General features: G+C 55.2%; 38 protein-coding genes and 2 tRNA genes (2 of these 40 cut by a window edge). 14 read left to right on the top strand and 26 right to left on the bottom strand.

Translation table 11 applies throughout. The features are described 5' to 3' along the window. The 3 genes from PGR91_RS11110 to PGR91_RS11100 form a co-directional block, all read left to right on the top strand. A protein-coding gene (locus PGR91_RS11110) for a glutamine synthetase III (protein ID WP_101573303.1) crosses the window boundary here: on the top strand, positions 1-1302 show its 3' portion. It extends 891 nt beyond the left edge of the window; the window shows 1302 of its 2193 coding nt (coding positions 892-2193); its start codon lies beyond the left edge, outside the window; its stop codon occupies positions 1300-1302. Between the two features lie 64 nt (positions 1303-1366). Beyond that, the gene (gene gltB, locus PGR91_RS11105) at positions 1367-5893 is read left to right on the top strand and encodes a glutamate synthase large subunit (RefSeq protein ID WP_118656920.1); all 4527 of its coding nucleotides are present in this window, start codon (positions 1367-1369) and stop codon (positions 5891-5893) included. 21 nt (positions 5894-5914) lie between these two features. Continuing rightward, a complete protein-coding gene (locus PGR91_RS11100) occupies positions 5915-7336 on the top strand; it encodes a glutamate synthase subunit beta (protein WP_055205976.1) in 1422 nt (473 codons plus the stop codon). 117 nt (positions 7337-7453) lie between these two features. Here the strand turns inward: PGR91_RS11100 and PGR91_RS11095 are convergent, their stop codons facing one another. The 11 genes from PGR91_RS11095 to PGR91_RS11045 form a co-directional block, all read right to left on the bottom strand. Further along, positions 7454-9349 (bottom strand): glycoside hydrolase family 127 protein, encoded by a 1896-nt coding sequence (locus PGR91_RS11095; RefSeq protein ID WP_118656918.1) that lies wholly within the window; start codon positions 9347-9349, stop codon positions 7454-7456. Between the two features lie 108 nt (positions 9350-9457). Continuing rightward, on the bottom strand, positions 9458-10459 hold the full coding sequence (locus PGR91_RS11090) for a malate dehydrogenase (protein ID WP_101573298.1): 1002 nt from the start codon (positions 10457-10459) through the stop codon (positions 9458-9460). 209 nt (positions 10460-10668) lie between these two features. Next, positions 10669-11349, bottom strand: coding sequence for an ABC transporter ATP-binding protein (locus PGR91_RS11085; protein WP_101573296.1), 681 nt, complete (start codon positions 11347-11349; stop codon positions 10669-10671). Positions 11350-11398: 49 nt separating this feature from the next. Continuing rightward, positions 11399-13756, bottom strand: coding sequence for an ABC transporter permease (locus PGR91_RS11080; protein WP_118656916.1), 2358 nt, complete (start codon positions 13754-13756; stop codon positions 11399-11401). Positions 13757-13780: 24 nt separating this feature from the next. Further along, positions 13781-16132: an ABC transporter permease gene (locus tag PGR91_RS11075; protein ID WP_118656914.1), complete on the bottom strand. Its 2352-nt coding sequence runs from the start codon at positions 16130-16132 to the stop codon at positions 13781-13783. Between the two features lie 17 nt (positions 16133-16149). Continuing rightward, the gene (locus PGR91_RS11070) at positions 16150-18504 is read right to left on the bottom strand and encodes an ABC transporter permease (RefSeq protein WP_118656912.1); all 2355 of its coding nucleotides are present in this window, start codon (positions 18502-18504) and stop codon (positions 16150-16152) included. A gap of 23 nt (positions 18505-18527) precedes the next feature. After that, the gene (locus PGR91_RS11065) at positions 18528-20852 is read right to left on the bottom strand and encodes an ABC transporter permease (RefSeq protein ID WP_118656910.1); all 2325 of its coding nucleotides are present in this window, start codon (positions 20850-20852) and stop codon (positions 18528-18530) included. Positions 20853-20873: 21 nt separating this feature from the next. Beyond that, positions 20874-23198 carry an ABC transporter permease gene (locus tag PGR91_RS11060; protein ID WP_118656908.1) on the bottom strand — a complete coding sequence of 775 codons (2325 nt, stop codon included), beginning with the start codon at positions 23196-23198 and terminating at the stop codon, positions 20874-20876. A gap of 29 nt (positions 23199-23227) precedes the next feature. Continuing rightward, entirely contained in the window at positions 23228-25555 is a 2328-nt protein-coding gene (locus tag PGR91_RS11055; RefSeq protein WP_118656906.1) for an ABC transporter permease, read from the bottom strand. Between the two features lie 42 nt (positions 25556-25597). Beyond that, complete coding sequence (locus PGR91_RS11050) at positions 25598-26845, bottom strand: efflux RND transporter periplasmic adaptor subunit (protein WP_118656904.1); 1248 nt, start codon at positions 26843-26845, stop codon at positions 25598-25600. A 42-nt stretch (positions 26846-26887) separates the two neighbouring features. After that, on the bottom strand, positions 26888-28213 hold the full coding sequence (locus tag PGR91_RS11045) for a TolC family protein (RefSeq protein ID WP_101573279.1): 1326 nt from the start codon (positions 28211-28213) through the stop codon (positions 26888-26890). Positions 28214-28424: 211 nt separating this feature from the next. Here PGR91_RS11045 and PGR91_RS11040 point away from each other — a divergent pair, with 211 nt between their 5' ends. Then, entirely contained in the window at positions 28425-29780 is a 1356-nt protein-coding gene (locus PGR91_RS11040) for a sigma-54-dependent transcriptional regulator (protein WP_118656902.1), read from the top strand. Positions 29781-29784: 4 nt separating this feature from the next. Further along, positions 29785-31095, top strand: coding sequence for a sensor histidine kinase (locus tag PGR91_RS11035; protein WP_118656900.1), 1311 nt, complete (start codon positions 29785-29787; stop codon positions 31093-31095). A gap of 2 nt (positions 31096-31097) precedes the next feature. Here PGR91_RS11035 and PGR91_RS11030 read toward each other — a convergent pair whose 3' ends face one another. The 3 genes from PGR91_RS11030 to PGR91_RS11020 form a co-directional block, all read right to left on the bottom strand. Then, positions 31098-31613 carry a DUF4251 domain-containing protein gene (locus tag PGR91_RS11030; protein ID WP_101573273.1) on the bottom strand — a complete coding sequence of 172 codons (516 nt, stop codon included), beginning with the start codon at positions 31611-31613 and terminating at the stop codon, positions 31098-31100. A 246-nt stretch (positions 31614-31859) separates the two neighbouring features. Then, the gene (locus tag PGR91_RS11025) at positions 31860-32354 is read right to left on the bottom strand and encodes a DUF4251 domain-containing protein (RefSeq protein ID WP_118656898.1); all 495 of its coding nucleotides are present in this window, start codon (positions 32352-32354) and stop codon (positions 31860-31862) included. Between the two features lie 130 nt (positions 32355-32484). Beyond that, the gene (locus PGR91_RS11020; RefSeq protein WP_118656896.1) at positions 32485-33567 is read right to left on the bottom strand and encodes a Wzz/FepE/Etk N-terminal domain-containing protein; all 1083 of its coding nucleotides are present in this window, start codon (positions 33565-33567) and stop codon (positions 32485-32487) included. A gap of 111 nt (positions 33568-33678) precedes the next feature. Between PGR91_RS11020 and purT the strand changes: the two genes are divergently transcribed. Then, the gene (purT, locus tag PGR91_RS11015; protein WP_101573267.1) at positions 33679-34872 is read left to right on the top strand and encodes a formate-dependent phosphoribosylglycinamide formyltransferase; all 1194 of its coding nucleotides are present in this window, start codon (positions 33679-33681) and stop codon (positions 34870-34872) included. A 69-nt stretch (positions 34873-34941) separates the two neighbouring features. On the opposite strand, the gene purU is transcribed toward purT, so the two are convergent. Next, on the bottom strand, positions 34942-35802 hold the full coding sequence (purU, locus tag PGR91_RS11010) for a formyltetrahydrofolate deformylase (RefSeq protein ID WP_055205943.1): 861 nt from the start codon (positions 35800-35802) through the stop codon (positions 34942-34944). A gap of 174 nt (positions 35803-35976) precedes the next feature. On the opposite strand from purU, the gene PGR91_RS11005 reads away from it, so the two are divergent. The 3 genes from PGR91_RS11005 to PGR91_RS10995 all read left to right on the top strand — a co-directional run bounded on the left by PGR91_RS11005 (position 35977) and on the right by PGR91_RS10995 (position 43747). Continuing rightward, the gene (locus tag PGR91_RS11005; protein ID WP_118656894.1) at positions 35977-40722 is read left to right on the top strand and encodes a translocation/assembly module TamB domain-containing protein; all 4746 of its coding nucleotides are present in this window, start codon (positions 35977-35979) and stop codon (positions 40720-40722) included. Next, the gene (locus PGR91_RS11000; protein WP_101573263.1) at positions 40715-43018 is read left to right on the top strand and encodes a BamA/TamA family outer membrane protein; all 2304 of its coding nucleotides are present in this window, start codon (positions 40715-40717) and stop codon (positions 43016-43018) included. The genes PGR91_RS11005 and PGR91_RS11000 overlap by 8 nt, the downstream gene beginning before the upstream one ends. A 78-nt stretch (positions 43019-43096) precedes the next feature. Then, positions 43097-43747 carry an HAD family hydrolase gene (locus tag PGR91_RS10995; RefSeq protein ID WP_055205939.1) on the top strand — a complete coding sequence of 217 codons (651 nt, stop codon included), beginning with the start codon at positions 43097-43099 and terminating at the stop codon, positions 43745-43747. 182 nt (positions 43748-43929) lie between these two features. Here PGR91_RS10995 and trpA read toward each other — a convergent pair whose 3' ends face one another. Genes trpA through trpB form a run of 7 tightly spaced genes read right to left on the bottom strand, consistent with a single transcriptional unit; the run spans position 43930 to position 50289 of the window. Beyond that, on the bottom strand, positions 43930-44703 hold the full coding sequence (trpA, locus tag PGR91_RS10990; protein ID WP_118656892.1) for a tryptophan synthase subunit alpha: 774 nt from the start codon (positions 44701-44703) through the stop codon (positions 43930-43932). Positions 44704-44709: 6 nt separating this feature from the next. Then, positions 44710-45324 carry a phosphoribosylanthranilate isomerase gene (locus PGR91_RS10985; RefSeq protein ID WP_118656890.1) on the bottom strand — a complete coding sequence of 205 codons (615 nt, stop codon included), beginning with the start codon at positions 45322-45324 and terminating at the stop codon, positions 44710-44712. A gap of 4 nt (positions 45325-45328) precedes the next feature. Next, positions 45329-46114 (bottom strand): indole-3-glycerol phosphate synthase TrpC, encoded by a 786-nt coding sequence (trpC, locus tag PGR91_RS10980; RefSeq protein ID WP_101573259.1) that lies wholly within the window; start codon positions 46112-46114, stop codon positions 45329-45331. Positions 46115-46118: 4 nt separating this feature from the next. Further along, the gene (trpD, locus tag PGR91_RS10975) at positions 46119-47114 is read right to left on the bottom strand and encodes an anthranilate phosphoribosyltransferase (protein WP_055205930.1); all 996 of its coding nucleotides are present in this window, start codon (positions 47112-47114) and stop codon (positions 46119-46121) included. Between the two features lie 17 nt (positions 47115-47131). Further along, entirely contained in the window at positions 47132-47695 is a 564-nt protein-coding gene (locus tag PGR91_RS10970; RefSeq protein ID WP_118656888.1) for an anthranilate synthase component II, read from the bottom strand. A 4-nt stretch (positions 47696-47699) separates the two neighbouring features. Beyond that, a complete protein-coding gene (locus PGR91_RS10965; protein ID WP_101573257.1) occupies positions 47700-49106 on the bottom strand; it encodes an anthranilate synthase component I family protein in 1407 nt (468 codons plus the stop codon). Beyond that, positions 49087-50289: a tryptophan synthase subunit beta gene (gene trpB / locus PGR91_RS10960; protein ID WP_101573255.1), complete on the bottom strand. Its 1203-nt coding sequence runs from the start codon at positions 50287-50289 to the stop codon at positions 49087-49089. The genes PGR91_RS10965 and trpB overlap by 20 nt, the downstream gene beginning before the upstream one ends. 338 nt (positions 50290-50627) lie before the next feature. Between trpB and PGR91_RS10955 the strand changes: the two genes are divergently transcribed. Next, positions 50628-51152 carry an HdeD family acid-resistance protein gene (locus tag PGR91_RS10955; RefSeq protein ID WP_101573253.1) on the top strand — a complete coding sequence of 175 codons (525 nt, stop codon included), beginning with the start codon at positions 50628-50630 and terminating at the stop codon, positions 51150-51152. On the opposite strand, the gene PGR91_RS10950 is transcribed toward PGR91_RS10955, so the two are convergent. From PGR91_RS10950 to PGR91_RS10935, 4 genes are all read right to left on the bottom strand, one after another. After that, on the bottom strand, positions 51153-51812 hold the full coding sequence (locus PGR91_RS10950; protein ID WP_101573251.1) for a DUF3575 domain-containing protein: 660 nt from the start codon (positions 51810-51812) through the stop codon (positions 51153-51155). Between the two features lie 156 nt (positions 51813-51968). Continuing rightward, positions 51969-52505 (bottom strand): D-glycero-alpha-D-manno-heptose-1,7-bisphosphate 7-phosphatase, encoded by a 537-nt coding sequence (locus PGR91_RS10945; RefSeq protein ID WP_118656886.1) that lies wholly within the window; start codon positions 52503-52505, stop codon positions 51969-51971. Continuing rightward, positions 52502-53227, bottom strand: a complete 726-nt coding sequence (locus PGR91_RS10940; protein ID WP_259336736.1) for a nucleotidyltransferase family protein — start codon at positions 53225-53227, stop codon at positions 52502-52504. The genes PGR91_RS10945 and PGR91_RS10940 overlap by 4 nt, the downstream gene beginning before the upstream one ends. Continuing rightward, positions 53215-54234 (bottom strand): dehydrogenase, encoded by a 1020-nt coding sequence (locus PGR91_RS10935; protein ID WP_101573249.1) that lies wholly within the window; start codon positions 54232-54234, stop codon positions 53215-53217. The genes PGR91_RS10940 and PGR91_RS10935 overlap by 13 nt, the downstream gene beginning before the upstream one ends. A 296-nt stretch (positions 54235-54530) precedes the next feature. Here PGR91_RS10935 and PGR91_RS10930 point away from each other — a divergent pair. From PGR91_RS10930 to PGR91_RS10915, 4 genes are all read left to right on the top strand, one after another. Continuing rightward, positions 54531-54613: transfer RNA gene (locus tag PGR91_RS10930), tRNA-Tyr, on the top strand. A 31-nt stretch (positions 54614-54644) separates the two neighbouring features. After that, positions 54645-54717, top strand: a tRNA-Gly gene (locus PGR91_RS10925). Between the two features lie 68 nt (positions 54718-54785). Continuing rightward, complete coding sequence (locus tag PGR91_RS10920) at positions 54786-56486, top strand: DUF4621 domain-containing protein (protein WP_118656882.1); 1701 nt, start codon at positions 54786-54788, stop codon at positions 56484-56486. Between the two features lie 36 nt (positions 56487-56522). Beyond that, on the top strand, positions 56523-57671 hold the 5' portion of the coding sequence (locus tag PGR91_RS10915) for a DUF5723 family protein (RefSeq protein WP_257937104.1). It continues 243 nt past the right edge of the window; 1149 of the gene's 1392 nt are visible here — the first part of the coding sequence; the start codon lies at positions 56523-56525; the stop codon falls past the right edge of the window.

The following is a 57671-nucleotide window of genomic DNA, read 5'->3' as shown; positions in this document are numbered from 1 at the left end:
TTCGAAGAGACCAATCTGGCCAACGACCATAACCTGCTGCTGATGTCGATTATGAAAAAGGTGGCGCGCCGCCACTGTTTCCGGGTGATCCTGCACGAAAAGCCGTTTAAAGGAATCAACGGTTCGGGCAAACACAACAACTGGTCGCTCGGAACCGATACCGGCGTCAACCTGCTCTCCCCGGGCAAAACGCCGCAGGATAACCTGCAGTTCATCACGTTTCTGGTCAATGTGATGATGGCCGTTTACAAGCGGAACGGATTACTGAAGGCCAGTATCGCGAGCGCGACGAATGCCCACCGGCTGGGTGCGAACGAAGCGCCCCCGGCGATCATTTCGGTGTTCCTCGGCCGCCAGATTTCGGCGGTGCTTGACAAACTGGCCTCCAGTTCGTGCGACGATACGATCGAATTCGACGACAAGTGCGGTTTCCGGATGGGGGGAATCGATCATATTCCGGAATTGCTGATCGACAATACCGACCGCAACCGGACGTCTCCGTTCGCCTTTACGGGCAACCGTTTCGAGTTCCGCGCCGTAGGCTCTTCGGATAACTGCGGCGGCGCGATGACCGTATTGAATACCGCCGTAGCCGATCAGTTGGCCGAATTCAAGGAGGCCGTCGACACCCGTGTCGGCAAAGGCGAACCCAAAGAGCAGGCGATTCTGTCCGTGCTGAAGGCTTACGTCAGGGAGTCCGCCGCGGTTCATTTCGACGGCAACGGTTATACCGACGAGTGGAAAGAGGAAGCTCTGAGACGCGGTCTGGACTGCGCGGTTTCCGTTCCGGAGATCATCGACCAGTTCGTTGCGCCGACCCATGCCGAGATGTTCGTTCGGATGGGGGTGCTTTCGTCGAAAGAGTTGCATGCGCGCGCCGAGGTGAAGTGGGAGACCTATACGAAAAAGATCCAGATCGAAGCCCGCGTGTTGGGCGATCTGGTGATGAATCATATTCTGCCGGTCGCTTCGCGCTACCAGGGAATGCTGCTGGACAAGGCTTTTAAAATGAAAGAGTTGTTCGGCGCCGATAAATTCGGAAGCGTGGCCGGCCAGGACATGGCGCTGATCGAGAAGATCTCCGTTCACATGGAGAAGATCCAGACGTTGACCGAAAAGATGATCGAAGCTCGCAAAGTGGCCAACAAAATCGCCAGCGAACGGAAAAAGGCGATTGCCTATCACGATACGGTGGCTGTGGCATTCGATGAGATCCGTTACCACGCCGACAAACTCGAAGAGGTGGTCGACAACGAAATGTGGCCGCTGCCGAAATACAGGGAGTTGCTATTCGTACGCTAGTGGTTTTTAATCCGCGCTGCGGTGGTTGTGAAAAAACGCTGCGGCGCAATTACAGACAAAAGGCATGAAACAGAATCGAAAAATAAACGTTGCGCCCCGCCGACAGGGGTTATACGATCCCGATAACGAACGCGACGCGTGCGGCGTCGGACTGGTTGTCAATATCAAGGGGAATAAGACCCACGACATTGTCGAAAACGGTCTCCAGGTACTCGAACACATGATGCACCGCGGAGCCGAAGGGGCCGATAACAAAACCGGCGACGGAGCCGGCATCCTGGTGCAGATTCCCCATGAATTTATTCTCTTGCAGGGCATTCCGGTTCCCGAAAAGGGGCATTACGGAACCGGACTCGTTTTCTTACCGCGCGACAAAGCCGGTCAGACGGCGGCTCTGGGGATCGTCAAACGAAACGTACAGGCCGAGGGACTTAACCTGATGCACGTGCGCGACGTTCCGGTGAACGACGACGTGCTGGGCCGGGCGGCCCGCGACACGGAACCTGTGATTAAACAGATCTTCGTAACGGGCGATCCGGGCGCGTCGACCCTGGAGCGCAAGCTCTATATCGTCCGCAAAAAGATCGAGAAAGAGTGGCTCGAAAGCGACCTGGAACAGAAGGAGGCGTGCTATGTGGTCAGCCTGTCTACCCGTACGCTGGTCTACAAAGGGATGTTGTCGTCGGTACAGTTACGCTATTATTTCCCCGATCTGGTCAATCCGTATTTTACCAGCGGCCTGGCTTTGGTGCATTCGCGTTTTTCGACCAATACGTTTCCGACCTGGAGTCTCGCGCAGCCGTTTCGCCTGTTGGGGCACAACGGCGAGATCAATACGATCCGCGGTAACCGGAGCTGGATGGAGAGCCGCGAGGGCGTGCTGCATCCCGACCTGCTCTGTCCGCTCGAAGAGCTAGGGCCCGTCGTGCAGCGGGGAATGAGCGACAGCGCTTCGTTGGACAACGTACTGGAATTTTTCGTTCAGAGCGGCATGACGTTACCCCATGCGCTGGCGATGTTGATTCCGGAAAGCTATAACGATAAAAATCCGATATCCGCCGAACTGAAGGCTTTTTACGAATACCACAGTATTTTCATGGAGCCTTGGGACGGCCCGGCGACGTTGCTTTTTTCGGACGGCCGTTATGCCGGCGGTATGCTTGACCGTAACGGCCTGCGCCCGGCCCGTTACTTTATTACCAAGAACGACATGATGGTGGTCGCTTCGGAGACCGGGACGTTTGCCGTCGAAGCTTCGGAGATCCGCGAAAAGGGTCGTTTGCGTCCCGGTAAAATCCTGATGATCGACACCGAGAAGGGCGAAATCCGCTACGATCCGGAAATCAAGGAACAGCTCGCCGCCGAACATCCGTACAAAGAGTGGCTCGGACGGAACCGGGTCGTGCTGAACCAGATTACTTCGGGCCGGCAGGTGAAACATTCGGTCGAACAGTACGACCGGATGCTGCGCGTGTTCGGGTACAACCGGGAGGACGTCGAGAAGCTTATCAAGCCGATGGGCGAAAACGGTTTCGAACCGCTCGGTTCGATGGGCAACGACACGCCGCTGGCCATTCTGTCGGCCAAACCGCAGCGGTTGTTCAACTATTTCCGGCAGCAGTTCGCGCAGGTGACCAATCCGCCGATCGATCCGATCCGCGAAGAACTGGTCATGTCGATCGCCAGTTACATCGGCGCGGTCGGTGGAAATATCTTGCACCCGTCGGCCGAACACTGCAAAGTGGTCAAACTGCCGAGTCCGATCCTGACCAATGCCGAACTGGATATTTTGAATAATCTGCGTTACAAAGGATTTCGGACGCTGACCTTGCCGATGCTGTTCGGCCCGGCAGACGGCGGACAGGGGCTTGCGGACGCGGTTGACCGACTTTGCGGAATGGCGGAAAAAGCGGTCGACGACGGTTACAATTATGTGATTCTGAGCGATCGGGGCGTCGACGTCGAACATGCTCCGATCCCGTCGCTGCTGGCTCTGTCGGCCGTGCACCACTACCTGAACGACCGGCGCAAGCGGGCTCAGATCGCGCTGATCGTCGAAACCGCCGAGGCGCGCGAAGTGATGCATATGGCGTTGCTGATCGGATTCGGGGCCAGCGCCGTCAATCCGTATATGGCTTTCGCCGTGCTCGACCGGCTGGTTGCCCAAGGCGATATTCAGTTGGACTACGAAACGGCCGAAAAACATTACGTCAAAGCGTTAAATAAAGGATTACTGAAAATTATCTCCAAGATGGGGATTTCGACGATCCGCAGTTACCGCGGTGCGGAGATCTTCGAAGCGGTGGGACTGTCGGACGGATTGCTGAAACGGTATTTCCGGGGGATGACTTCGAAGATCGGCGGGGCCGATTTGGAAGACCTCGCCGTCGATACGCTGGCCGCTCATGCGCACGGTTTCGGGGAGCTGTACGACGAGGATGCGCCGCTGGAGAATTTCGGCAATTACGCCTATCGTAAGGACGGCGAGCGGCATGCGTGGAATCCGGAGACGATCTCTACGCTGCAACTGGCCACGCGGCTGGGCAGTTACAAGAAATTCAAGGAGTATACGCGACTTGTCAACGAAAAACCGTCGCCGATGTTTCTGCGCGATTTGATGGAATTGAAACGCAATCCGATCGACCTGTCGCTCGTGGAGCCGGCGACGGAGATCATGAAGCGTTTCGTAACCGGTGCGATGTCGTTCGGTTCGCTCAGCCGCGAGGCGCACGAGGCGATCGCGATCGCGATGAATAAGATCGGAGGCAAAAGCAATACCGGCGAAGGCGGCGAGGACGCGCGGCGTTACCGTCCCAATACGGACGGTACGATCACCCGCAGCGCGATCAAACAGGTGGCTTCGGGACGTTTCGGCGTCCATGCCGAATACCTGGTCAATGCCGACGAGATCCAGATCAAGGTCGCCCAGGGGGCCAAGCCCGGCGAGGGCGGACAACTCCCCGGTTACAAAGTCGACGAGATGATCGCCCGGACGCGGCATTCGATCCCCGGCATTTCGCTGATCTCGCCGCCTCCGCACCACGATATTTATTCGATCGAGGACCTGGCGCAATTGATTTTCGACCTGAAGAATGTCAATCCGCGCGCGCGGATCAGCGTGAAATTGGTTTCCGAAAGCGGAATCGGCACCATTGCGGCCGGAGTCGCTAAAGCGAAAGCCGATATGATCCTGGTCAGCGGCTGCGAAGGCGGTACCGGAGCCAGTCCGGTCAGCTCGGTGAAACATGCTGGCCTGCCGACCGAAATCGGCTTGGCCGACGTACAGCAAACCCTCGTGCTGAACGGTCTGCGCGGTAAAGTCACGCTGCAGACCGACGGCCAGTTGAAAACCGGCCGCGACGTGGTGATCGCCGCGCTGCTCGGGGCCGAGGAGTTCGGATTCGCTACGAGCGCGTTGATCGTACTGGGGTGCGTGATGATGCGCAAGTGCCATATGAACACTTGTCCGGTCGGCGTGGCTACGCAGGACGAACGGCTGCGGGAACATTTCCGCGGGCGTTACGAGTACCTGGTCAATTTCTTTAACTTTCTGGCCGAAGATGTCCGCGAAACGTTGGCCGAACTCGGATACGCGCGGTTGGACGACATTATCGGTCGCACCGACCTGATCGAGCCGAAAAAGTTCGAACCGGGAACCAAAATTTCGAAAGTGGATTTGTCGAGGATCCTGTACCGTCCGGCCGAAGCCGGAACGAACGACGTCCGTCGGACGACCGTGCAGGATCATAAGATCGAAAAGGTCAAGGACCGTTCGATCATCGGGATGGCGTCTCCGGCCATCGATTCGAAAATGCCGGTGCACCTGAGTTTCCCGATTTACAATACGGACCGTTCGGTCGGAGCGATGCTTTCGGGACAGATCACTTCGAAATACGGCAGCGAAGCGTTGCCCGAGAATACGGTCAGCGTGACTTTCCGCGGTTCTGCCGGGCAGAGTTTCGGAGCGTTCCTGTGCCGGGGCGTGACGTTTCGCTTGGAGGGAGATGCCAACGACTACCTTGGCAAAGGGCTTTCCGGCGGAAAAATCGTTTTGGTGCCGCCGAAAAACTCGACCTTCCTGCCCCACGAGAACATCATTGCCGGCAATACGCTGCTCTACGGCGCGACGGCGGGAGAAGTGTATATCAACGGGCAGGTCGGCGAGCGTTTCTGCGTCCGTAACAGCGGCGCGACGGCCGTTGTCGAAGGGGTGGGAGATCACTGTTGCGAATACATGACCGGCGGCCGCGCCGTAGTGCTCGGTACGACCGGACGAAACTTTGCGGCGGGCATGAGCGGCGGAATCGCCTACGTGTGGAACCGTCTCGGCAATTTCGATTTCTTCTGCAACATGGAGATGGTCGAATTGTCGTTGATCGAAGAGACGGCCGACAGCAAGGAGTTGCATGCGCTGATCAGTTCGCACTATTACCATACGGGCAGCCCGCTCGCCAAAACGATGATCGACGACTGGAGCGAATACGTCGGCCAGTTTATCAAGGTGATGCCGATCGAATACAAAAAAGTGCTCCATGCGCAGCGCATGGCCGCGCTCGACCGCAAGATCGCTGAGATGGAAAAAGATTATTAAACCGCTGAAAAACGAACAATCATGGGAAATCCGAAAGCATTTTTGACCATAGGTCGTAAAGAGGCGGGGTACCGCCCGTTGCACGACCGGATATACGATTATGCCGAAGTCGAGCAGACGCTCAATATCGAAGACCGCCGCCTGCAGGCTTCGCGCTGCATGGACTGCGGGGTGCCGTTTTGCCACTGGGCCTGTCCGCTGGGTAACCGCCAGGGCGAATGGCAGGATCTGGCCTGGCGCGGTCGCTGGGAGGAGGCTTACCGTTCGCTGGCCGAGACGGACGACTTCCCTGAGTTTACCGGGCGCGTGTGCCCGGCGTTGTGCGAAAAATCCTGCGTACTGAAACTGCACGACGCACCGGTGACTATCCGGGAAAATGAAGTGTCGATCGTGGAACGTGCTTTTGCCGAAGGGTACGTTACGGCGCGCCCGCCGCGCAGGCGTACCGGAAAGCGGGTGGCGGTCGTCGGATCGGGACCTTCGGGACTGGCTTGCGCGAACAGGCTGAACCGGCGCGGGCACCGTGTAACGGTGTTCGAAAAAAATGAGTTTATCGGCGGACTGTTGCGGTTGGGGATTCCGGACTTCAAACTCGGTAAGAAAATTATCGACCGGAGATTGAAGCTGCTGGCTGAGGAGGGGATCGAGTTTAAACCTTCTGTTTGTGTAGGTAAAGATTTTAAAACTAAAGAATTACTCGAAAAGTTCGATGCCGTTTGCGTGACGATCGGCGCCGGGGTGCCGCGAGATCTTCCGGTGGAGGGGCGCGACCTGAAAGGGGTGTATTTCGCGCTGGAGCTGTTGCAACAGCAAAATCGGGTGAATGCCGGCGCACAGATTCCGCAGAACGAGCGGATTTCCGCACAGGGAAAACGGGTATTGGTGATCGGCGGCGGCGATACCGGATCGGATTGTGTCGGCACGTCCATCCGTCAAGGCGCCGTCGGGGTTACCCAGATCGAGATCATGCCCAAGCCGCCGGTAGGCAGCAATCCGGATACTCCGTGGCCGATGTATCCGCAGGTGTTGAAAACCTCCTCGTCGCATGAGGAAGGCTGCGAACGCCGTTGGAACCTCGCAACGAACCGCTTTATCGGGAAAGACGGCGTGCTGATCGGCGTCGAGACCGAACGCGTCGAATGGGAAAAGGACGATGCGGGAAAGATGACGCTGAAACATACCGGGGAAACGGAGGTCATAGAGGCCGATATCGTATTGCTGGCGATGGGATTCGTTCATCCCGAACTCGACGGGCTGGTCGGCGATCTGGGAGTCGGGCTCGATGCGCGCAAGAACATTGCGGTCGACGATGCGAACAGAACTACGGTCGGAAAAGTTTTTGCCGCCGGGGATGCCTCTATGGGCGCATCGTTGGTTGTCCGCGCGATCGCGTCGGGGCGCAGGGCCGCCGAAAACATCGACCGATTCCTGAAAGGACAGTAATCTTGTGCAGTGTCCGCAATAAAAAACCGGCCGGGATACGGTCGGTTTTTTTATTTTCGGTTGACGGGACTCCGGTCGTAGCGAGGTCTCCTGCGGCCAAAAGCGCGGCTGAAGGGTTTACTGTTGCGGAGCCAGAATGACGTTATACGTTTTTTTCAGCCATACGCGGTAACGAATCCGTCTGTCCCAGGTGTTGCCGGCCGAAGCGAAATCGCAGAACCGGATCTGCCTGGGTTTATAAAAATCGCCTTCCAGGTCGGTACCCAGCACCAGCGGGGCCGTATAGACCATCCACATCTTTTCGGGTTTGTCCGCTTCCGTTACGGGCATCAGTTCCACATAGCCGTCTGCATTGGCTTGGATGACGGAGGCTTCGTCCACGAATCCGTCGTCGAACCGGGAATCCCGCGCCAGAACGATCGGCCCGCGCTCGATAGCCTGGTAACCGTTCAGTTCGACGAGCCGTCCGCGCATATCCAGATTTACGGAAATCTTGTCGCCCGGTTCCCAGCGTCTTCTGACGGTGACGTAGGTTCCGGGCCGGACGTCTCCGATCGATTCGCCGTTCACGGCGACCCGGCTGACCTTGCTCCAGGCGGGAATTCGCACGGCGACTGCGAATTCGAGGTTCCTCGGCGCGTTCACGGCGATTTCGATGTCGCCATCTTCGGGATAGGCGGTCGTCTGTTCCAGCGAGATTTCGTTTTTACCCAACGAAGCTTTGGTGGTCGACGGACCGTACAGGTTGACGAACAGACTGTCGTTGCTGGAAAGGACGGCAGCGGTCGGGATCATCGCGAATGCCCGCGGACCGTTCGAATTGCAGCAGTTCACATGCATGCCGCACTGATGTTCGCCGGCCGAACGCACGCCTTCGAGCGGACTGTATTTGGCGATTTGCCCGGCGTCCTCTTTCAGCGCTGCGAGCAGCGCGTTGTACGTCGTTTTTTCGATTTGGTCGGCATAAAGCGGATTTTTGGTCAAATCGAGCAGGTTTTGGCAGAGCTTCATCCATGTCATCGTAACGCAGGTTTCCATCGTATGGTAAGCCGGGTCGGTCTGCAGCCGTTTCCCGTGATAGAAACATTCGAATGCGCTGCCCGAGCCGGCGATATTGATCTCCTCGTCGATGATGTTCCGCACGGTCGCCTCGACGGCCTTCAGGTAGTCGGGATTTTTCGTGATCTTGTACAGTTCGAGCAGACCGTCGTAACAAGACATCATTTCATAGGCTTTTTGCCCGTTGTCCCACGAACACCAGGTTTCCCAGCCGCTTTTGAACGGGAAGCGCTCCGCCACCGGAACCCCGGCCAGCGCTTTGCCGATCAACTGCGGACCTTTGTCGGTTTCCCAACGGCCGACGATGTATTTGGCGAAGTCGAGGTACTTGCCGTTCCCCGTACGGTTATATAGATAGACGATCGGTTCGAGGATCGAGCTGGGCGGCAGTCCCCGGTAGATGCCGGCCATCTCGATCTCTTTTTTCGCCGGAATCACGGTCATCAGGCGGTCGGCCAGCTTGCAGGCTCCTTCGATCGCTTTTTTGTCTCCGGTCAGGTCGTAATAGGCAAGCAGACCGAGCAACGTGTATTTCTGCCCCCATACGTCCCAGTTGGTCAGTTGCGCTTCCGGCGCGTAATTGCCGATGTATCCGTCCTCGGACTGGGTCGAGAGCAGACCGCTCACGCCGTTGCCGATCTTCTGCAACAACTGCGGGTCGCGGTTGTATCGGTAGGCTCCGATGGCGCCGAGCGTCCATTTGCCCCAGAATTCGGATTGCCAGCGGTTAGTCTCGTTCCGTTGCCGGAACGGGGCGACCAGTAGGTTTTCGTCCTCGCTCATCACGCGGACGCGGATGCAGGCGTCGATGCGTCCGCCGAGGTAGCCGTCGACGTGGGTCTGAACGGTCGGCTCCGGCGCTCTTTTGAAAGTCGCGGAGGGCTTGCGCGCCGCAGCGGTTTCCCCGACGATCAGCAGGGATAATAGCGCGGCGGATATCACTTTACGTTTCATATCGTTAAGTTTTGGGTTTGAATTGATTTGATAAAGGTATGAAAAAAAAACGATACCGGACGGTGCCGGTATCGTTTTCGGGTATATGCGCGGCGTTTCGTACCGGATTTATCGAAGGTGCGGGTTGAGATTTCCCCATTCGGATACCGGCGGCAGAATACCCATGCCGATCACCTCGTCGCGCAGCTTGACCAAGTGCAGATAGCTGGCGTGCAGCGATTCGGTCTCCCCGGCTGTGCCGTGCGGGACTTTATAGCGCACGCCGTCGCGGTCGATCGTGGTCTCCATCGCCATCATGACCGGCCCCTGATCGCCGTCCGGGACGTAGACGCCGGCCGGCCAACGGAACGGAGTTCCGCCCATGGCCGCGCGGATCATTTCGATCGACAGGTAGGCGGGACTTTGGAACGAAGAACGTCCGCGCAGTTCGATGATACGCTTGCCGCCCTGAATCACGTGCTGCCGCAGGGCGGCCCATTGTTCGTCGGTCAGCGCCGCCGTGCCGATCAGTTCGGTCAGCGGTTTGCCGTCCACTTTCGCGGTGGAAGCGAATACGGCCATCTGTTCGCCGTGTCCTCCGTAAGTGCGCGAACCGGTTACCCGGTCTTGCGCGATGCCGAAATGCTGCGCCAGCGCGATTTGCAGCCGCGTGCTGTCCAGTGCGGCCAGCGTGCTGACCTGCGAAGGCTTCAAGCCGGAGTAGAGCAGCGTAATCAGTCCGGTAATGTCGGCCGGATTAAACACCACGACCACATGCTTCACGTCGGGACAATAGTTGCGGAGGTCTTTGCCGAACTGCGCGGCGATCTCGGCGTTGCCTTTCAGCAGGTCTTCGCGCGTCATGCCCGCTTTGCGGGCGGCCCCGCCCGAAGAAACGACGTATCCCGCTCCGTCGAGCGCTTTGCGGATATCGCTGGTATAGGTTAGGTTGACGCCCTCGAATCCGCAGTGGTACATCTCTTCGGCGACTCCTTCCAATGCCGGGGCATAGGGGTCGTAGGCGCAGATGTTCGGGGTCAGTCCCATCATGATCGCGGTTTGCACCATGTTCGAGCCGATCATCCCGGCCGCTCCGACGATGGTCAGTTTTTCGTTTGTCAGAAATTTCATATCGATTCGGTTTTAGAGTTTCATAACATAAAAGTAGTTTTTTCAGCGGATCAATAGTCATGCAAAATTCTTATTTCCGATAACGAATCGGAATGGTTGTTATGTAAGTATCTGCATTCCAAAGCTTTGTATAGCGAAAAAAGTTGCCGAACCATGTCGGCAACTTCGCTTATTATCTAACCGGAACGGTCGTTTTGCCTGCGGAGGGATTACAGGAAGGCTTTCACGTCGGTTACGATCTCGCCGTCGAACAGGTCGATCGTGCGCGATGCGTAGGAGGAGTCGTGCTGCGAGTGGGTTACCATTACGACGGTCGTGCCCTCCTTGTTCAGTTCGGTCAGCAGATCCATGACCTCTTTGCCGTTCTTCGAGTCGAGGTTGCCGGTGGGCTCATCGGCGAGGATCAGCTTCGGGTTCGAAACGACGGCGCGGGCGATGGCGACGCGCTGCTGCTGACCTCCGGAAAGCTGTTGGGGAAAGTGGCGGGCGCGGTGGCTGATATTCATCCGGTCGAGGATCTCGTTGACCATTTTTTTGCGCTGGGCGGCTTTGACGCGCAGGTAGATCAAAGGCAGCTCGACGTTCTCGTAGACGTTCAGTTCGTCGATCAGGTTGAAACTTTGGAAAACGAAACCGATTTTGCCTTTGCGGTACAGCGTGCGGTCTTTTTCCTTCAGGGTTCCGACTTCCTTTCCGAGCAGGTAGTATTTGCCCGAGGTAGGGTTGTCCAGCAGCCCGAGGATGTTCAACAGCGTCGATTTGCCGCAGCCGGACGGCCCCATGACCGCAATGAATTCGCCTTCGGTGACTTCGAACGAAACCTTGTTCAGAGCGATGGTTTCGATCTCTTCCGTACGGAAGCTCTTGCTCAGTTCTTCAACTTTCAACATAGCAGTAATTTTTAAAAAGAATGAATGATTATGAATGTTCGGAAAATAATTAATGTTTTTTCAACGACTGGACGGGATTGTCCGTGGCGGCCCGGTACGTCTGGATCAGTACGGTGGCGACGGTGGTTCCCAGCACGATCGCCAGCGCCGCGAGATAAATCCAGATTTCGACCGGAGCTTTGTAGGCGAAGTTTTCGAGCCACCGGTCGACGATGCAGTAAGCTATCGGTACGGCGACAACGAAACACGCCAGTACGATGCGCACGTAAATTTTGTTGAACATCCGGAAGATCTCGCCGACAGTCGCGCCGTGGATCTTCCGAATCCCGATCTCTTTGCGACGGTACTGGGTTTCGAACAGCACGAGGCCGAATACCCCTACGATCGAGATCAAGATCGACAGCAGGCTGAACAAGGTGAGTAAATTCGACAGTTTTTGTTCTTTGTAGTATTGATTTCCGATCTCTTCGTCCATGAATCTGATGTCGAGCTGGCTGTCCGGAACCAGCTCTTTGACGGATTTCCTGATGAAATCCGCGACGGCGGGAATATCCGTTCCGTTGGTCTTGACGAACAGATAGCGCAGCGGAGTCCACGCGCCCCATTCGGTTGTCCCGAACGTGACGAATGCGAACGGATTGATGCCGTATTGCAGCGGTTGAAAATTGAAATCTCTGGCGATGCCTACGATATTTGTTCCGTCCTCCATCTTTTCGCCGACTGTGATGCTGTCTTTCCGCTGAGACGTTTCGTTGAATATTTGAGATATTTCCGGTTTTAAATCATCGTTTTCGTTGAAATCGCGTCCGTTCGTAATCCGGATTCCCATGAAACGTAAAAAATTCGAAGCTACCGGATAGGCGTCATAAGTAATGCCTTTTCCTTTGTAACTACGTCCCCAGCGCATCCGTCCTTTTGCGACAAACGGTCCGGCGGCGAAAGTCACGTCCGTGATGGCGGGATTGCTCGTCAGCTTGTCGGCCAGGGTTTTTCTTTTGTCGGCTATTTCACGGGGCACCCATGTGGTCAGGATATTTTCACGTTGGAACCCCATATCGGATTTTTGCATGTAACGGTTTTGTCTGTGTATCGACAGTGTGACGATGATCAATGTGATCGATATCGCGTACTGTACCGATATCAGTACCGTGCGCAAACGGCGTCCTTTCGGGGTAAGCCCGAAAACGCCTTTCACTACGAGCGCCGGAGCGAACGAGGTGCTGTAAAAAGCCGGGTATATTCCGGACAGGATTCCGGTCGCGACGGCGATAAGCGCCGTGCCCCACAGAATCGGCATATCGGCTCCGACGTCGCACGGGGCGCTGATGTCGGATGCCAGCGGCGTTCCGGAGAATGCATGAACGATCAGCAGCGCAACGAAAAACGAGACGACCGCGAGTCCCGCCGATTCCGCAATCATGTTCCGTCGGATGGCGGCGTTCGATCCGCCCAGCACTTTCTGGACGTTGATGCTGCGGATACGGGTCGGAATAAGCGAAGTGGAGAAATTGACGAAGTTGATCATAGCGATCAGGATAATCAGAACGCCGATACTCATCAGGGAGTAGACCGTCGCGCGGTTGCCCGTATCCGTCGGACTGTAGCTGACGCTTTGTGTAAAATGGGTTTCGGTGATCGGAGTGAGCCGGAAAAAGTTGTCCGGAACCGAATTTCCCGTACCGACGAACTCCTGATACTTTTTGTTCATGGCCTGCATGACTTGCTCGGCATTTTCCCTTGCGTTCAGCCGGATGTAATAGACGTAATTCCAGTTGTTGCCGTTGCCGGCATTTTCCTGGCCGATAAACCGGACGATGCTGTTGGATCTTATCGTCGCGTTTTGCGGAAAGTTTTTATAAACTCCGACGATCTCTACCGGGTGCTCCGTGTCCTTGTCGAAAATAAGGCTGCGTCCGACCGGGTTTTGGTTGCCGTAAATCGCTGTGGCGACCTGTTCCGAGATCAATACCGTCCCGGATTCCGAAAAACGCTGCGGACTGCCGTGAACGAATTCGAATTCCAATATATCCAGCGCGTCGGGTTCGGCGGTATAAAAGTGGAAAGGGCCCTGACGAGAGTCTTTCCCGAGACTCTGGTCGTAGATGTCGAGCTGTTGATAACTTTGGATCAGTCCCGTTTTTTCGATTTCGGGTTCTGCTGCGAACACCTTTTCCGCCACCAGGCGGGAGGTGTTGGCGCTATACTTTCCGTTTTCGGTCATTGCCTGATTTTCGACCCGGAATATCCGATCCGCATTTTTGTAATGCCGGTCGAACGACAGATCGTATTTTACCTGCGTCATGATAATCATGAACGAGGCGAATGCGATACTCAACCCAATGACGTTGAGCAGCGAAGCGATTTTGTATTTTTTCAGTACGTGGAAGAAATTTTTCAAAGGTGTCATGATTGGCAAGCGTTTGTAGTTTGGTTATTCGGTTTTAATCGATTTTATAGGATTGTCCGTCGCGGTTTTGTAGCAGCGAAGCGTGATGATCGCGACGACGACGCTTAGTACGACGATCAGCGCGGCGAGGAAGATCCAACTATGGATCGGCGTTCGGTAAGCGAAATTTTCGAGCCATCGTTTTACTCCGTAATAAGCGACCGGTGTCGCGACAACGAAGCAGGCCAGTACGATCCGGACATAAGTGCCGTTAAATATTCGGAGGATTTCGCCGACGGTCGCGCCGTGGATTTTCCGGATGCCGATCTCCTTACGCCGGTACTGTGTTTCGAACAGCACGAGACCGAATATGCCGACGACCGAGATCAGCATCGACAGTAGGCTGAACAGCAAAATCAGGGTCGAGAGGTTCCGTTCTTTCTGATACAGTTGTCCGATTGAATCGTCCAGAAATACGAGATTTTCTTCCGCATCCGGATCGAATTCTTGTATGGTTTCCCGGATAAACTTCAAGGTGGCGGAAAGATTCGCCGGGTTGACTTTAACGTACAGGGTGCCTGTCTGCCAGCTCTTCGCAATCGGATGGTCGCCGAATACGGCGAAAGCGATCGGTTCGATACCGTATTGCAGCGGCTTGAAGTTGAAATCCCGGGCGATGCCTGCTATGTCCCACTCTCCGAATCGTTCTCCGACTGTCAGTCCGTACTGGCGTTGGGCCGTTTGGTTGAATATGACGGTAAAGTTGGATTTCCGGTTGTCGTCCGCAATAAAGTCGCGTCCTTCCGTAATTCCGATTCCCATGAACGACAGGAAGTTCGGCGCTACCGGAAAAATATTCGGGGCAATCAGTTCCCCTTTATACGTTTGACCCCAGCGGGATTTGTTGAGATCCACGATTTTTCCGCTGGAGAACGTAACGTCGACGATTGCCGGATTGCTTTTCAGCTTGTCGGCGAACGCATCCTTTTGCGAGGCTATCCTGCTTCCGATCCACTGCTGGATCAAGATGTTGTCGCGCTCGAATCCCATATTGAACCGTTGCATGTAGCGGTTTTGAACGTGGATCGAAATGGAGAAAACAATCAGGACGATCGAAATGACGAATTGGAACGCGATGAGCAGCGTCCGCACGCGCTTCCCTTTCGGCGAAAGAGCAAAAGAGCCTTTGATCGCCAGGATTGGGGGCCGCGAAGTCGCGTAAAATGCAGGATAAATGCCCGACAGCAGACCGGTAACGATGGCGACGACGGCCGTTATCGCCAAGATTTGCAGATCGGATCCGATTTTTGTGCAACTCTCGATGAACGAGGCGTATGCGGAGCCAGCGAAGAGCTTTACGACGATCAGCGACAGAAGCAGCGAAAGGAGGGCGATCCCCATGACTTCCCCGATCAGGTTGCAGCGGATGGCTCCGTTGGTATTGCCAAACACTTTCTGTGTATTGATGCTGCGCAGGCGAACCGGCGTGAGCGCGATGGAAAAATTAACGAAATTGACGATGGCGATCCCGATGATCAGCACGGCGATGGCCAGTAACGACCAGACCGTTGTGCGACTACTTTTAGGAGTAGGATCGAACCGGACGTTTTTCAAATAATGGATTTCGGAGATCGGGCTCAGTCGGAAAACGGTCGAATCTTCTTTAATCTGTTTGAAGATATCGGAATGTTTGTTGACGTTCCACAGTTCCGCTTCGACTTTTCCCCTGTTTTGCGGAGCATTCAGCCGGATATAATAGACGTAGCTTTCGTTGTTGGCGTTAATATCCGCATCCCCGATAAAACGGACGATGCTGCCGGTTTCCACCGATCCGTTTTTCGGGAAATCTTTGTAGACTCCGATGATCTCCTGCGGGGCTTCGGTATCCAGCGCGAGGATCAGACTGCGCCCTACGGGATCTTCCGTTCCGTAGAGGGCGGTGGCGACCGTTTCGGAGATCAATACCGTGTTCGGTTCGCGAAAACGTTGCGCATTTCCCCGGACGTATTCGAATTCCAGTACGTCCAGCGCGCCGGGCTCGGCGGAATAGATGCGGAAAGGACCTTGCTGCGCGTTTTTTCCGGCATTTTTATCATAAACGGCAAGCTCCGGGCCGCCGGTGAACAAGCCTTGTCGTTCCACTTCGGGAATCGAACCCAACGGTTTTGCCATCGGCCGGCTTACCACCGCGTTGTGGGCATTGCCGTCGAAAGAACGGGTTTCGAGCCTGAAAATCCGGTCTTTGTTTTTGTAATGCCGGTCGAACGAAAAGTCGTACTTCACCTGTGTCGTAATGATCGTGAACGAGGCGAAAGCTACCGATAGTCCGATGATGTTGAGTATGGCGGCGACTTTGTACTTTTTAAATGGCAAAATCAGGTTTTTCAGCGTATGCATAGCTTATTCGTTTTTCGTTATTCGGTTCGGATCGATTTTATAGGATTGTCCGTCGCGGTTTTGTAGCAGCGCAGCGTGATGACGGCGACGACGATAATCAGCACGATAGCCGGCGCCATGAGGAAGATCCAACTAGGGATCGGTGTTTTATAGGTGAAGCTTTCGAGCCATCGTTTTACGACGATATAGGCCGCAGGCGCCGCGACCGCAAAGCATATCAATACGATGCGGATGTAGGTTTTGTTAAACATCCGAAGAATTTCGCCGGTTTGGGAACCGTACACTTTACGTAGAGCGATCTCCTTGCGCCGGCTGGAGGTTTCGAAATGGATGACTCCGAAAACCCCGGTGATCGCAAGCGATACCGACACCAGGCTGAACAGGAAAATCATTTCCGAAAGGTTTCGTTCCTTCTGATATAGGTTGCCCAGTTGTTCTTCCATGAATTTTACGTCGGGAACCTGCCTCTGCGGACTGAGTGTCCGGTAGGCTTCCCTGATGAAAGCGATAGCCGGTCCGGGATCGGGATTGTTTATTTTGACGTACATGCAGTACAACGGCGACGAACGATCGTATACGATCAGAGCTATCGGTTCGATGGAGTAATGCAACGGTTTATCGTGGTAATCTTCGACGATGCCGACGATTTCTCCGGAATATTCCAGCCAGTCGGGGACGGTTATGTCATAAAGTTTTTTTGCCGTTCGGTTGAAAATAAGGGCGGGAGCGTCCCTCTGCTGGTCGGTCTCCGTGAAATCCCGTCCTTCGACCAGGTGCATTCCCATGAAAGAACAAAAATTCGGCGCAACCCCCATGAGTCGAAAATCGATTTCATCGTTTTTATAAAGGCGGTTGCAAAACGTTCCGCTTTTGCTGACGATAAAAGTGCGGCTGAGGGTTACGTCGGCGATGTCCGGATTGCTTTTCAGTTTATGGATCAACGGGTCGGCCGATCTGCCCGCTAACGGGCCCAGATCGAACGTTACGATATTTTCGCGCGGCAACCCGATGTCGAATTGTCGAATATAGCGGTTTTGAATATGAACCGCCAGCGCAACGATAATTAGTATCATCGAGATGGAGAACTGAACCGCAATAAGGACGACGCGTAGTTTTTTACCCGGCCGGGAGACGGAGAACGTCCCCTTCAGCGCCAGGGCGGGTTGCAAGGATGTAATGTAAAAAGCGGGATAGATTCCTGCGATAAAACCGGTCAGCAGTGCGATTCCCGCAGAAATCGAGATCAGGCCGGGATAGTCGCCGGGCGAGATTCCTCCGGTAATCAGCGAAGATAGGTTCGTTTCTTCCAGTGCGTGAACGGTGAGTACGGCCAGCAGGAACGAGACTGCCGTCAGGCAGACCGCTTCGGCGATCAGATTGATCCGCAACTGCCGGGAGCGGCATCCGAATACTTTTTGCGTATTGATACTGCGCATGCGCGCCGGAGCCTGTGCGATCGTGAAATTAATGAAGTTGATAACCGCGATCAGCAGGATCAGCAGGGCAACCGTCAGCAGCGAATAGGTGGTGTTGCGGTTTCCCCCTTCCTGGGAGATCGTTTCGTTGAAGAAATAGAGGTCGTTCAATCCGACGAGCCGTAGCCGTTGGCTTCTTGTCGAGTCTTCGTCATACGTTTTCGCATAATTCCATACGAGGGGTAGCAGATCCTGTTCGATTCGGCGGATGTCGGCATTCTGTTTTACCCGGACGAAATAAGGGGTCGAACAGTTGTTGAAATCTTGGAGCAGCCGCTCCTTCAGGTCGGTATAGACATCGTTTTTCAACGAGGCGTTTTTCGGAAAATCACGGTATACGGCGACGATCGTAAATTGGGCGGCCTCCCGGTATCCTTCCGACTTGGCAATGGTTTGCCCGACCGGGTTTTCGCTGCCGAAAAGCTTTACGGCCAGCGAATGGGGAATAATCGCCGCGTTGGGTTCGGAAAAGGCGTTTAGGTCGCCGGAAAGCGTTTCGAATCCGAAGACATCCAACCAGGATCGCGAAACGAGCGAAAAACCGGCGGCGATAGCCGACTCCGGCCCTCGTTCGGGCCGAAAGAACGGAACGTTGGGATCTCCGTGTTGATACGATAGGCATCCGCCCGTTTCGATTCCGGCTGATGACCGGAGCAGTTTTTCGGCCAGCGGCCGGGGCAGCACGGTGCCCAGATCGCCGGATTGCGGTACTTGAAAACAGAGCCCGTATATCCGGTTGGCATTCGGGTAGCATCGGTCGTATCCGAGTTCATACCATACCTGCATCATGATGAGCATGAACGAAGCGAACGCAACGGTAAGTCCGGCTATGTTCAGCAGGGCGGCTGTTTTGTTCCGGGCGAACAGGTTGACTAAATTTCGTAACAAGATTTTCATGACTTTGTATCGTTTTGTGATAATTATTCTTTCCGGATCGAGTCGGCCGGGTTTTCACGGGCGGTACGGTAGCACAATAGCGAAATGGTCGCGACGGTAATCGACAGCACGAGCGATAGGGCCGTGCCGAATATCCACGGATCGATCGGAGTCCGGTAAGCGAACCGTTCCAGCCACTTGTCGCCCGCGTACCACGTTATCGGCGTCGCGACGGCGAAACAGATCAGAATTATCCGTATGTATCCGGCATTGAACATGCGCAGGATTTCTCCTGAGGTGGCGCCGTGTACTTTCCGCAGCCCGATCTCTTTGCGGCGGTACTGCATGTCGAACAGCACGAGGCCGAAGACTCCGACGACCGATATGAGGATCGACAGCAGGCTGAACAGGGCGATCTGTTTCGAAAAAAGGGCTTCTTTCCGATACAGGTTGCCGATCGCTTGATCCATGAAAACGATGTCCTGAGCCCGGTTTCGGATGTCGAATTTCCCGCCCGTTTCCCGGATGTGCCCGATGACGGCCGCCAGATCGCCTCCGTTGACTTTCACGTAAACGACGTTCAGCGGAATGCAGTCATTGATTCCGAACAGGCAAAAGGCGGCCGGTTCGATCGCGTATTGCAACGGCTGGTAGTTGAAGTCCCGGACAATCCCTGCGATGTCGTCCCGGGCGGTGAAACCGTGGATCGTGCTGTTCGGCTCTATGCCGTATTTTCTTTCGGCCGTTTGATTGAAAATGAACGTATTGTTTTCTTTCAGACGGTCGGTTTCCCGGAAGTCGCGCCCTTCGGCAATCTCCATTCCCATGAACGACAAGAAATTGGACGCTACGCAATAGACGCAGAATTTGCTTGTTCGATTTTTGTAAACGGACGAAAGCCGCATCGGAGGGGTGCGGTCGACGAGTTGGCCGAACGAGAAGGTGACGTCAGCGATGGCGGGATGGCTTTTCAGCATGCCGGCGTATGCGTCCGGTTGTTCGCTCGTTTTCGACGATACGGTCGTTATCAGGATGTTTTGTTGCCGGAAGCCGAGATCGTGGCTTTTCAGAAACCTGTCTTGCCGGTGAATGAGCAGGGCCGCTGCGATAAAGCCGATAGTGACCATGAACTGTGTTGCAATCAGCACGGTGCGCAGCCGTTTCCCGGTACGGGTATTTCCGAAATTTCCCTGGATCGCGAGGGCCGGATTGAACGAGGTGCTGTAAAAAGCCGGGTAAAGTCCCGAAAGTATCCCGGTTGTCGAAGCGGCGGCCAGCGAGATCCAGATCGCAGCCGGATTCTCGCTCGGCGAAGCGATTCCGTTCAGCAGATTCGCCGACAGCGGAGACAGCCATTGTACGATGCACAGCGCCAGTAAAAATGCAACCAGCGTTGTCCCGACAGTTTCGGCGATCAGATTGCGCCGTAATACGGAAGTTTTGCATCCGAAAATCTTACGAGCGTTCAGGCTTCGTACGCGGGTCGGTATCAGTGCGATCGCGAAATTGACCGAATTGATGGCGGCGATCCCGAGAATCAGAATGGCGGCGGCGATCAGCGACAAGGTGGTCGCGCGACTGCCTTTTTCGTGGGAGTCGCTGATGCAGTCCGTCGCATAATATACGTCGTGCAGGGTATGGAGCCGGATACGTTTCGTCGAATCGCCGTCGGTCTCCCGGATTTTCCGGGTCAGATCGGCCTCTATTTTCGCTTTGTGTCCGGCATCGTTCGCCACGATATAATACATGATGTCGGAGATGGTAGTTTCGAGCGGACGAACCGTGTAGACATCGTTTTTTACGGATGAATTCTTCGGAAAATCCCGGTAAACGGCGACGATTTGTAGCGGTTTTTCGTAATTTTCCGGAATCAGCGTTTTGCCGACGGCGTCGCCGTCCGGAAAGGCCGTTTTTGCAAAACTTTCCGGAACGACGGCTGTGCCCGGTTCGGAAAGCCTGTCCGGATCTCCCCCGACATACCGGAAACCGAATACCTCCGGCCAGTTTTCCGTGACCTGTATGCACCGGATCGGAAACCGTGTCTCCGACTCGTCGAAAACATTGTTTGAAAACCATCTCAGTCCGCCTTCCCCTGCGATGTCCGGAACGGATGCGGTCATTTGTTCGACGGTCGAAAAGTCGTTGCCGATCCAGGGTGAAAAGACGGTGGCGTTGTCCGCTGCCGAACTGCGTTCGATCCGGAAAATCCGGTCGGCGTTTTCGTACTGCCGGTCATAGCCCAGGTCGTAGTCGACCTGCATGACGATTAGCATGAACGAGGCGAGCGCGACGGTCAGTCCTGCGAGGTTCAGCAGGGCGGCCGCTTTGTGATGCCGTAGCAGGTAGAGAAAGTTTTTAAAAAAAATCATCGGGTGATCTATTGTGAAAGGTTACTCTTTTTTGATCGAATTGACCGGGTTTTCGTTGGCCGTTTTGCGGATTTTCAGGACGGTGATTGCACAGATCAGCCCGGCGACGGCTATCCCGCAAACGATGTAGATCCACAAACTCAGCGGTACTTTAACGGCGAAGCGTTCCAGCCAGTGTCTGCCTTGCAGGAAGGACAGGCCGAGCCCCGCTACGATGCCGGCGCATACGGTGTATTTCAGATCGGATGCTATCAGCCGGACGACGCTGCCCGGAGTCGCTCCGTTCACTTTGCGGATGGCGATCTCCTTGCTGCGGCGGCGGATTTCGTCGTTGATGAAGCCGAGCAGCCCGATCAGGCTTATTGCCAGCGTAATGAATACGCCGACGAATATCATGTTGCGCAACATTCTTTCGTTGTAATAGGCATTGAGCGTCAGGTCGTCGTAAGCCCAGATCCGGATATCCTGTTCCGGCGCCAGGGTTTTCAGCTTTGCGGTCAATGACGCGATATTTTCCGGCGTGATCGCATCGACGCGGATCTGAATGTCTTCTATGCCGTTCTGGTCGTTCATACAGAACAGGGCCAGCGGTTCGATGCCGGCGCGCAGTGTCGACGTCCGGAAATCCCGGACCACGCCGATGACGGTGCAAGGGGTCGGGCTGCCGAAGAAAAAACTGTTCCCGACCGGATTGCCCTGCCAGCCCATTTTTCGCACGAACTCTTCGTTGACGATCACCTGTCCCTCGGTGGGCATATTTTCAAAGTTTTCGCCTTGCTTCAGTTGGATACCCATCGTGGGTATGTAGTCCGGTGAAATCACGTCAAGACGCGTGACGAAGAGATTGTTTTTCTGATCGTCCTGAACAGGGTTTCCGGAATACCCTCCTTCGAGCGGGTGGCATCCCGCTCCGATTCCGGTCACGAAAGGCAGCGACAACAATTCCTGCCTGGCGGTTTCGTACTGTTGGATGTTTCTGCCCGCCAGAGCCTCGGTATGAAGCATGTTTTTCGTATTGTATCCCGGATTTTCCCGCAGCATCAGGTCGTATTGCCTGGCCACCGTGACCAGCAGCGAAATCAGCAGTGTTACCGCAGTAAACTGGATCAGCAGTAATGCCTGCTTCCACAACCGGTTGCTCGGCGAATAGCGCCGGTAGGCGGTCGTGACGGGAATTCTTGCGAGCAGATTCGCCGGTACCAGCCCTGCCAGCAGGAATACTCCGGCGACTATCGGGATGATATACCTGAGATTATATCCGGAGAAAAGCATTTTCGGAGTCGCTCCGACCATTTTCTGGATGGTGTCCCGCAAACCGAACAGCAAAGCGATGACGAACAGGAACGAAATCAGGATCAATAGGGACGTTTCGCTCATCATGATGCTGAAGATGTCCGATTTGCGGGCTCCGTTACATTTGTGCATCGCCATGGTCCGGCCTCGTTCCGGGAGGGAAGAAAAGTTCGACAGGACGTAATTCAGCGCCGATACGAACAGGATCGCAACGGCGAGCAGGATCAGCAGTTGCGTTGCGTTTTTAACGTCGGGTTGTTGCGCGTAAATGTCGGTCATCGGATTGAAAAAATATTCGATCTTGAACCCTTGCGCGGCATCGCCGGCATAATCGTAATACTTTTGCAGTACGTCCATGATCCGCGGTTCTATCGAATCGGGAACGGCTTGGGGAACGAGCCTTACGTACCCCGTATAACTGTCTCCGCCGCCCCATCCCGAATTCCGGCGCATTTTTTTTACGTTGTCGAACGAAACGATTCCTTCACATCTTACATCCGTATTATCCGGCAGATCCTCGAATATCCCGGCTACCCGGTAATGGGTTCCGGTCGCTTCCTCCAGCATTTGTCCGATCGGGTCGGCTTCGCCGAAGATCCGTCGCGCCGTTTTTCGGGAAAGGAACAGGTTGTCCGGATCCTGAAGAGCCTGCTCCGGATCGCCGGACAGGACTTCGATACTGAACAAGTCGAAAAACGCCGTGTCTGTACAGGCTATGTTTATCTCGAAAGGATGTTCGCCGTGTGTCAGCAAAGGGAAATGCCGGCAGATGACCGTAGCGGTTTCGATTTCCGGGAATTCGTCTTTCAGGGCCGGGGCGACGGGCGCCGATATGTATCCGGCCCTGATCTCCCGGTCGGGCAGGGTTACACGTTCGTCCACACGGTAGATCCGTTCTGCGTCGGGGAACGATTTGTTGTAAGATTCCACATAGACGATTTTTGCCAGGAACACCCATCCGAGAAACAACCCCATTGTGATGGATATCAGCTTGATTACATTGTTTCCACGCAGTTTGAGCAGGTATTTGAAGGCATAGGAGAGCGTTTTCATAATCGTTCGGGGTTTAGATGTTTTTCGGATTATTCTTTTTTAATGGATTTTACCGGGTTTTCGCAGGCTGTCCGCCGTGTTTTTAGGATGACCGTTACGGCGATGATCGCGCAAACGGTCAAGCCGCATCCGGCGAACAGTCCGATGTTCAACGGCGTCTTTGTCGCGAATCGAAGCAACCAGTTGCCCCCGATCAAATACGCTCCCGCGAATCCGGCGACCAGCGCCGCCAATGTGATCCATTGCAGGTCGCGGGCGATCAGCCGGACGATGCTGCTCGCGGTCGCTCCGTTGACTTTGCGGATGGCGATTTCCTTGCTGCGGCGCTGGATTTCATTGTTCGTATAACCGACCAAGCCGATCAACGAGATCAGCAGCGTGACGATCACGCCGACGAATACCGTGTTGCGAAAGTGCAACTCGTTTTCGTATTGCGCCCGGATGACTTCCCGGTAGATATCGACGGTAATATCCGTCGAGGGGAACAGATTCGTCAGGAGCTTGCGAATTTCGGAGAGTTTTTCCGGGGTAATCCCGTCGAGTTTTGCGATCAGGATCGGGCTCCCCGTCGCCGGCATCAGCACGGAAGGGTGTATGACGGAGTTCGGTTCCCGGATCAGCGGCTGGTTGTAGAAGTTTTCGACCACTCCGACGATCGTGCGCGGAGTTTGGAACAAGAGTACCGTTTTCCCGATCGGGCTGTCGGTCCATTGCATTTTTTCGACCAACTCTTCGTTGACAATGATTTCATTGCCGGCCGGGTCGGCGCCGAAATTACGGCCCGATGCCACCCGGATCTCCATTGCCGGGATAAAGTCGGAGTCGACGCCGTAGGCGAAAATATGCACGCCCCTGCCGGTGGCCTCTTCCGAGATGTTGTCTCCCGAACATTCATATCCGGGCAGACCCGACGCGAAACACACAACCTGTACGGCCGGGAGCTTCCCGAGCTGGTGTTTCAGCATGTCGGCCTGTGCCGGGTCGAATCCCGGAAACCGGACAAAGACGAGATTCTCGTAACGGAACCCCGGATCTTTATGAAGCACCAGGCGGTATTGCCTGACGACGATCGCCAGCAACGTGATCATCAGGGCCGCGCATCCGAACTGGATGAAAAGCAGGAATTGTTTCCACAGCCGTTTGTTTAGCGCATAGTTACGGAATGCCAGCGCGACCGGGATCGACGAGAATATTTTGGCCGGGATGACGCCGGCGATCAGGAACAGCGGGATGATGACCGCCAGCGTTTTGGTCAGATTGCCGGCCGTGAAAATAGCGCTGAAAGGGGGGGTTATGATTTGCTGGATCGGTTGCCTGAATGAAAAAACGAGAAGAACGGCCAGCAGCATCGACAACAGGATCAGGATCGCGGTCTCCGAAAGCATCATGCCGAAAATGCCGGAAGAGGTGTTGCCGTTGCATTTGTACATTGCCATTGTCCGGGCGCGGGTGGCCAGCGACGAGATCGAAGCCAGCGCGTAATTCATCGCCGCGACGAGCAGCACGATGAAAGCCAGCAGGCTCCGGATGAAGACATGATGACGGACGTCGGCATTGTCCCGGTGCAGTTGCGTTACCGGATACAGTCTGTAAAAGACCTCGTCCGTATCTGCGTATTTCCTGCAGATTTTCCGTAAATCTGCATTGACCGAATCGGGGTTGGCTCCCGGAACCAGTTTTACGTATCCCCTGAAACAGTCGGTGCCGCCCCATTTCATATTCGGCCGCCATCCGTTGATGTCCGTGAACGGGGCGATGTTCCTCAGCGGAATCAGCGCATCGAAACTCAGTGTGCTGTTTTTCGGAAAATCCTCGAACACGCCCGCCACGGTGTAAGGGGCGGACTTGTCGTAAAAGACGATTTCCCCGACCGGATTTCGCCCGCCGAACATCCGTTCCGCACAGCTTCCGGATAGGAAAATATTCCGGTCGCTCAGGAATCCGCTGCGGAGATCCCCTTGAGTCAGTTTCACTCCGAAAAAATCGAAAAATACGGAATCGGCGTGGTACAGTCCTTGGAAAACGTGAGGATGATCCTCGTAATAAAAGGGACGTAAATTGCGTTGGGGGAAAAACATCGTGCCTGAGACCGTTCCTGGCAGCTCGTCGCGCAGAACGGACCAGGGCTCTCCGAACAACCCGTCGGCCACGTCGTCTTCATTTTCGCCGACCCATACGAACCGGGCCTGGTAAATGCGGTCGGCATCCGGATAAAAACGGTCGAAAGAGGTGTCGAAAGCTACCTGCGACAGCAGAATAGCGCCTACGACCAGCCCGAGCGTCATGGACAGGATACGGATCAGGTTGTTGCCCCGGTTTCGGGTCAGGTACCGGAAAGTGTAGATCAGTCGCTTCATGCGGATTCTTCGGTTTGACAGTTTCTGTGTAATATGACGGGGCTATCGAAGGATCAGCACGTCGTTGTCGCCGTAGGTTTCGTAACTCGAAACGATTACCTTTTCGTCCGGGTCGAGTCCTTCGGTCACTTCGTAGAACTGCGGATTTTGCCGTCCGATCTTGATTTTGCGTCGGAAAGCTTTTTTACCGTCTGCCGACAGGACGAATATCCAACTGCCTCCGGTGCTCTGGTAGAATGCCCCGCGCGGGATCAGCAGCGCTTGGACGGGTTGTCCGAGTTCGAGGTTGATGTAATAGGTCTGTCCCGACCAGATGTTGTCGGGGCGCTCGCCTTCGAAATGGAAATCGATCTTGAATTGTCCGCCCTGCACTTCCGGGTAGACCTTCGAGACTTTCAGACCGAATTCGACTCCCTGCCGTTCGAATTTGGCGTCCAGGCCGGGATGCACTTTATCGAGGTAGTGCTCGTCGGGCGTCGCTTGGATTTTAAAGTCGGAAAGGTCGTTGATTTGCCCGACTTTTTGACCCGCGCCGATCGACTGTCCCAGTTCGACGTTCAGTTGCACCAGTTCGCCGTCGATCGGAGACTTTACTTTCAGGTTTTCCACCCGCTGGCGGATCAACTCCATGTTTTTGTTCATGTTCTCAACGTTTTCTTTCAGGTGATCGATCTGTACGACACGGGCCAGCGAATCCTGCTTCTGGCGTTCGATAATCAGTTCTCGGCTGCGCTCGACCAGCTCGTAGTCTTCTTTGGCTTGCAGGTATTCCTCCCTGGCGATCAGCTTTTCGTTGTACAGCTTTTCTTTTTGTTGGTACTGCCGTTTTTTTCGCTGGATGTCGAGGTCGGTCGCGAATTGCTCTTTTTGCTGGTTCAGCCGATCCTGTTCCATCTGGATCTGTGCGTTCCGCAGGGCGTTCACCCGGTCGGCCAACTGGGACTCGCTTTCCAGTACCGAAGCGCTCAGGTTTTGGTTGCTCAGCGTCAGGATCACGTCTCCCTCTTTGACCGTGTTGCCCTCTTCGATGTTCCGCTTTTCGACCACGCCGCCCTCCAGCGGAGAGAGTTGCAGGATCGTGATCGGCTGCACGGTGCCGTTGACCCGGATATAATCGTTGAAAAGGTCGTTTCTGGCCGTCCCGACGGTGATCGTGCGGCTGTCGATCACCAGCGTCGAAGAGTGGTCGCCGAGAATCAGCCACAGGATGAAGAGGAGCAATACTCCTCCCAGGATGTAGGGAATATGTTTTTTCTTGAGACCTTTTTTTTGCTTGAGTTGGATGTCCATAGATGATTGTCGTTTTTATTGATTTTCGATTTCGGAGCGTGTTTAGTGAACCTGCTCGATCAGCGGGATTCCCTGGTAATAGCGGATCAGCCGGTATTGGATGACGTACTGCAGTTTGACGTCCAGCAGGTAGGATTTTGCCTGCTGCACCTGCGTGGCGCTGGTTTGCAGTTCGAGCGAACTGAGCAGCCCTTCGTCGTATTTACGCTGGACGGCCCGGTGCGCCAGCGTGGTCGCGCTGACCTGTTTGGCGGCTTGCAGGTACTCCTTGGCGAGTCCGTTGCAGCGGTCTACGGCTTGCTTGATCGAACTTTGCAGCGCACGCAGCGTTTCCGCGTTGTTTTGTTCGGTGATGCGAAGATTGTTCAGGTTCCGGTTGACGTTGGTACGCCGCGCCAGACCGTTGAAAATGGGGATGCTCAGCGTCGCCGAAATGTATCCGCCTCTTTTGTTTCGGAACTGGTAGCTGAACGGCGCCGGAGTGGACTGTTTATCGCTATAATAATTGGTATGGTACTCGGCCGACAGGCTGACCGACGGCAAGAGGCGTCCCCGGCTCATGGCATAGTTCAGCTTACTTTGCCGGAGTTGATAGTCCGCTATCCGGATCGACGGATGCAGAGTTCGCGCCGTGGCGAACACTTCGCTTGCGGATTCCTGCGGAACGTCGTCGATCATGTTGATCGCCGTGTCGATTCGTAGCGAGTCTTCCAGGGGGTAGTTCATGACGTTTTTCAGCAATGTCCATGCGTTGGTCAGGTTATTCTGCTGGTTGATCAGGTTGGCGTCGTTCGTGGCTACCTGCGCTTCGACCTGCGCTACGTCGGCGCTGCTTCGCAGTCCGAGCTTTTCGAGTTCGCGCGCTTTGAACAGGTTTTGGCCGCTCTCCTGCAGTTGTTCTTCCGCAATGGTGACCAGTCCCATGTAAAGAATCACGTTGAAATAGCGTTCCATCACCGACAGCGAGATATCGTCGTGTACCTGTTGTTGATACTCCTTGCCCAGTAGCCGTCCGATCTTGCTCGACCGGACGGCGTTGATCGTGGCGAATCCGTTGAAGATCGGCATTGACGCCGAGAGCGAATAGGCATTGTTAAACGAAGAGTTGTTGACGTAGACGTTGTCGTCGTTGATCGAACGGCCGAAATTGGGCGTAGCGCTCACGCTGCCGCTGATCGACGGCAGCATGTTCGCAATGGCGTTGATATAGTCCTGTTTGTAATTGTCGTTGCTGTATTGCTGCCGTTTGGCGCTCGGGCTGTTCGCGATGGCATATTGCATGCAGCGCTCCAGCGACCATGTTTCTCCCTGCGCGAACGAATATGTAAAGAAAACAGACAGTATAATGGTAAAAAGCGATTTTTTCATCGGCCGTTTGGTTTGTGTGTTTTATTATATAATAAAATACCAAAATCGTACCTTTCCCCGAAACCGTTTGTTTGTCAGGTTTTTGTCCGGTGTCTACTTTTGTTTGTGTGTCTATTTATTTTACACGGATGTCTTTTTTCTTGACAAATCCTGTCGGAAACCGGAAATATTGCTTTATCTTTAGAGATCGATTAAAAAAAATCCGTATTTCATGGTTAAGCAGGGGACGGTATTGGTCGTCGACGATAACAAGGGCATACTGAAGGCGCTCGGATTATTGCTCGATAAGTATTTTGACAAAGTAATCCTGATTTCCTCGCCGAATCGGATCGCCGGGACGTTGTGGAACGAACGCGTGGACGTGGTGCTGCTGGATATGAATTTCTCGGCCGGAATCAATACCGGGAACGAAGGGATCTACTGGTTGTCGCAGATCAAAAAGGCGGATGCCAACATCCAAGTCGTCGTGTTTACGGCTTACGCCGATATCGACCTGGCTGTCCGTGCAATCAAGGAAGGCGCTGCCGATTTTGTCGTAAAGCCCTGGGAAAACGACAAGCTGATCGCCACGCTGCTTTCGGCCTACAACCTCGGAAAATCGAAAAAAGAAGTCAAATTTCTGAAAGGAATGCGGCAGGAACTCTCTTCCGCAGCACCGATGTTCTGGGGCGCTTCGCAGTCTATGCGACAGGTTCGCTTGCTGGTGGACAAAGTGGCGGCGACCGATGCCAATGTCCTGATAACCGGGGAGAACGGGACCGGGAAAGAGGTGTTGGCGCGTGAAATACACCGCCTCTCCTCGCGGGCCGCCGAATTGATGGTCACGGTCGATATGGGCGCGCTGACCGAATCGCTGTTCGAAAGCGAGTTGTTCGGTCATGTCAAAGGCGCTTTTACCGACGCCCGCACCGATCGGATCGGCAAATTCGAAATTGCGCGGGGCGGAACGCTGTTTCTGGACGAGATCGGCAACCTGTCGTACCATTTGCAAGCGAAACTGTTGTCGGCCATCCAGAGTCGCAGCGTCGTCCGGGTCGGAAGCAACCTGTCTGTCCCGACCGACATCCGCCTGATCTGCGCGACGAATCGAAACCTGCCGGAAATGGTGACGCAGAAGCAGTTCCGCGAAGACCTGTTGTACCGGATCAATACGATTCATATCGAGATCCCGTCGCTGCGCGAACGAAAAGAAGATATCCTGCCGCTCGCCGAAATGTTTCTGTCGAGGTATGCGGCGAAATATCACAAACAGGGGCTCGGAATCGACACCGGCGCCCAGAAGAAACTGAGGGACTATCCATGGCCCGGAAATATCCGAGAATTGCAGCATACCGTTGAAAAAGCGGTGATTGTCTGCGAAACGGAAAATATCGCGGAGGACAATCTGCTGATGGCATCGCCGCAGGTTTCGGCCGCTCAGCCTGCCGTTTCGACTCTGGAGCAGATGGAACGGGACATGATCGTCCGGGCCATCCGGATAAACGACGGCAACATGTCCGCCGTCGCGGCTCAGTTGGGGATTACCCGCCAGACGCTATACAACAAGATTAAGAAATACGAACTGTAACGGTATGTTCAAAGGCTCGGTTTATAAACTCTGCGGATTGTTGATCCTGCTGTTGGGATCGGCCGCGCTGATTACCCTGGGCATTCTGTCCGGGAAATTTTTCATGCTGTTGCTGGGCTTCGCGTTGTTGGTTTGGGGAATCGCCGGACTGTTCCGTTTTCATTTTCAGAGTATCCGTAAAATGACCTTCATGTTCAATTCCATCGAAAACGGCGACTATGCCTTTAAGTTTACCGAGTACGAGGGGCCGGTCAGCGACAACTTGCTGAACCTTTCGCTGAACCGGATCAAGAATATTCTGGTGAAGGCCCGCACGCAGGCCGTCGAACAGGAAAAGTACTACGAGCTGATAATGAACAGCATTCATACGGGGGTGATCGTTATTAACGATGCGGGGAACGTTTATCAGATCAATCAGGCCGCTTTACAGTTGTTCGGATTGCCGCGACTGAACCACGTTAACCGGCTGGCGGTGATCGACGGTTCGCTACGCGATCTGTTTTTCAACCTGAAAGCCGGGGAGAAAAAACAAACTTCTTTTTCCAACGAACGCGGCGTCGTCCATCTTGCGATCAACGTCTCGGCGATGAAGGTGCGTGATATGTCGCTTCGGATCGTGGCGGTCAACGACATCAACAACGAACTGGACGAAAAAGAGACCGAATCGTGGATACGGCTGATCCGGGTGCTGACCCACGAAATCATGAATTCCATTACGCCGATCACCTCCTTGAGCGATACGTTGCTGAAAATGGAAGGTTCGATGAACGAGAAGGTGCGGGAGGGGATCGAAGCGATCGGTTCGACCGGCAAAGGATTGATCGGGTTCGTGGAGTCTTATCGGCGTGTGACTCGGATTCCGACGCCGCGGCTCCGGTCGTTTTACGTCCTGCCTTTTTTGGAACGCATCGTTACGCTGATCCGCCATGATACGGCCGACCGGGCACTCGATATACGTATCGGGGTAGAGCCTGAAGAGCTGCTGTTGTATGCCGACGAGGATATGATCGGGCAGGTCGTGCTGAACCTGCTGAAAAATGCGGTTCACGCTTTGCAAGGCCGGACGGACGGGACGATCCGGATTGCGGCGACGGGCAGCGAATCCGGCGAAATCACGCTTTCGGTGACGGACAACGGATGCGGTATCCCGCCCGAAGTCGCGGCCAACATTTTCATGCCGTTCTTTACGACGAAAGAAAACGGGTCGGGGATCGGTTTGAGCGTGTCGCGACAGATCATGCGCCTGCACAACGGGAGCATCTCGTTGAAATGCTCCCGTCCCGGCGAAACGACCTTTAAATTGTTATTCAGTTAGTTTCAGTTGTTTTCAGGCGTCTCGTTTCCCTGAATATAACCGGAGAATTGCATGGTCGAACGGCTGATCTGATTGACGATCAGCTTGGCGTTGATACCCTGGCCTACGACGATCGTAAAGGTGAGCCGATCCGACCCGTGAGGCGATTTCACGTCCATCGTAATGATGCGGTCGCCCCGCTTGTTGCTTTGCAGGTCGTAGGTGAAATCTTTGGAAGTGAAACTCAACGGATTTTTGTTGTTTCCGAAATCGGAGGAGGTGAAAGCCTGTCCGACGTAAGGCAACCGGACGACTACCGAATCTTTGGTTACCTGCAACGTGTTCATATGCGTCAGGAAAGACGCTTGGTTCGCAGCGTTGGAAGACAGAATCTTGTTGGCGTGAAATGTGAAGGCTTTCGTGCTGATCAGTTGGTTGATGGCCTGCATGATTTTGACGTCTTCCGCCGACTGCTTTTTCTGTGCGGAAAGACCTGCGGCCCAAAACGAAAGGGCGAGTAACAGGAATAGTTTTTTCATAGCCGGTTGATTTTAAGTCGTTAAAATTAAAACAGTTTTGGATTTTGTTTTATTTCTCGTTGTAAAGTAAAACATTTTGCCGGTAAGTTGAATAAGCGGAACCCATCAAACCGTAATCGGGGTAGGTCTTCCCGTAATTCGGGTAACGTCGCTATGAAAAGAGAGTCGAAAGATCTGTCGCAGTCAGTAAAAAACGGGGGCATTTTCCGAATGCCCCCGTCGTTGTGTGGATGCGGAACCGACGGGCTATTCCCCGATTTTGGTTCCCGGCTCTTGAATGTATCCCGAAAAATTCATCGGGGAACGCGACGAACTCGTTATCGTCAGTTTGGCCATGATGCCTTTGCTGATCGTCAACATGAACGTGAACCGGTCGCTTCCGGGCGATTTCACCTCCATCGTAATGATTTTATCCTTCTTTTTGGTCACCTCTACTTTGTAGGTAAAATCCGTAGTCGTGAATTGCAGCGGATTGCCGCCCGTATTGCCGCTCGATCCTTCTTTGCCGATATAGGGTAGGGAAACGGTCAGCGAATCCTTGTTTACGGTCATGGAGTTCAATTGAGTCAGCATGGATTGGTTGCCTCCCGAGGTCAGGATTCGGTTCGCTACGAAAGTGATTGTTTTTCTACTGATAAGTTGGTTTACAGCCTGTTCTACCATCAGATCGTCGGCCGATTGTGCGAACGCCCCTGGCGCGCACAGCAACAACATGAGAGATAATGCAAAAAAACGTTTCATAAGATCGGATTTTAAATTTCTGTATTATACTGCAAGTTATAATAAATTTTGACGATTTAAAAGTAAAATCCCGGAAAAATAAAAAACTCCGGCAAGTTCGTGCCGGAGTTTTCGTAGTCGGGAAGAATAATTATGCCTGCGTCGTCTTTTTTAGGAAAAGATCTTTGACAAGAATTTTTCCGATCCCCGCACAGGCTCCCAGAAATACGAATGCGATCAGAATGACTGCCTTGCTGGTGTTCGATTTTTTCACCGGAATGGTCGCCGGTTCGATGATCGTTACGCAGGGGGTTTGCTCCTGCACCTTGATTTTGGCCGTTTCGAGTTGCTGGGCCAGTTGGTTGTAAACGCCGAAAGCCAGTTGTTGTTCGTTCTGTAAACGATCGAGTTCCACCTGTGCCGTCTGTTTGGCGATGTGTTTGTTGGCGTCGGCCGCAATCGCGTATTTGCGCTGCGCGTCGTAATATTTCTGTTTCGCCTCGTCGAAAAGGTTTCGGGTGAAGGCGAGGTCGCGCACGGCTTTTTCGGTGCGGTACGTCAGGATGTATTCCTGTAGTTTGTTGACCATCGAGTCGGCGACGGCGGCTGTCACCAACGGATCCTGCATGGTCGCCGAAGCGGTTATGACCCCCGTTTTTTTGTCGACCGAAATATTGATCCGCTCATTCTGTTTTTTCAGCACTTCGCTTTGCTGTTGGGTGAGCGCGTAGGGATTTATGCCGTTTGCTTCTTCTTCTTTTTCCGCAAAAGAAATCCATCCGATGATTTTTCCCGGTACGGCCAACAGGTACTTCCACCAGGGCGAAGATAATTGGGTGTCGACGTAATCGTAGAGCGACATCGTTGCCGGCATTTTCTTTCCCTGTACGGGAATCTGACTCAGATCCACCATAAAAGGGGTGCTGTTGACGACGTCGGGATACAGCATCAGGTTGATCCCGTCCACATTGTTGCCGCTTCCGGAACTCAGGTCGAAACCGGCCAGAGCTGCCAAATCCGCCATCCCCCCGCCTTTGGTCGCGTTGATTCCTTCGGGGGCCATTTTTACGGTCGTCGTGTACTCTTTCGGGATGCTGAATGCGATAATCAGTCCTGCGATCGCGCCGATGCCGGCGGCCTTCAGGACGAATATCCGCCGAGCCCAGATTTTTTTCATCAAATCGAGCAGGTCGATCTCTTCCGCGGTCGTACCGGATGATTGTGTTTCTTCCATAAATTAGATTGAATCGATTCCGAATGCAAATATAAGAATTATATCGGTATCCGAAATCCGCCGATTCGTTTCGAAGGTATTTTATTACCTTTGCTCCCAAAAAGGAATGACATGGTAAGTATTGGAACGACGTTGTCGCCGATCGGTAAAAAAGCGTTGCTTTGCGGGTCGGGAGAACTGGGCAAAGAGGTTGCCGTCGAACTGCAACGTTACGGGGTGGAAGTCGTGGCGCTTGATCGCTATCCGGACGCGCCGGCCATGCAGGTCGCGCACCGGTCGTACGTGGTTTCGATGCTGGACGGGGCCCGGTTGCGGGAGATCGTCGAGCGAGAGAAGCCGGATTATATCATTCCGGAGATCGAAGCCGTTGCGACCGACGTGCTGCTCGAATTGGAAAAGGAAGGCTACCGCGTGGTGCCCACCGCGCGGGCCGCGATGCTGACGATGGACCGGGAGGGGATTCGCCGGCTTGCCGCCGAGACCCTGCGGTTGCCGACTTCGCCGTATCGTTTCGCGGCGACCCGCGAAGAGTTCGCGCAGGCTGTCGGCGAGATCGGCTTTCCGTGCGTGGTCAAGCCGATCATGAGTTCGTCCGGACACGGGCAGAGCGTCGTCCGCAGCGAAGAGGATATCGATTGCGGTTGGCGCAATGCGCAGCGGGGCGGCCGGGCGGGAGCCGGGAAAGTGATCGTCGAGGGATTCGTAAAGTTCGATTACGAGATTACGCTGCTGACGGTGCGCCATTGCGGGGGAACTTCTTTTCTCGAGCCGATCGGGCACTATCAACAGGACGGCGACTACCGAGAGTCGTGGCAGCCGCAGCCGATGACGGCCGCCGTAAGGAAGCAGGCCGAAGAGATCGCCCGCCGGATTACCGACGCATTGGGCGGACGGGGCCTTTTCGGCGTGGAACTTTTCGTGCAGGGCGACCGGGTGATCTTCAGCGAAGTATCGCCCCGGCCGCACGATACGGGAATGGTAACGATGATTTCGCAGGATCTCTCCGAGTTTGCGCTGCATGTACGGGCGATCCTGGGGCTTCCCGTGCCGAATATCGCGTTTCACGGTCCGTCGGCTTCCCGTGCCGTCGTAGTCGAGGGAGATAGCAACCGGATGGAGTTTGCGAACCTCGAAAACGTGCTGTCGGAACCTGACACCCAGATGCGTATTTTCGGCAAATCCGAAATCGACGGGCGCCGGCGCATGGCGGTGTTGCTGGCGCGGGGCAAAACCGTCGAGGAAGCGCGCGAAAAAACGGCCCGTGCCTATGCCAAACTGCAAATCAACGTATTCGACAGGGAATAATTCAAAGAGAAGACGATAAAAAAGCGGCGTATCCGAAAGGATGCGCCGCTTTTCGTCGGTCGGAACCGATCAGTTGAATATAACGGTTTTATTTTTGTAGACCAGCACTTTGCGTTCGATGTGCTTTTGGACGGCCCTCGACAGGACGATCTTTTCGAGATCTTTCCCTTTGTTGACCAGATCGGCGATCGTATCCTTGTGCGTGATGCGAACGATCTCCTGTTCGATGATCGGGCCGGCGTCCAGTTCGGTAGTGACATAGTGGCTGGTCGCCCCGATGATCTTTACGCCGCGTTCGAAAGCCGCATGATACGGTTTCGCCCCGATAAACGCAGGCAGAAACGAATGGTGGATATTGATGATCCGGTTCGGGAAGGCTTCGATCATCCGTTCCGAAATGATCTGCATGTAACGCGCCAGCACGATGAAGTTGACCTGATGTTTGGCCAGCAGCTCCATTTCGGCGCGTTCCTGCTCCTCCTTGTTCTCCTTGTTGATCGGGAAAACGTAGAACGGGATATCGAAACGTCGGCCGATGTGTTCCAGTTCGGGGTGATTGCTGATAATCAGCGGGATCTCTACGTTCCACTCTCCGGCCGTGTAGCGGGCGAGCATATCGTACAGGCAGTGCGACATTTTCGAAACGAAGATCGCCATCTTCGGCTTCGTGCCCGAAAAATAGAGCCGGAAGGTCATCTGGTATTTTTGCGCATAGAGCGTATTAAAATAGTCCTCGATCTTCTCTTTCGGAATCAGAAAACCGTCCAGATCCCAGCTTATACGCATGAAAAACACGTTTTCGGCATGGTCTACGTATTGGTCGAGGTAAATGATATTGCCTTTGTTTACCGTGATAAAGTCCGTAACTTCTGCCAAAATACCCTGTTTGTCAGGGCAATACAGTAGTAGTTGGGCTGCTTCCTCTTTCATGGTCGTCTTCTCTTCGTTGATTTAGCGTCCAAAATTAGCGATTTTTTCATGAAATCCGGCATTGTCGGGCCGAATTACCGCGGGTCGTACGCTTTCCCGCAAAAATTTTGTAGTTTTGGTTCCGGATTGGCTAAATTATTGTTAGTTAAGGAGCACCTGTTTCCGCCGTATAAGATGTTTAAAAAGATTATAAAATATACGTTCCGTGTCGTTTTATGCGGACTGGTTCTGCTGATCGTCCTGCCTTTTCTGCTTTATATTCCCGGCATCCAGAATTTTATCCGTCGGCAGGCCGAGTCTTACGTGGCCCGGAATACCGAAATGCGCCTGTCCGTACGCCAGATACGCCTGTCGTTTCCGCTGCGGCTGGTCGTCGACGACGTGATGGTGTCTACCCCGGTGTTGGATACGATGGCCTACTGTACCCGGCTCGAGGCGGACGTCGCCCTGTGGCCGTTGCTGCGCGGCGAAGTCGTCGTACATCGTTTCGGGTTCGACGGGACGACGGTGAATTATGCCGATTCGCTGGCGCAGTTCGGTCTGTACGCCCGTGTCGGGCATTTCAGTCTGGCTGCCGACCGGATCGATCTGAAAGGCTCCGTAGCGGATATCTCCGGAATCGAATTGGAAAAAGGAACCGTCCGGCTGTCGATCGGAGAGGGCCCGTCGGATACCTCGGCGACGGCTGAAGGAAAGCCGGTTGCCTGGAAAATACGGGTAAGTAAACTCGCGCTGGACGACATCGCTTTTTCGATGGAAACGAAGCCCCGCATTACCGAACTCGACGTATTGCTGAAACAGGGAAATCTGGCCGACTGCCTGGTGGATTTGTCGCGGCAGCAGGTGGCTGTAACGGAAATCGTATTGGACGGGGGGAGTTATTCCTTTCTGACCGATACGACGAAAATCGCGGCGGTGCAGGACACCGTCCGCACGGCCGCGACAGATTCGGTTACGGAACCGTGGACGATCGCGGTGAACCGGTTGCGGTTATCCGACAATGCCGTGACGTACGGCGCCTTGCAGGGTGCGCCGAAAGAAGGCCTGGATTTCGACCACCTTGTCTTGACGCAGTTGAATCTGTCGGCCGACTCGATTTATAACCGGGGCGCTGCGGTACGGATCGGGATCGGCCGTTTTTCGGCCGTCGAACGGAGCGGATTGCAGGTAGCCGATTTGAGCGGCGCTTTTTCGATGGACAGCACGCAGGTCGCTCTGTCGGATTTCAGCTTGACGACCGGACAGTCGTCGTTGCATGTCGATCTGCGGGCCGACGCTTCGGCGCTGGCGCTCGCTCCGGACGCGCGCGTAAACCTGCGGTTGGAGGCAAAGGTGGCGTTGCGCGAGTTACAGGCGGTCTTGCCCGTTGCGGATAAGAATATACGACAGATGTTGTCGACGCGTTCGCTCGAACTGTCCGGCGATTTCGCGGGAACCCTCGGACGCTTGCGCGCAGACAGCCGGATCGCGGTTCCCGGGAACGTGCTGCTTACCCTGAATGCCGACGTCGCTTCGGCGACCGATCCGTCCCGCATCGAAGGGCTGTGCCGTTTCAAGGGAAGTTTCAGCCGACTGGAGTTTCTGACGGATCTGCTGCCCGACACCGCGCTGCGCCGCCGGCTCCGGATTCCGGAACAGATGGCGCTGGAAGGTTCGCTGCGGATGCGGCAGGGAACGTTTTATCCGGTAGCGGCGTTTGCGGTAGGTTCGGGAACGGCGACCGTAAAGGGGGAATTCAACGGTAAAAAGCAGCTTTATAACGCAGAACTGATCTGCGACAGTTTCCCGGTCGACCGTTTTCTGCCGAACGATTCGCTGGGCGTACTGACGATGCGGGTGGCGGCCGACGGTTCGGGTTTCGATCCGTTGCATACATCGACCGTAGCCGAAGCCGCCGTGCGGATCGACCGTTTTATTTACCGAAGTTACGATTACGGCGGCATCGCGCTGGATGCTTCGCTGCGGGATCACCGTTTGATAGGCCGTCTGACCGGCGAGAGCGAGGCGCTGAAATTCGGACTGGATATCGAAGGCCTGCTGACGCAGACGCAGCAGGCCGTAACGGTGCGGGGTACGGTCGATACCTGCAACCTGTACCGGATGAACCTTTCGCCGGAAAAGACGGCGATATCCGTGGCCCTCGATCTGGCCGTTTCGTCCGATTCGGCCCGGACGCGCAGGGTCGAAGCGACCGCCGACCAAATCGTGCTGTGGGACAAATGGCGCGAAAACCGTATTCGCAAAACGTCGGTTTCGGCGGAAATAGCTGCCGAAAAGGTAGCGGCGGCGGTGCAGTCGGGCGATTTCCGGCTCGATTTCGCAGCTCCGGTTCCGGTCGATTCGCTGGCGGAGCAGGCGGGGCGTGCGGTTGCGTTGATTTCGGAGCAGCTTCGGCTGGGGAGTCTCGATATGGAGCTGGTCGCACGGCAACTGCCGCCGTTCCGGCTGACCGGCAGCGCCGGCGCGAACAATGTCGTGAACGGCTTTTTGAAGATGCGGGGCATGAGTTTTTCCGGGATGTCGCTGAACGTCGCGTCCGGCGACAGCACGCCGTTTACGACCCGGCTGCGCGTCGACCGGTTCGCGTCGGGCGATCTGCTGCTGGATACGCTGACGTTCGGCGTGATGCAGCGGGGACGGCAGTTAAATTACCTGCTGCGGATGGCGAACAATCCCGGACGGATGGACGACGCGGCGATGATCGCCGTTTACGGCAATATTCTGGATAACGTGGCGCTGGTAAAATTCCTGCAGAAAAATAGGGAGGGGAAAAGCGGGTTCGATTTCGGGCTGAAGGCGTCGCTCGAAGACAGTACGATCGCCGTGCGGATGCTCGAAAATCCGGTGCTCGGTTTCAACCGTTGGCAGGTCAATCCGGACAATTACATCGCTTACCGGCTGAACCGGGAACTGTTCGCCGATTTTTCGCTGACGCGCGACGGACAGCAGTTCGCCGTTCGGTCGGATGCCGGAGCGGAGCCGGGGGCCGTAACGTTGCATGTCGCCGGGATCGACATCGCATCGACGCTGAAACTGTTCCTCGGGGCCCCTCCCTTCAGCGGGACGTTCGGAGCGGATCTGTCGCTGCGCGTCGGCGGCGGTGCGGTCGGAGCGAACGGCTCCGTTTCGCTGGCCGAATTGGGGTATGAAAACCAACGGATCGGAAACGCCGAGCTGGCCTTCCGTTACGGACAGGGAGAACAGCGACAGCAGCAACTCTCCGCGAAACTCTCGTTGGACGGCGCCGAAGCGCTGAGCGTGGACGGCGTGTACCGCGGCGGGGATACGGAGAATCCGCTCGGACTGACCGTGTCGATTCCCGGCCTGCCGCTCGCTCCGGCCAATGCGTTCCTGCCGCCAGACGCCGTGCGTCTTTCCGGTGCGCTGCAAGGCAAACTGACCCTGGCCGGAACTTCCGCAAAACCCAAGATCGACGGGGCGCTTCACTTCGCCGGAACACAGGTGCAGGTGCCTATGATCGGTACGACTTTCGGGTTGGGAACGGAAAAAATTGTGATCGACAGCAGCCGGGTGCGTTTTACGGGTTACCGGATCATCGCCCCGAATAAAAAACCGCTGACGATCGACGGCGAAGTGGACATTGCGGATTTCGCCGACATTACGACGGATTTGCGGATCGCCGCGACCGATTTCCAGTTTATCAGCGTCGCGAAGAACAGAGGGTCGATGGTATACGGGCAGGGTTATATGGATATGGAGGCCACGGTGAAAGGGGAAATCGACGACCTGATGATCCGGGGCAGCGTCGACCTGCTGCGCGGAACGGAGGTCAATTACGTCATGCAGGATGCGCCGCCCGAACTGAAAAACCGCGCCCAGAACATGGTTACGTTCGTTTCGTTCAGCGATACCGTGTCTCAACGGCAGGACAGGCCGGTGCCCGTGCTCGATATCGCCGGAATGGACGTCCTGATGAATGTCAATGTCGACAATTCGGTGCGGATGGCCGTCAACCTTTCGGCGGACGGGGAGAATCGTGTCGACCTGCAGGGAGGCGGAAACCTGACCTATTCGATGAACCGTCTCGGCGACAGCCGTTTTTCGGGGAAATACGTAGTGACCGGCGGAACCGTCCGTTACAATCCGCCCGTGATCTCCCAGAAAATTTTCAAGATTACGCAGGGCAGTTACGTCGAGTGGATCGGCCAGATCGCCGACCCGACATTGAACATCACGGCCGTCGAAACGGTACGCACCAGCGTTACGGCCGACGACGGACAGGGTTCCAGTCGTCCGGTCAATTTCAACATCAGCATCAATATCCGCAATACGCTCGAAAACCTTTCCGTGACGTTCGACCTGTCGGCTCCGGAAGACCTGACGATCCAGAACCAGCTTTCGTCGCTGACCGCCGAACAACGGGCTACGCAGGCGATGAGTCTGTTGGTGTACAATACGTATTCCGGCCCCGGCACGACGGCTAAGGTCAATTCGGCGAATCCGCTGAATTCGTTCATCGAAAAGGAACTGAACCAGTGGGCCTCGAACAGCCTGAAGGGAGTCGACCTGAGTTTCGGAATCGATACCTACGACGACGCGGCCTCCGGCGGCGTCAATTCCCGGACGGATTACTCGTACCAGCTTTCGAAAAGTCTGTTCAACAACCGCGTGAAGGCGGTGATCGGCGGCAAGTTCAGCACCGACGCCGATCCGACCGAGAACCTGAAAGAGAACCTGATCGACGACGTGGCGCTGGAGTACCAGTTGACCAAACGCGACAACATGTTCCTGAAAATATTCAGGCATACCGGGTACGAAAGTATTCTGGAAGGCGAGATCACCGAAACCGGCGTGGGCTTTGTCATCCGAAAGAAGATGCTCAAACTCGGCGACCTGTTCCGCATCATGCGCAATAAAGTTCAGCCGCAAACCCCTCCAAAACAGTCGCCCCATGAATAGAATCGTTCGTTACGGAATCATCGGGATCGCCGTCGCGCTTTCGGCCGCCGGTTGTTCGACGACCAGTCGGCTGGGGCAGGACGAGGTGTTGTACACCGGCGTCAAGAAGATAGCGATCCGTCCCGATTCGGGCGTAGAGCTCTCTTCGACCGTAGAATCGGCCATTAAAGCTCCGCTTTCGGTAAAACCGAACAATCCGTTATACTCCCCGTATATACGCACTCCGCTCCCGGTCGGTTTATGGGCTTACAACCATCTTTACACGCCCAAAGAGAAGGGGTTTAAATATTGGCTGTACCGGAAGCTCTCGAAACAGCCTGTGCTGGTTTCGAAAGTGCAGCCCGAAATCCGGACGAAATATGTCGACGACGTGCTGGGCAATTACGGCTATTTCGATGCGGACGCGGGTTACGAACTGCTGCCGCGCCGTAATCCGAAAAAGGCGAAAATCAGCTATTCGATCCGGGTCGGACAGCCTTCGGTCTACATGGAAATTCGCTATCCGCAGGTACAGGAAGGGATGGCTCGTTTGGTCGACAGCCTCGAAAGCACCTCGCTGCTACGCGTGGGCGCGCAGTACAATACCGATACGCTGTCGGCCGAACGAACCCGGATTACGAACGTGTTGCGAAATCGTGGTTATTATTATTTCCGACCGGAATACATCGATTATCAAGCCGATACGACGCAACAGAAAAACCGCGTCGATCTGCGGATGAGGCTGACTCCCGGGATTCCGGCCCCGGCGCTGGTTCCGTACCGGGTGGGACGCATCACCGTATCGCTGCAAAATATCCGCGGCGGAGCGCCCGACACGCTGCACTTGCCCGGCCAGACGGTCGTTTACCAGAAACCGCTGAAGATCCGGCCGAAGTTGCTGGCGAAATCCATTACGATGAAAACGGGCGACCTGTTTACGGTGAACGCTCAGAATACGACGTTGTCCAACCTGAATAAACTCGGCATTTTCCGTTCGGTGAACCTCGGCGTCACGCCGCTGGACTCGCTGGACGGCAAAGATACGCTGAACGTCTATTTGTCTGCCGGATTCGATTATCCGCTCGAAGCGGAACTGGAGATGAACGTCACTTCGAAGTCGAACAGCTTCCTGGGCCCGGGACTGGCCTTCAAAGTCAGCAACAACAACCTGTTCCGGGGCGGCGAGATACTCTCGTTGCGGCTGAACGGCAACTACGAATGGGAAACCGGCAATAAAAACTCGGGCGGCGCCAAAACGTCGTTGCTCAATTCGTACGAATTCGGCCTGAACGCTACGCTGAATGTGCAACGGTTGCTGCTGCCGCGGTTTATCACCAAAGGCAGCCGCTATCCGTCCAGTACATCTTTCCAGTTGGGCGTCGATTTGATGAACCGGCCGAAGTTCTTCCAGTTGATCTCTTTCAGCGGGTCGATAGGTTATAATTTCCAGACTTCGCCGTACAGCTACCACTCCCTTTCGCTGCTGAAGCTCTCGTACAACAACCTGCTCCATACGACCGAATCGTTCGACCAGACGATGGACGAGAACCCGGCCATCGCATTGAGTTTCAGAGATCAGTTTATTCCGGCGATGAGCTATTCCTACACGTACGACCGGACGTACCGGCGCAACCGTTTTTTCTGGCAGAACACCGTCACCTCGGCGGGCAACCTGCTGTACGCGATTTGGGAAGCCTGCGGTCAGCACGGAACCAAACGGCTGTTCAATAACCAGTTCTCGCAGTTTATCAAAGATGTGAACGAGGTGAAGTTTTACCAGAAGCTCGGCGATAAGAACAACTGGCTCGCTTACCGTTTTCTGGTCGGAGCCGGGTATGCCTACGGCAATTCGAGCGTCATGCCGTACAGCGAACAATTTTATATCGGCGGGGCCAACAGCATCCGGGCGTTTACGATCCGTTCGATCGGCCCCGGCAGTTATCATCCGGCCCAGAACGACCGCAACAGTTATCTCGACCAGACCGGCGATTTCAAGCTGGAAGCCAATGTGGAATTCCGTTTCGGGATTATGGGGCGGCTGGGCGGAGCCGTATTTCTGGATGCCGGGAATATCTGGCTGCTCAAAAACGATCCGAACCGTCCGGGCGGCGTGCTCAAATGGCGCGGTTTCTTCAACGAGATCGCGCTCGGAACCGGGTTCGGGCTCCGTTACGACATCAGCTACCTGGTATTGCGCGCCGATCTCGGCATTGCGCTGCACACCCCTTATCCGAATCCCGACAAGCCGGGGTATTACAACATTTCGAAATTCAAGGACGGACTCGGATTCCACGTGGCGATCGGGTATCCGTTCTGATCCGGAAGGCTGTTTTTCGCCGGATCGTTAGGATAGCTCTCTGCAAAAGGCTACTTTTGCAGGATAAATCTGATTTTCATGGATACCAAACTGGTTATATTCGACCTTGACGGGACGCTGCTCGATACGATCGACGATCTGGCTGCCGCTACGAACCATGCGCTGCAACAGAACGGCTATCCGGCGCATGAACGTTCGGCATACCGTTATTTCGTCGGCAACGGCATTACCCGGCTGGTCGAACGCGCCCTGCCCGAAGCGGCGCGAGACGAAGAGACCGTCATGCGGGTGCGGCGGGATTTCGTGGACTATTACTCGGAACACAATACCGATCGTACCCGGCCCTATCCGGGGATCGAATCGCTGGTGGGGAAAATCGCGGAACGGGGCGTCCGTATGGCCGTCGCGTCGAACAAATATCAGGCGGCCACCGCCAAACTGATCGACCGTTATTTCCCGGCGGGTACGTTTTGCGTCGTGCTTGGCCAACGGGAAGGAATCGAGCCGAAACCCGACCCGACCATCGTGTTCGACATTCTTTGCGAAACGGGCTGCAAAAAAACGGAAACCCTTTATGTGGGCGATTCCAAAGTCGATATGTTGACCGCGGCCAACAGCGGACTGCGTTCGGTCGGCGTTACGTGGGGATTCCGTCCGCGCGCGGAACTTGAGGAACACGGCGCGAAATACATCATCGACGAGCCGGATCGGTTGCTCGAAATCCTTTAGAACAGTGTTTCCGCTGCGTCGAAAACAGTGCCTATTACGCCCGTGGCATTTGCAGCGTTGGATGCACTGACGGAGCACGTGTTCGCCCGTACGGAGATCGCGCACCTGTACGAACGGGTAAAACGATCGGCCGCGCGAACAAAAGTTCCGTCGCACGGCTGATCGTTCGCTTCCCGGATCGTTTATTTTTCGAGTGTTTCCAGCAGGCGTTCGATCGCTTGCTCCGGCGTATTCGTCTCGCCGAGCAGCGAAACGAATTTACTGCCGATAATGGCGCCGGACGCATGGTCGTAAGCGGCTTGCAGCGTCGCACGGTTCGAAATTCCGAATCCGATCATCCGCGGGTTACGCAGCCGCATTGCGTCGATCCGGCGGAAATAATCCTGTTTCCGGGCGTCGAAGTCCTGTTGCGCTCCGGTCGTGGCGCTCGATGAAACCATGTAGATGAAGCCGTCCGTATTGCTGTCGATCAGCCGGATACGTTCGTCGCTGGTCTCCGGTGTGATCAACATGATCACTTTGAGGCCGTAGCGTTCGGCGATGCTGCGGTAATGCTGCTGATACTCCTGGAACGGCAGGTCGGGGATGATGCATCCGTCGATGCCGCATTCGACGCATTTCCGGCAAAAGTTTTCGAACCCGAACCGAAGCACCGGGTTCAGATAACCCATCAGGATCAACGGGATTTCGACGGTTTTCCGGATGTCCGAAAGCTGCCCGAACAATCGTTTCAGGCTCATGCCGTTCCGAAGAGCCTGCGTGGCTGCGTGCTGGATCACTTCTCCGTCGGCCATCGGATCGCTGAACGGGATGCCGATTTCGATCAGGTCGATTCCCCTGTTTTCGAGGGCGCGGATAATCCCGGCGGTGCTGTCGGCGGTAGGGTAGCCGGCGCAAAAATAGACGGATAACAGTTTTTTATCCGCATGGCTGAAAAGTCGATTGATTCTGTTCATGTTTTCTTATTTTTTACATTTCATATCCTGAATAAATCGCGTTATTTTTTCGACGTCTTTGATACCCGGAGCCTGTTCGAATCGGCTGTTTAGGTCGTATCCGACCAGCCGGTCGTGACGGAACGCCTTCAAAGCCCGGACGTGTTCCGGGCCGATGCCGCCGCTGAGCAGGAACGGCGTTTGGCCGCGGTAAGCGTCGAGTACCGTCCAGTCGAAAGTTTTTCCGGAACCGCCGTAGGCCGGGGTTTTCGTATCGAAAAGGAAGTAGGAACAGGCGGCTTCGTAAGCGGCGGTCGCTTCGAGGTCGCCCGCCGTCCCGATCCGGAACGCTTTGATAACACGGAGTCCCCGATCTTGCAGTCGGAGGCAGTCGTCGGGCGATTCCGAACCGTGCAGTTGCAGGTAATTCAGTCCGAACTCCTTTGCGCGTACCTGAATATTTTCCACGGGCTCGTCAACGAAAACTCCGACCCGCCGGGCGTATTCCGGCATGAATGCGGGCAGGCTTTCCACCCGACGCGGCGACGGGGGATAAAAAACGAATCCCATCCAGTCGGCCCCGCTTAGGTCGATCCGCCGGATATTTTCCGGATCGCGCATTCCGCACACCTTAAAGATCATGGTTTTATAGATTTAAAGTTTTAATAAATGTGTCGAGTCCGTATCCGGGGTCGGCAGTTTTCATGAAATTCTCGCCGATCAGGAAGCCCCGGAAACCCGCTTCGCGCAGTTTCTTCACGGTTTCCGGATCCGAAATTCCGCTTTCGGACACCAACAGCCGGTCTTGCGGTAGCTGTCCTGCCAGCCGGAACGAGTTCCCGACGCGAGTGTCGAACGTACCTAAATTGCGGTTGTTGACGCCGATCATATCGACTTCGTCCGAGATGTAATCCAGCTCCTTTTCGCTGTGTATCTCAAGTAATACTTCCAGTCCTAGCCGATGCGCTGTCGCCGCCAGTTCCCGGCAACGGGCGAGCGGTAGCGCCGCTGCGATCAGCAATACCGCGTCGGCCCCGATCGCCCGGCTCTCGTAAAGCTGAAATTCGTCGATCGTAAAATCCTTACGCAGAATCGGAATGTCGATCTGCGGACGGGCTGCGATCAGGTCTTCGGCCGAACCTCCGAAATAGGGCGTATCGGTTAGGATCGACAGGGCGGCGGCTCCGTTGGCCTGGTAATCGGACGCGACCGTGCGGACATCGGCCTCCCGGTTAATCCATCCTTTCGACGGGGACCGCCGTTTGAATTCGGCGATGATGCCCGAGGTCGATGCCGCGAGCGCTTCGCGCATCGACCTGTGCGAACGGTTCTCGTCTATTTTACGTTCCAATGCGCTCCGGTCGGCCGTCCGTTTGAGTTGTTCCACGGCAATCCGTTTGGCTGCAATAATCTCCTGTAAGATGTCTTTCATCGTATTAGCTGTTCAGTTCGACGAATTTTTCGAATGTATGCAGGGCTTTTCCCGCCGCGAGCGACTCGCGGGCTTCGGCTATGCAGGTATCGATCGACTTTTCGGGACGCATTACCCGGATCGCGAAGGCCGCGTTTGCAATTACGCAATTGGACTGCGCCGGCGTAGCCGTGCCCTGTAATACCCGATCGAAAATGGCGGCGGCTTCTTCCGGAGTGTCGCCGCCGTACAGGTCGGCTTCCCGACAGCGAGCGAATCCGAGTTCTTCGGGCGAATAGAGCTTTTCGCTGTCCGGCATGGCCACTTTGAAATCCGACGTCAGCGAAATCTCGTCGTATCCGTCGAGGCTGTGCACGACGGCGAATTGCGTCCCGCTCTCCTGATACGTGTAATTGTACAGGCGCAGCAACGGCAGGTTGTAGACTCCGAGCAACTGGTATGTCGGCATCACCGGGTTGACTAACGGGCCCAGCATGTTGAAAAAGGTGCGAACGCCGAGCGCCTTGCGGATCGGGGCGACGGCTTTCAGCGCCCGATTGAACAGCGGGGCGTGCAGGTAAGCGATGTTGCACCGTTCGAGCGACCGACGCAGGGAATCGTTATCGGCCGTAAATTTCACGCCGTGCTGTTCCATCACGTTGCTCGCTCCGCTGACCGATGTCGCGCCGTAATTGCCGTGTTTGACGACCGGATAGCCGGCTCCCGCCACGACGAAACAGGCGCAGGTCGAAACGTTGAACGTATTCTTGCCGTCGCCGCCGGTTCCGACGATGTCGATCGGCCCGAATTCGTTCAGGTCGACCGGAATCCGCATTTCCAGCAACGCTTCGCGGAATCCGATCAGTTCCTCGACCGAAATACTGCGCATTAGAAATACCGTAATCAACGAGGCGATCTGCGCGTCGTTGTATTTGCCCTGCGTGATTCCCTGCAGGATCTCCCGCGCTTCTTTTCGTCCCAGATATTGGTGTTCGAAAAGTTTATATAGGATCTCTTTCATGGCTTTATATCAGATGATTAATTACGAATGAAATTTTCGATGATCGCACAGCCCCGCGGCGTAAGCACCGATTCGGGGTGAAACTGCACGCCGTGCACGTCGTAGCGTGTGTGGCGCAATCCCATGATCCGTCCGTCGGCGTCTTCGGCCGTCACTTCGAGACAGTCCGGCAGCGTGTCGCGTCGTACGACCCACGAGTGGTAGCGTCCTACCTGCATTTCCGATTCCAGTCCGTCGAAGATATAATCGGCGGCCAGCAGCCTGATCGGGGTCTGCACTCCGTGATAGACGTTTTCGAGGTTTTCGAGCGTCCCGCCGAATGCCTGGCCGATCGCCTGCTCGCCGAGGCAGACCCCGAGGATGCTTTTTTCGGCGGCATAACGTTCGATCAGCGGCAGCAGGATGCCGGCCTCCTGCGGAATGCCGGGTCCCGGCGATAGGATGATCTTGTCGAATCGCGCGACCTCATCGAGCGTAATCCGGTCGTTGCGGAAAACCTCCGTGTCCGCGCCGAACTCTTTCAGGATATGCAACAGGTTGTAAGTAAACGAGTCGTAATTGTCGAACAAAAGTATTTTCATGACATTAGTTTTTAAGGTTGACGGCGATATCGATCGCATTTTTCAGCGCGCGGAGTTTGTTATTCACCTCCTGCAGCTCGTTTTCCGGGATACTCTGTGCGACGATCCCGGCTCCGGCCTGATACCATAGTTCGTTGTTGCGGCTGACCAACGTGCGGATCGTGATCGCCTGGTTCAAGTTGCCGTCCAGTCCGATAAATCCGATGCAGCCGCCGTAGGCGCCCCGGCTGTGCGGTTCGATCTCGGAGATCAACTGCATGGCGCGGACTTTCGGCGCGCCGCTCAGCGTGCCGGCGGGGAAGGTGTCGACGAATGTTTGAACCGGGTTGCTGTCCGGTTCGATCACGCCGCTGACGCGCGAAACCAGATGGATCACGTGGCTGTAATATTGCGGCTCCTTATAGAAATCTACTTTCACGTTTACGGCGTTGCGGCTCAGGTCGTTGCGGGCGAGATCGACGAGCATCACGTGTTCGGCGTTCTCCTTCGGATCCCGCAGCAGCGCGTCGGCCAGTTGCTTGTCTTTCAGCGCGTCGCCGGTGCGCCGGGTCGTACCGGCGATCGGATCGATACTGGCGCGGCCGTTCTGCACTTTGCAGTGGGTTTCCGGCGACGATCCGAAAATGCGAAACCCTCCGAAATTGAAATAGAAAAGGTAGGGCGACGGGTTGACGCTGCGCAGCGCGCGGTAGACTTTGAAGTCGTCCCCGGCATACGGCTGCACGAATCGCCGCGACAGTACGATCTGGAAAACGTCTCCGCGGCGGCAGTGGGCGACTCCCCTACGAACGAATTCCCGGTATTGCTCGTCGGTGATCGTGCTGTATTCTTTCCCTCGCAACGAGAAGTCGTAGGAAGCGAAATTGCGGTTGCCGATCACGCTTTCGATTTCGTGCAGACGCGTATTTTCGCCGTCCGAGAGTAGCTCGATCAACGTCAATTCATTCTTGAAATGATTGAATACTAATAAGTATTTATAAAGGATATACATTATGTCCGGCGCATCGTTCTGCGCGTCGTGGCTTTCGATCACCGGGATCTTCTCGAAGTATTTGACGGCGTCGAATGCCGTGTATCCGAACAGGCCGCAGCGTTCGGCCTGTTCGCCTTCGATCCGGAATTTTTTCAGGAATGCGTTCAGCGCGTCGGTCACGGAGAACGATTCGCCGACCGGCTCGCGGAATACCGTGCGGTCGGGGAAAGACATCGTACAAACATCGCCGTTCACGTCGAAGCTGGCCAGCGGACACAGCGCGATATAAGAGAGCGAATTTTCGCCGGCATGGAAATCGGAACTCTCCAGCAGGGCCGACTGCGGATAGATGTCGCGGACTTTCAGGTAGATGCTTACCGGCGTATGCAGATCCCCCAGAACCTGCTTGCAGGCGGTTTTATAACGAAATATTTTCATCGTTTTTCATTTGTTTGATATAGGTTTCGATATCTTTGTCGCCCCGGCCGGATACGGTCAACACGACGACGTCTTCCGGTTTGAAATGCATTTTCGGCAGCGCGCCCAGCGCGTGGGCCGATTCCAGGGCCGGGATGATACCTTCCAGACGCGTCAGTTCGAATGCGGCATACAGCGCTTCGTCGTCGTCGACAGCCAGCACGGTCGCCCGCTTTTGCGCGGCGAGGTTCGCGTGAACCGGACCGATGCCCGGATAATCCAATCCGGCCGAGATCGAGTAGGGCTCTTCGATCTGTCCGTCCTCGTTCTGCATGACCAGTGTTCTGGCCCCATGAATAATACCCTCTTCGCCTAAATGAATGGTTGCAGCCGACAATCCCGAGTCGACGCCTTTTCCACCGGCCTCGGCCAGTACGATCTTCACGCGCCGGTCGTCGATGTAGTGGTAAATCGTTCCGGCCGCATTGCTGCCGCCGCCGACACAGGCTATCAGGTAGTCCGGATAGTCGCGGCATTCCTGCTGCTGCAGTTGTTTGCGGATCTCCTCGCTGATGACCGATTGTAGCCGGGCCACCATATCGGGGTAAGGGTGAGGGCCGACCGTCGAGCCGATGATGTAGTGCGTGTCGGTCGGGTGACAGCACCAGTCGCGGATTGCCTCGTTCGTGGCGTCCTTCAGCGTCATGTTGCCCGAAGTGACCGGGCGCACTTCGGCGCCCAGCATTTTCATTTTCTGCACATTCGTGTGCTGACGTTCTACGTCGGTCTTGCCCATGTAGACGATGCACCGCATGTTTTTCAGCGCGCAGACCGTAGCGGTAGCCACACCGTGCTGCCCTGCGCCCGTTTCGGCGATGATACGGGTTTTGCCCATCTGTTGCGCGATCAGAATCTGTCCGATCGTATTGTTGATCTTGTGCGCTCCGGTATGGTTCAGGTCTTCGCGTTTGAGGTAGATCCTGCAGCCGTACCGTTCGGACAGGCGCCGTGCGAAATAGAGCGGGGAAGGGCGACCGACATAGTCGCGCAGCAGTTGATCGAATTCGCGGCGGAACGCTTCCGACTGCATAACGGTCAGGTAGTTGTCTTGCAGGTTTTTTACGCATCGGTAAAGAATTTCGGGAACGTAAGCCCCGCCGAACCTGCCGTAATAGCCGTTTTCGTCTACTTGAAATGTTTTCATCGGTTTCGTTTTTATGATTTTGTTTTAGTCGTCATACGGAAAGAGCCCTGTCGTAAGTACGACAGGGCTCTTTGTTATCTTTGGTTTCGTTTTGAACAGATACGCGAGTCCGCAACCTTACGACTGAGGAAGTTGTAGGATGCACCACCACCAATTATTCAAACGGAATGCTTTCATTTTCGTTTCTGTTTACGGTTCAAAGGTAGGAATAGTTTTAAAAAATCAAAAACATTTTTGTAAAAAACCGATCTATTGATACGAAAAACCGACCGATCCCTTGATTATCTCCATGATTGGCAGTATATTCGTTTCAACAATCTGATAAAACCGAAAAAATTATGAAAGTCGTCAATAATCCGGCCTTGCGGAGTGTCTTCGCCATCGTGCTGGGACTGATTCTGGTTTTGTGGCCGGCCGCCACGATCAATTATCTGGTCATCGTAATCGGCGTGCTGTTCCTGGTGCCGGGCCTGATCGCGATGATCGGTTATCTGATGCGCGATAAAGAACGTTATCCCGATGCGGCGTTCCCGATCGAAGGCGCCGGAAGCGCGCTGTTCGGGCTGTGGCTGATCGTGATGCCCGCCTTTTTCGTCAACATCCTGATGTATGTGCTCGGAGCGCTGCTGGTGATAGCCGGGATTCAGCAAATCGCATCGCTGGCTTCGGCCCGCCGGTGGACGCAGGTGCCCGGTTTCTTCTACGTGGTGCCGGTACTGATCCTGATCTGCGGAATCGTCATCCTGTTCGACCCGTTCAGCGTCGCCGAAACGGCGTTCATTCTGTTCGGCATTACCAGCATGGTTTACGGGATATCCGGTTTGATCAACGGATTCCGGTTCAGAAAGCCGAAAACGGAATAACTATCTTACGGCGCAGGAACTTCCCGTGCGTCCCCGGCGCGCCGGGTTGAAGATCATGAATCCGATCGACACCCCGATCTTGTTCGGCAGCCACTCGTGCGAGCCATTGAACGGATCGGGCTTTTCGAGTTGTACGGGACGGTGGGGATACAGGTCGATCGTGCCGTCGAGGCTATAACCGTTGTACCAGCTTAGCATGTATGACCATCCGAAATAGGCGTCCAGCAGCCAACGGTCGGCGAACTGGTATTCGAAGCCGCCGCAGATACCGATCATCATCCCGTACCCTTTGCTGTACCGGTTTTCGAGGAACCAGCCGTCCGAAAACTGCGGTTTCGACATTTTGAATCCCATCATGCCCATGTTGGCGCCGAGATACCAGCCCCGGTTGTGTTGCTTGAAATAGCGGCGGTATTCGGTCATGAGAATTCCGAATTTCATCGGCTTGTCGACACCGTGGTCGTTGACGTATTTCCAGGGAGAAAAAACGATTTCGGTCTGGAAAGTCGATTTCGGAGAAACGGTGAACTCCACGGCCGGATTGATAACGCCCACCAAGGCGTAAAGGCCGTTCAGTTTCGCGTAGATCTGGGCGTCGAGCCGCTGCGTCGGCAGCGATAACGCGAACAGGATCAAAAGAGTCTTCAGGATCGGTTTCATGCAAAGGGGCTGTTATGGATCGGATTCGTTTACGGAACAAATGTACGCATAAGATCCGGATCGACAATGTTTTTGCTCGTTCGGAATATCTGCTTCTCCGTAATTCGACCGCAGGAGAGATTCGGCTGCGGTATGATCCGAGCGGTTTCGCGTTTTTTAAACTCCAGAACCGTGTTCTTCGCAGTACCGCAGCGAAAAATCGTACAAGGATCCGAACGCCGCGGAGGGATCGTCCGGATGTATCAGCACCGTTCGGGCTCCGATTCTCCGGCCGAACTCCATGTCGCTGCCGCTGTCGCCGACCAGTATGGTCTTCGAAAAATCGATGTCCGGAAAGTCCCTGCGGGCTTGCAGGGCCATACCGGTATTCGGCTTCCGGTTCGGGCTGTCTTCGTTCCGGTCGGCACAGTAGTAAACGGCGTCGATCCGGCCTCCGCCGGCGGCGACCGCTTCGATCATTCTCCGGTGGATCGTTCGCAGGGCCTCTTCGGTCATCACTCCTTTCCCGACGCCGCGCTGATTGGTGACGACGACGATATGCCGGAAAAGCGGACTCAGCATCCTCAGCGCTTCGATCGCTCCATCGGTAAATTCGAATTCGTCCCACGATTTGACGTAATCGTGCGGACGCAGTACGTTGATGACCCCGTCCCTATCCAGAAACAGCGTGTCGAAAGCGGTTTGCACGGTCATCGCGGAAACAGCGTTTTGAAATCCGTATCGGCTTTTTCGTAATCTTCAGGAATGCCGATGTCGATGAAATAACCGTCGCTCGCATATCCGGTGAGCAGACAATCCCGCACCCGTTGCTGCAAAATATCCGTTTCGAACGAGAACCGTTCGGACGGGAAGTCCAGCAGTCCCGATTTTTTGTCGACCAGGTAGACGCCGCCGTTGATCTGTCCGCGCGGGCAGTATTTTTTTTCGCGGAACGCGACGATCCTCCCCTGCGGATCGGTTTCGACTACGCCGTAACGCGAGAAATCGGTCATCGGTTTCAGCGCGATCGTCGCGGCGGCTCCGCTCGCCCGGTGTACGCGGGCCATTTCGTCCGTATCGACGTCGAAGAACGTGTCCCCGTTCAGGATATAGACTTCGTCTCCGTCCGTCCGGCTCAGCGCCTGCCGGACGGCTCCGCCCGTTCCCAGAGGAGTTTCCTCCAGCGAGCAGCGTATCTCAAAATCCCATTTTTCGCCGGCGAGCCACCGCTGCACCGATTCGTGCATGTAGCCGAGGGCGAGTACCACGCGCGTAAAGCGCCGGACTTCCATATATTTTAACAAATAGTACAAAAAAGGACGTCCCGCCACGGGCGCCATGCATTTGGGCAGATCGCTGACCACGCTGCGCAGGCGCGTTCCGAGGCCTCCCGCCAGTACGATTCCTTCGCGTTGTTCCATACTCATATACTCCATGTAAATAAACCGTCGTTTACGAATTGATAAGTTTTGAAAATCCCGTTGAACGGGGCGAGCGACTGCATGACCTGGTAGCGCTTGAAATCCGGGCAATAGAAGACCATGAACCCGCCGCCGCCGGCTCCGAGTACCTTGCCGCCCAGCGCGCCGGCTTCGAGCGCCGTTTCGTAGATCCGGTCGATCAGCGGGTTCGATATCGAAGAGGCCATCTTTTTTTTGTAGACGAACCCTTCGTGCAGCAACTCCCCGATCCGGTCGATCCGTCCGGTCAGCAGCGCTTCCTTCATTTCGGTCGCCTGCTCTTTGATGACATGCATCGCCCCGACGGAGTCCCTGTCGTTGTTCGTCACGTTGCGCTGCTGCTCTTCGATGATTCTGGCGGAGATCCTGCTTTGCGATGTGTAAAAAAGTAACAGATTATTCTCCAGTTCGTTAGTGCAAGCCTTGTCCACCCGGAGCGGATTGACGATCACTTTATCGTCCTTGAAAAATTCCATGTAATTGAAGCCTCCGAACGTGGCGGCGTACTGATCCTGCTTTCCGCCGGCCATCCCCAGTTCGCCCCGTTCGATCCGGTAGGCCAGACTGGCGATATCGTAACTGCCCAACGGCAGCCTGAGCCACTCTACGAATGCACCGGCAATGGCTACCGCCAGCGTCGACGACGATCCGAGTCCCGATCCGGCCGGAGCGTCCACATAGGTGCACAAGCGGAATCCCCCGTCGATCCGGTGACGGCTGCGGAAATGATTGCAGACGGCTTTCAGCAGATCCATATTTCCGTCGATCGGCAGATCCCCGTGCAGGCCGTATTCAGAGGCGAGTCCCTGATCGAGCGTCTGCAAGACGATTTTCCGTTCGGACAGCGGTTCGATGCTGGCGCGAGCATAGAGGGAGATCGTCGCGTTCAGGACGGCTCCGCCGTAAATATCCGAATAGGGACTGACATCCGTTCCTCCGCCGGCGAAGCCGATTCGTAGCGGGGCCTTGCTTCGATAAATCATGTCTGCGATTTTTGACAGGTACAAATATAACGCATTTATCGACACGACCTCCGGAATCCGGAAATCCGCTTCGGCGCGGATTTCCGGATTTCATTTTGTCCGGGAATGCGATTAGGTGCCTAAATGGCTTATTGCAAGATTTATAGATGCGGCGAAACGTGCTGCGAAACGATAAAATACGTATAAAAGTTCGATAAACAGCGTATGGTCGTTGCAGAATTCAAAAATCGTTTTTACTTTTGTGCCCGCCGGGCTGGGAAAACGGCGGCGGTTTTTCGAAACGGTTCTTATAAAACGGGCGGATACCAGAGTGGCCAAATGGGGCAGACTGTAAATCTGCTGTCTTTCGACTTCGGTGGTTCGAATCCATCTCCGCCCACACGTAATCCGGTGTATACCGGCATGATTTTGCGGAAGTAGCTCAGTCGGTAGAGCATTAGCCTTCCAAGCTAAGGGTCGCGGGTTCGAATCTCGTCTTCCGCTCTGATTTCACAGGGCCGCTCATAGAGCGGTTTTTTCGTATCCTGTTACATACGCTAATCCCGAACGACATGGTAAATATACTACGAAGAGCCTGCAGAATTGCTGTTCTTGCAATTTTCGCGGGGCAATATTCGTGTATCGACAAGCAATACGATCTGTCCGATCTGGATACGGACGATATTACGATCGGAAACGACCTGACCCTGCCGCTCGGGACGGGAGTTATTTCTGCGGGAGATATTATCAACGTCGGGGATAACGACGAGATCACGATCGACGACGCCGGAAATTACGTGGCGCGGTATTCCGGCGGGATCGACGTGGATATGCCCGGCGGAGTGGGTTTCGGGGATTCCGAATTTCCGGAATCCCGGCTCGACATTCCGCTCGTCCCGGGAAAACATCCCCACGATTATCCGGAGGATGCCGAGATCGAACTCGGCGAATCCGCCGTCGAACTCAACCTGACGACGGACGATATCGCCCGGCTCGATTCCGTTCTGTTCGATAACCGCAACGGGGCGTCGCGCCTCGGACTGGAACTTTCCGTCGACAACCTTCGGCTCGACGGCGGAGATGCCGAAATGGTGTTCCGCGCATCTTTCCCGGAAGGATACCGCCTGGCTGCCGAAACCGGGCAGGATGGCAGTTTCACCGGTTCCGAATATACTTGTACGATCCCGATGCGGGAACTGGCCGGCAGCCAGAAAACGGTACGCCTCCTGTTGCAAAAAGCGGTCGTCGGCGCGGACGACCGGATCGCGTATAACGCTTCGCTCCGGATCAAAAAGGGTTCTTCGCTGTCCGTTTCGGGGAGTCCCGGGCTCCGAATTTCAGGGGGGATCTCGTCGCCCGACTTCCGGGTGATTTACGGATTGATCGACGATAATTTTACGGCGGGACAGGTTGATATCGCGACCGAAGGACTCGACGACCTGTTCGACGGCGACGACAACGTGCTGAGCTTTGCCGATCCGCGCATCCGGCTGACGGCGCAGAGCAACATCGGGATCCCGCTACGGGCATCGTTCGCGATGACTTCGGTCAACGATCGCTCCGGCGCTACGGAGTCGGTTACGGTCGACCGCATCACGATGAATGCTCCCGGCGCTTACGGACAAACCGCCGTCAGCAACATCTGGCTCGGCGCTTCCGACCGTGACGTTCCGGCGGAATATACATTCACGGCATGTCCGGTCAACGATCTGATCCGGATCTCTCCGGACGATATAGCGATTCGTACGGAGGTACGCACGGATACCGACTTGACCGATTCGCGCGCCTGCTTCTATCCGAAAGACGCTTTCGCCCGGATCGCCTACACGGCCGAGATTCCGCTCGCTCCCGCCGCCGATTTCCGAGGACAGACCGATCAGACGGTCGACGAAGTATTCGACGCGGATCTGATCGATTACCTGTTTTCCGGCGGCTCGGCCGAAATTTACGGTCGTGTGACCAACTCCCTGCCGCTGAATTTCGATATGAACCTGATCGTTACGGATGCGGCGGACGTTCCGGTCGGAATCGATTTCGAGCCGCAAAAGGTCAAGGGCGGCGGTCTGGGAACCGACGGCGAAGTCAGCGATGTATCGTTCGTCATTACAGAAGCGGACATGCCTAAAATGAAAAATGCCCGTAACCTCCGCATCCGGCTCGAAGCTTATTGCGACGACGCGCTGGCCGGACGGCACCTGCGACCGGATCAGCAGGCCAAGCTGACGCTGAAACTTCGCAAGAGCGGAGGAATCAATATCACCACCAACGAATAAGACAACCGAAAGAGGTTATAAACTCCCGACCCGATTATGAAGAAATTCCTATTGCTCGCCTGCTTGTCGTGCGGTTTTCTGACGGCTGCGGCACAGCAACTGCGCACCGCATATTTTATGGACAAGGCTACGCTGAGAACCTCGATGAATCCGGCCTTCCGTCCGGTCCGGGGATTCGTTGCCATCCCGGCCGCGGGTTCCGTTTCGGCGATGTACGCCTCGAACGGCATGGCTCTGGGCGATCTGTTTTACCGGACAGACGGACGCCTGGTGACTTTTATGGACCCGTCGGTTCCTGCTGAATCTTTCCTGCGCAGACTTAAGACGAACAACCAGTTGAATGCCGACATAGCGACCGAGATCGTTTCGGCCGGCTGGTTTTCCGGGCACGGTTTCTGGACGATCGGTATCGGAGTCAAGGGAACCGTCAGCGGCAACGTTCCCAAATCGCTGTTCGAATTCATGAAATACGGCTCGGGGCCGGAAGGAACGACTTACGATATCAAGAAACTGCACGTATATGCCGACTTTTACGTAGACGTATCGGTCGGATACTCGCACCCGCTGAACGGTCGTTGGACGATCGGCGGAAAATATAAGTTCTTGGTCGGAGCCGGCAATGCGGACGTCTATTTCAATAATCTGCACGCCGTTATGAACGGGGACGCATGGCGGATTACTTCGGAAGGGTATATGTCCGCTTCGGTACAGGGGCTGCGCCCGAAATTCAGCACCGACAAGAACGACCGGGAATACATCGACGGGTTCGACTATCATTCGCCCGGAGCGGCCGGTTACGGAAGCGCCATCGATTTCGGAGCGACCTTTAAAGTACTGGACAATTTTACGGTTTCCGGAGCGGTGATCGATTTCGGATTCATTACGTGGAGCAAACGCTCGACGGTCAACGGCGCGGCAAAGGGCGATTTCGATTTCGACGGTTTCGACCTGCCGATCGGAGACGATCAGCCGGACAACTCGATGAGCGACCAGATGGACGACCTGACCGGCAACCTGCAAAACCTGTTTCATTTTTCGGAGACCCCTTCGCGGAGTCGCACTACATTGCTGCGCAGTACGATCAACGTGGGCGCCGAGTATTCCGTAGCGCAGAACCGGGTCGGCTTCGGCCTGCTTTCCAGCACCCGCATCTACAAGCCGAAAATCTATACCGAACTGACCGCT

It is taken from the genome of Candidatus Alistipes pullistercoris, from assembly GCF_027665465.1.
Lineage (GTDB): Bacteria > Bacteroidota > Bacteroidia > Bacteroidales > Rikenellaceae > Alistipes_A > Alistipes_A hominis.
Note: the sequence above shows the minus strand (reverse complement) of the source record. Positions and strands in the feature narration are given on the sequence as shown.

Excerpts from the sequence above, each read along its gene's own strand:
- gltB (WP_118656920.1), top strand. The coding sequence starts at position 1,367 with ATGAAACAGAATCGAAAAATAAACGTTGCGCCCCGCCGACAGGGGTTA.
- PGR91_RS11100 (WP_055205976.1), top strand. The coding sequence starts at position 5,915 with ATGGGAAATCCGAAAGCATTTTTGACCATAGGTCGTAAAGAGGCGGGG.
- PGR91_RS11095 (WP_118656918.1), bottom strand. The coding sequence starts at position 9,349 with ATGAAACGTAAAGTGATATCCGCCGCGCTATTATCCCTGCTGATCGTC.
- PGR91_RS11090 (WP_101573298.1), bottom strand. The coding sequence starts at position 10,459 with ATGAAATTTCTGACAAACGAAAAACTGACCATCGTCGGAGCGGCCGGG.
- PGR91_RS11085 (WP_101573296.1), bottom strand. The coding sequence starts at position 11,349 with ATGTTGAAAGTTGAAGAACTGAGCAAGAGCTTCCGTACGGAAGAGATC.
- PGR91_RS11080 (WP_118656916.1), bottom strand. The coding sequence starts at position 13,756 with ATGACACCTTTGAAAAATTTCTTCCACGTACTGAAAAAATACAAAATC.
- PGR91_RS11075 (WP_118656914.1), bottom strand. The coding sequence starts at position 16,132 with ATGCATACGCTGAAAAACCTGATTTTGCCATTTAAAAAGTACAAAGTC.
- PGR91_RS11070 (WP_118656912.1), bottom strand. The coding sequence starts at position 18,504 with ATGAAAATCTTGTTACGAAATTTAGTCAACCTGTTCGCCCGGAACAAA.
- PGR91_RS11065 (WP_118656910.1), bottom strand. The coding sequence starts at position 20,852 with ATGATTTTTTTTAAAAACTTTCTCTACCTGCTACGGCATCACAAAGCG.
- PGR91_RS11060 (WP_118656908.1), bottom strand. The coding sequence starts at position 23,198 with ATGAAAACGCTCTCCTATGCCTTCAAATACCTGCTCAAACTGCGTGGA.
- PGR91_RS11055 (WP_118656906.1), bottom strand. The coding sequence starts at position 25,555 with ATGAAGCGACTGATCTACACTTTCCGGTACCTGACCCGAAACCGGGGC.
- PGR91_RS11050 (WP_118656904.1), bottom strand. The coding sequence starts at position 26,845 with ATGGACATCCAACTCAAGCAAAAAAAAGGTCTCAAGAAAAAACATATT.
- PGR91_RS11045 (WP_101573279.1), bottom strand. The coding sequence starts at position 28,213 with ATGAAAAAATCGCTTTTTACCATTATACTGTCTGTTTTCTTTACATAT.
- PGR91_RS11040 (WP_118656902.1), top strand. The coding sequence starts at position 28,425 with ATGGTTAAGCAGGGGACGGTATTGGTCGTCGACGATAACAAGGGCATA.
- PGR91_RS11035 (WP_118656900.1), top strand. The coding sequence starts at position 29,785 with ATGTTCAAAGGCTCGGTTTATAAACTCTGCGGATTGTTGATCCTGCTG.
- PGR91_RS11030 (WP_101573273.1), bottom strand. The coding sequence starts at position 31,613 with ATGAAAAAACTATTCCTGTTACTCGCCCTTTCGTTTTGGGCCGCAGGT.
- PGR91_RS11025 (WP_118656898.1), bottom strand. The coding sequence starts at position 32,354 with ATGAAACGTTTTTTTGCATTATCTCTCATGTTGTTGCTGTGCGCGCCA.
- PGR91_RS11020 (WP_118656896.1), bottom strand. The coding sequence starts at position 33,567 with ATGGAAGAAACACAATCATCCGGTACGACCGCGGAAGAGATCGACCTG.
- purT (WP_101573267.1), top strand. The coding sequence starts at position 33,679 with ATGGTAAGTATTGGAACGACGTTGTCGCCGATCGGTAAAAAAGCGTTG.
- purU (WP_055205943.1), bottom strand. The coding sequence starts at position 35,802 with ATGAAAGAGGAAGCAGCCCAACTACTACTGTATTGCCCTGACAAACAG.
- PGR91_RS11005 (WP_118656894.1), top strand. The coding sequence starts at position 35,977 with ATGTTTAAAAAGATTATAAAATATACGTTCCGTGTCGTTTTATGCGGA.
- PGR91_RS11000 (WP_101573263.1), top strand. The coding sequence starts at position 40,715 with ATGAATAGAATCGTTCGTTACGGAATCATCGGGATCGCCGTCGCGCTT.
- PGR91_RS10995 (WP_055205939.1), top strand. The coding sequence starts at position 43,097 with ATGGATACCAAACTGGTTATATTCGACCTTGACGGGACGCTGCTCGAT.
- trpA (WP_118656892.1), bottom strand. The coding sequence starts at position 44,703 with ATGAACAGAATCAATCGACTTTTCAGCCATGCGGATAAAAAACTGTTA.
- PGR91_RS10985 (WP_118656890.1), bottom strand. The coding sequence starts at position 45,324 with ATGATCTTTAAGGTGTGCGGAATGCGCGATCCGGAAAATATCCGGCGG.
- trpC (WP_101573259.1), bottom strand. The coding sequence starts at position 46,114 with ATGAAAGACATCTTACAGGAGATTATTGCAGCCAAACGGATTGCCGTG.
- trpD (WP_055205930.1), bottom strand. The coding sequence starts at position 47,114 with ATGAAAGAGATCCTATATAAACTTTTCGAACACCAATATCTGGGACGA.
- PGR91_RS10970 (WP_118656888.1), bottom strand. The coding sequence starts at position 47,695 with ATGAAAATACTTTTGTTCGACAATTACGACTCGTTTACTTACAACCTG.
- PGR91_RS10965 (WP_101573257.1), bottom strand. The coding sequence starts at position 49,106 with ATGAAAATATTTCGTTATAAAACCGCCTGCAAGCAGGTTCTGGGGGAT.
- trpB (WP_101573255.1), bottom strand. The coding sequence starts at position 50,289 with ATGAAAACATTTCAAGTAGACGAAAACGGCTATTACGGCAGGTTCGGC.
- PGR91_RS10955 (WP_101573253.1), top strand. The coding sequence starts at position 50,628 with ATGAAAGTCGTCAATAATCCGGCCTTGCGGAGTGTCTTCGCCATCGTG.
- PGR91_RS10950 (WP_101573251.1), bottom strand. The coding sequence starts at position 51,812 with ATGAAACCGATCCTGAAGACTCTTTTGATCCTGTTCGCGTTATCGCTG.
- PGR91_RS10945 (WP_118656886.1), bottom strand. The coding sequence starts at position 52,505 with ATGACCGTGCAAACCGCTTTCGACACGCTGTTTCTGGATAGGGACGGG.
- PGR91_RS10940 (WP_259336736.1), bottom strand. The coding sequence starts at position 53,227 with ATGGAGTATATGAGTATGGAACAACGCGAAGGAATCGTACTGGCGGGA.
- PGR91_RS10935 (WP_101573249.1), bottom strand. The coding sequence starts at position 54,234 with ATGATTTATCGAAGCAAGGCCCCGCTACGAATCGGCTTCGCCGGCGGA.
- PGR91_RS10920 (WP_118656882.1), top strand. The coding sequence starts at position 54,786 with ATGGTAAATATACTACGAAGAGCCTGCAGAATTGCTGTTCTTGCAATT.